This is a genomic window from Streptomyces sp. JN8 (genome assembly GCF_055808075.1).
In genome coordinates this window covers 5,169,795-5,225,324 of the sequence record NZ_CM147852.1, presented here as the reverse complement: position 1 = coordinate 5,225,324, position 55,530 = coordinate 5,169,795, and the positions used below count along the sequence as shown (strand labels likewise).

The 55,530-nt window shown below is 72.9% G+C and carries 52 protein-coding genes, 1 tRNA gene and 1 riboswitch (2 of these 54 running past the window's edge); of the genes, 17 read left to right on the top strand and 36 right to left on the bottom strand.

What is annotated here, in order from left to right:
• The 3 genes from ACY0MR_RS23035 to ACY0MR_RS23025 form a co-directional block, all read right to left on the bottom strand.
• Positions 1-305, bottom strand: partial view of a hypothetical protein gene (locus tag ACY0MR_RS23035; protein WP_361855014.1) — the 5' portion only. It extends 76 nt beyond the left edge of the window; only the first 305 of its 381 coding nucleotides appear in the window; the start codon lies at positions 303-305; its stop codon lies beyond the left edge, outside the window.
• Positions 306-392: 87 nt separating this feature from the next.
• Entirely contained in the window at positions 393-1,124 is a 732-nt protein-coding gene (gene rph / locus ACY0MR_RS23030; protein WP_361855011.1) for a ribonuclease PH, read from the bottom strand.
• 151 nt (positions 1,125-1,275) lie between these two features.
• Positions 1,276-1,548, bottom strand: a complete 273-nt coding sequence (locus ACY0MR_RS23025) for a PTS sugar transporter subunit IIB (protein ID WP_361855042.1) — start codon at positions 1,546-1,548, stop codon at positions 1,276-1,278.
• A gap of 197 nt (positions 1,549-1,745) precedes the next feature.
• On the opposite strand from ACY0MR_RS23025, the gene ACY0MR_RS23020 reads away from it, so the two are divergent.
• Together ACY0MR_RS23020 and ACY0MR_RS23015 are read left to right on the top strand one after the other, a co-directional pair.
• Positions 1,746-3,044, top strand: a complete 1,299-nt coding sequence (locus ACY0MR_RS23020; RefSeq protein ID WP_388798326.1) for a PTS transporter subunit EIIC — start codon at positions 1,746-1,748, stop codon at positions 3,042-3,044.
• 309 nt (positions 3,045-3,353) lie between these two features.
• Complete coding sequence (locus ACY0MR_RS23015) at positions 3,354-4,619, top strand: PTS transporter subunit EIIC (protein WP_361855005.1); 1,266 nt, start codon at positions 3,354-3,356, stop codon at positions 4,617-4,619.
• Positions 4,620-4,690: 71 nt separating this feature from the next.
• Here ACY0MR_RS23015 and ACY0MR_RS23010 read toward each other — a convergent pair whose 3' ends face one another.
• On the bottom strand, positions 4,691-5,443 hold the full coding sequence (locus ACY0MR_RS23010) for an MBL fold metallo-hydrolase (RefSeq protein ID WP_361855003.1): 753 nt from the start codon (positions 5,441-5,443) through the stop codon (positions 4,691-4,693).
• 203 nt (positions 5,444-5,646) lie between these two features.
• Between ACY0MR_RS23010 and ACY0MR_RS23005 the strand changes: the two genes are divergently transcribed.
• On the top strand, positions 5,647-6,141 hold the full coding sequence (locus ACY0MR_RS23005; protein ID WP_361855001.1) for a type II toxin-antitoxin system PemK/MazF family toxin: 495 nt from the start codon (positions 5,647-5,649) through the stop codon (positions 6,139-6,141).
• A gap of 70 nt (positions 6,142-6,211) precedes the next feature.
• On the opposite strand, the gene ACY0MR_RS23000 is transcribed toward ACY0MR_RS23005, so the two are convergent.
• From ACY0MR_RS23000 to clpS, 10 genes are all read right to left on the bottom strand, one after another.
• Positions 6,212-7,162: a PLP-dependent cysteine synthase family protein gene (locus tag ACY0MR_RS23000; RefSeq protein WP_361854999.1), complete on the bottom strand. Its 951-nt coding sequence runs from the start codon at positions 7,160-7,162 to the stop codon at positions 6,212-6,214.
• 5 nt (positions 7,163-7,167) lie between these two features.
• Positions 7,168-7,446, bottom strand: coding sequence for a MoaD/ThiS family protein (locus ACY0MR_RS22995; protein WP_073913441.1), 279 nt, complete (start codon positions 7,444-7,446; stop codon positions 7,168-7,170).
• Between the two features lie 92 nt (positions 7,447-7,538).
• The gene (locus tag ACY0MR_RS22990) at positions 7,539-7,655 is read right to left on the bottom strand and encodes a putative leader peptide (RefSeq protein WP_315986240.1); all 117 of its coding nucleotides are present in this window, start codon (positions 7,653-7,655) and stop codon (positions 7,539-7,541) included.
• A 44-nt stretch (positions 7,656-7,699) separates the two neighbouring features.
• Positions 7,700-8,485 (bottom strand): ABC transporter ATP-binding protein, encoded by a 786-nt coding sequence (locus ACY0MR_RS22985; RefSeq protein ID WP_388798318.1) that lies wholly within the window; start codon positions 8,483-8,485, stop codon positions 7,700-7,702.
• A complete protein-coding gene (locus tag ACY0MR_RS22980; protein WP_473561867.1) occupies positions 8,482-9,504 on the bottom strand; it encodes a FecCD family ABC transporter permease in 1,023 nt (340 codons plus the stop codon). The genes ACY0MR_RS22985 and ACY0MR_RS22980 overlap by 4 nt, the downstream gene beginning before the upstream one ends.
• 416 nt (positions 9,505-9,920) lie before the next feature.
• Complete coding sequence (locus tag ACY0MR_RS22975) at positions 9,921-10,892, bottom strand: ABC transporter substrate-binding protein (protein WP_388798315.1); 972 nt, start codon at positions 10,890-10,892, stop codon at positions 9,921-9,923.
• A 42-nt stretch (positions 10,893-10,934) separates the two neighbouring features.
• Positions 10,935-11,053: riboswitch (cobalamin riboswitch) on the bottom strand.
• Positions 11,054-11,062: 9 nt separating this feature from the next.
• Complete coding sequence (locus ACY0MR_RS22970) at positions 11,063-11,491, bottom strand: M67 family metallopeptidase (RefSeq protein ID WP_361858565.1); 429 nt, start codon at positions 11,489-11,491, stop codon at positions 11,063-11,065.
• 123 nt (positions 11,492-11,614) lie between these two features.
• Entirely contained in the window at positions 11,615-13,042 is a 1,428-nt protein-coding gene (locus ACY0MR_RS22965) for an amino acid permease (protein ID WP_361858562.1), read from the bottom strand.
• Positions 13,043-13,408: 366 nt separating this feature from the next.
• Complete coding sequence (locus ACY0MR_RS22960; protein ID WP_473555049.1) at positions 13,409-13,990, bottom strand: DUF2017 domain-containing protein; 582 nt, start codon at positions 13,988-13,990, stop codon at positions 13,409-13,411.
• On the bottom strand, positions 13,990-14,295 hold the full coding sequence (gene clpS, locus ACY0MR_RS22955) for an ATP-dependent Clp protease adapter ClpS (protein ID WP_073807902.1): 306 nt from the start codon (positions 14,293-14,295) through the stop codon (positions 13,990-13,992). The genes ACY0MR_RS22960 and clpS overlap by 1 nt, the downstream gene beginning before the upstream one ends.
• A 111-nt stretch (positions 14,296-14,406) precedes the next feature.
• Between clpS and ACY0MR_RS22950 the strand changes: the two genes are divergently transcribed.
• Positions 14,407-15,735 carry a nicotinate phosphoribosyltransferase gene (locus ACY0MR_RS22950; protein WP_388798309.1) on the top strand — a complete coding sequence of 443 codons (1,329 nt, stop codon included), beginning with the start codon at positions 14,407-14,409 and terminating at the stop codon, positions 15,733-15,735.
• Positions 15,736-15,826: 91 nt separating this feature from the next.
• Positions 15,827-16,426, top strand: coding sequence for a nicotinamidase (locus ACY0MR_RS22945; RefSeq protein ID WP_361858553.1), 600 nt, complete (start codon positions 15,827-15,829; stop codon positions 16,424-16,426).
• Between the two features lie 26 nt (positions 16,427-16,452).
• Here the strand turns inward: ACY0MR_RS22945 and ACY0MR_RS22940 are convergent, their stop codons facing one another.
• Positions 16,453-16,764, bottom strand: coding sequence for a hypothetical protein (locus tag ACY0MR_RS22940; protein WP_229313964.1), 312 nt, complete (start codon positions 16,762-16,764; stop codon positions 16,453-16,455).
• Between the two features lie 133 nt (positions 16,765-16,897).
• Positions 16,898-19,336: an immune inhibitor A domain-containing protein gene (locus ACY0MR_RS22935; protein WP_361858550.1), complete on the bottom strand. Its 2,439-nt coding sequence runs from the start codon at positions 19,334-19,336 to the stop codon at positions 16,898-16,900.
• A gap of 332 nt (positions 19,337-19,668) precedes the next feature.
• Here ACY0MR_RS22935 and ACY0MR_RS22930 point away from each other — a divergent pair, with 332 nt between their 5' ends.
• Entirely contained in the window at positions 19,669-19,947 is a 279-nt protein-coding gene (locus ACY0MR_RS22930) for a hypothetical protein (RefSeq protein ID WP_473555044.1), read from the top strand.
• A gap of 76 nt (positions 19,948-20,023) precedes the next feature.
• Here the strand turns inward: ACY0MR_RS22930 and ACY0MR_RS22925 are convergent, their stop codons facing one another.
• Together ACY0MR_RS22925 and ACY0MR_RS22920 are read right to left on the bottom strand one after the other, a co-directional pair.
• Positions 20,024-20,836, bottom strand: coding sequence for an RDD family protein (locus tag ACY0MR_RS22925; RefSeq protein ID WP_473555041.1), 813 nt, complete (start codon positions 20,834-20,836; stop codon positions 20,024-20,026).
• Between the two features lie 110 nt (positions 20,837-20,946).
• On the bottom strand, positions 20,947-22,518 hold the full coding sequence (locus ACY0MR_RS22920; protein WP_473555039.1) for an RDD family protein: 1,572 nt from the start codon (positions 22,516-22,518) through the stop codon (positions 20,947-20,949).
• Positions 22,519-22,841: 323 nt separating this feature from the next.
• On the opposite strand from ACY0MR_RS22920, the gene ACY0MR_RS22915 reads away from it, so the two are divergent.
• Positions 22,842-23,333 carry an SsgA family sporulation/cell division regulator gene (locus ACY0MR_RS22915; protein WP_388798298.1) on the top strand — a complete coding sequence of 164 codons (492 nt, stop codon included), beginning with the start codon at positions 22,842-22,844 and terminating at the stop codon, positions 23,331-23,333.
• A gap of 34 nt (positions 23,334-23,367) precedes the next feature.
• Here ACY0MR_RS22915 and ACY0MR_RS22910 read toward each other — a convergent pair whose 3' ends face one another.
• A complete protein-coding gene (locus ACY0MR_RS22910; protein ID WP_473555036.1) occupies positions 23,368-24,735 on the bottom strand; it encodes an FAD-binding oxidoreductase in 1,368 nt (455 codons plus the stop codon).
• 98 nt (positions 24,736-24,833) lie between these two features.
• Between ACY0MR_RS22910 and ACY0MR_RS22905 the strand changes: the two genes are divergently transcribed.
• Complete coding sequence (locus ACY0MR_RS22905) at positions 24,834-26,363, top strand: tetratricopeptide repeat protein (RefSeq protein WP_473555033.1); 1,530 nt, start codon at positions 24,834-24,836, stop codon at positions 26,361-26,363.
• A 212-nt stretch (positions 26,364-26,575) separates the two neighbouring features.
• Here ACY0MR_RS22905 and hppD read toward each other — a convergent pair whose 3' ends face one another.
• A complete protein-coding gene (gene hppD, locus ACY0MR_RS22900; protein ID WP_388799666.1) occupies positions 26,576-27,715 on the bottom strand; it encodes a 4-hydroxyphenylpyruvate dioxygenase in 1,140 nt (379 codons plus the stop codon).
• 136 nt (positions 27,716-27,851) lie between these two features.
• Between hppD and ACY0MR_RS22895 the strand changes: the two genes are divergently transcribed.
• From ACY0MR_RS22895 to ACY0MR_RS22880, 4 genes are all read left to right on the top strand, one after another.
• The gene (locus ACY0MR_RS22895; RefSeq protein ID WP_361857505.1) at positions 27,852-28,319 is read left to right on the top strand and encodes an Lrp/AsnC family transcriptional regulator; all 468 of its coding nucleotides are present in this window, start codon (positions 27,852-27,854) and stop codon (positions 28,317-28,319) included.
• A gap of 110 nt (positions 28,320-28,429) precedes the next feature.
• Entirely contained in the window at positions 28,430-29,011 is a 582-nt protein-coding gene (locus tag ACY0MR_RS22890) for a helix-turn-helix domain-containing protein (RefSeq protein ID WP_388798290.1), read from the top strand.
• A gap of 19 nt (positions 29,012-29,030) precedes the next feature.
• Positions 29,031-29,225 (top strand): hypothetical protein, encoded by a 195-nt coding sequence (locus tag ACY0MR_RS22885; RefSeq protein WP_388798287.1) that lies wholly within the window; start codon positions 29,031-29,033, stop codon positions 29,223-29,225.
• A complete protein-coding gene (locus tag ACY0MR_RS22880; protein WP_404082822.1) occupies positions 29,222-30,601 on the top strand; it encodes an MFS transporter in 1,380 nt (459 codons plus the stop codon). Before ACY0MR_RS22885 ends, ACY0MR_RS22880 begins: the two co-directional genes overlap by 4 nt.
• Here ACY0MR_RS22880 and ACY0MR_RS22875 read toward each other — a convergent pair.
• Positions 30,534-31,328 (bottom strand): S16 family serine protease, encoded by a 795-nt coding sequence (locus ACY0MR_RS22875; RefSeq protein ID WP_404082825.1) that lies wholly within the window; start codon positions 31,326-31,328, stop codon positions 30,534-30,536. The two genes, ACY0MR_RS22880 and ACY0MR_RS22875, sit on opposite strands and share 68 nt — an antisense overlap.
• Before the next feature lie 147 nt (positions 31,329-31,475).
• On the opposite strand from ACY0MR_RS22875, the gene ACY0MR_RS22870 reads away from it, so the two are divergent.
• On the top strand, positions 31,476-31,709 hold the full coding sequence (locus ACY0MR_RS22870) for an ArsR family transcriptional regulator (RefSeq protein ID WP_404082828.1): 234 nt from the start codon (positions 31,476-31,478) through the stop codon (positions 31,707-31,709).
• On the opposite strand, the gene ACY0MR_RS22865 is transcribed toward ACY0MR_RS22870, so the two are convergent.
• The 5 genes from ACY0MR_RS22865 to ACY0MR_RS22845 all read right to left on the bottom strand — a co-directional run bounded on the left by ACY0MR_RS22865 (position 31,706) and on the right by ACY0MR_RS22845 (position 36,882).
• On the bottom strand, positions 31,706-32,347 hold the full coding sequence (locus tag ACY0MR_RS22865; RefSeq protein WP_015033894.1) for an IclR family transcriptional regulator: 642 nt from the start codon (positions 32,345-32,347) through the stop codon (positions 31,706-31,708). The genes ACY0MR_RS22870 and ACY0MR_RS22865 overlap by 4 nt on opposite strands.
• Before the next feature lie 521 nt (positions 32,348-32,868).
• A complete protein-coding gene (locus tag ACY0MR_RS22860; RefSeq protein ID WP_388799663.1) occupies positions 32,869-34,662 on the bottom strand; it encodes a DEAD/DEAH box helicase in 1,794 nt (597 codons plus the stop codon).
• A 105-nt stretch (positions 34,663-34,767) separates the two neighbouring features.
• A complete protein-coding gene (locus ACY0MR_RS22855; RefSeq protein WP_473555028.1) occupies positions 34,768-35,157 on the bottom strand; it encodes a type II toxin-antitoxin system death-on-curing family toxin in 390 nt (129 codons plus the stop codon).
• Entirely contained in the window at positions 35,154-35,342 is a 189-nt protein-coding gene (locus ACY0MR_RS22850; protein ID WP_473555026.1) for a hypothetical protein, read from the bottom strand. The genes ACY0MR_RS22855 and ACY0MR_RS22850 overlap by 4 nt, the downstream gene beginning before the upstream one ends.
• Before the next feature lie 40 nt (positions 35,343-35,382).
• Complete coding sequence (locus ACY0MR_RS22845; RefSeq protein WP_473555023.1) at positions 35,383-36,882, bottom strand: MFS transporter; 1,500 nt, start codon at positions 36,880-36,882, stop codon at positions 35,383-35,385.
• Positions 36,883-37,063: 181 nt separating this feature from the next.
• On the opposite strand from ACY0MR_RS22845, the gene ACY0MR_RS22840 reads away from it, so the two are divergent.
• The 4 genes from ACY0MR_RS22840 (at position 37,064) to ACY0MR_RS22825 (ending at position 42,797) form a co-directional block, all read left to right on the top strand.
• Positions 37,064-37,135 (top strand) — tRNA-Cys (locus ACY0MR_RS22840).
• 334 nt (positions 37,136-37,469) lie between these two features.
• Entirely contained in the window at positions 37,470-38,375 is a 906-nt protein-coding gene (locus ACY0MR_RS22835) for a protein kinase family protein (protein ID WP_473555021.1), read from the top strand.
• A 58-nt stretch (positions 38,376-38,433) separates the two neighbouring features.
• Positions 38,434-40,605 (top strand): protein kinase domain-containing protein, encoded by a 2,172-nt coding sequence (locus ACY0MR_RS22830; protein WP_473555018.1) that lies wholly within the window; start codon positions 38,434-38,436, stop codon positions 40,603-40,605.
• A 92-nt stretch (positions 40,606-40,697) separates the two neighbouring features.
• Complete coding sequence (locus tag ACY0MR_RS22825) at positions 40,698-42,797, top strand: serine/threonine-protein kinase (protein ID WP_473555016.1); 2,100 nt, start codon at positions 40,698-40,700, stop codon at positions 42,795-42,797.
• A 49-nt stretch (positions 42,798-42,846) separates the two neighbouring features.
• Here the strand turns inward: ACY0MR_RS22825 and mycP are convergent, their stop codons facing one another.
• The 10 genes from mycP to ACY0MR_RS22775 form a co-directional block, all read right to left on the bottom strand.
• Positions 42,847-44,076 (bottom strand): type VII secretion-associated serine protease mycosin, encoded by a 1,230-nt coding sequence (gene mycP / locus ACY0MR_RS22820; protein ID WP_473555014.1) that lies wholly within the window; start codon positions 44,074-44,076, stop codon positions 42,847-42,849.
• A gap of 17 nt (positions 44,077-44,093) precedes the next feature.
• Entirely contained in the window at positions 44,094-45,617 is a 1,524-nt protein-coding gene (locus ACY0MR_RS22815) for a WXG100 family type VII secretion target (protein ID WP_473555011.1), read from the bottom strand.
• 44 nt (positions 45,618-45,661) lie between these two features.
• Positions 45,662-46,099 (bottom strand): hypothetical protein, encoded by a 438-nt coding sequence (locus tag ACY0MR_RS22810; RefSeq protein WP_404082851.1) that lies wholly within the window; start codon positions 46,097-46,099, stop codon positions 45,662-45,664.
• Between the two features lie 168 nt (positions 46,100-46,267).
• Complete coding sequence (locus ACY0MR_RS22805; protein WP_473555008.1) at positions 46,268-48,592, bottom strand: xanthine dehydrogenase family protein molybdopterin-binding subunit; 2,325 nt, start codon at positions 48,590-48,592, stop codon at positions 46,268-46,270.
• Entirely contained in the window at positions 48,589-50,373 is a 1,785-nt protein-coding gene (locus tag ACY0MR_RS22800; protein ID WP_473555006.1) for a (2Fe-2S)-binding protein, read from the bottom strand. The genes ACY0MR_RS22805 and ACY0MR_RS22800 overlap by 4 nt, the downstream gene beginning before the upstream one ends.
• The gene (locus ACY0MR_RS22795) at positions 50,370-51,245 is read right to left on the bottom strand and encodes an FAD binding domain-containing protein (protein ID WP_361858133.1); all 876 of its coding nucleotides are present in this window, start codon (positions 51,243-51,245) and stop codon (positions 50,370-50,372) included. Before ACY0MR_RS22795 ends, ACY0MR_RS22800 begins: the two co-directional genes overlap by 4 nt.
• 225 nt (positions 51,246-51,470) lie before the next feature.
• Entirely contained in the window at positions 51,471-53,150 is a 1,680-nt protein-coding gene (locus ACY0MR_RS22790; protein WP_473555003.1) for a beta-N-acetylhexosaminidase, read from the bottom strand.
• A gap of 4 nt (positions 53,151-53,154) precedes the next feature.
• Positions 53,155-54,003 carry a carbohydrate ABC transporter permease gene (locus ACY0MR_RS22785; RefSeq protein ID WP_388798248.1) on the bottom strand — a complete coding sequence of 283 codons (849 nt, stop codon included), beginning with the start codon at positions 54,001-54,003 and terminating at the stop codon, positions 53,155-53,157.
• Positions 54,000-54,971: a carbohydrate ABC transporter permease gene (locus ACY0MR_RS22780; RefSeq protein ID WP_473555000.1), complete on the bottom strand. Its 972-nt coding sequence runs from the start codon at positions 54,969-54,971 to the stop codon at positions 54,000-54,002. The genes ACY0MR_RS22785 and ACY0MR_RS22780 overlap by 4 nt, the downstream gene beginning before the upstream one ends.
• Before the next feature lie 5 nt (positions 54,972-54,976).
• A protein-coding gene (locus tag ACY0MR_RS22775; protein ID WP_392863674.1) for an extracellular solute-binding protein crosses the window boundary here: on the bottom strand, positions 54,977-55,530 show its 3' end. It continues 790 nt past the right edge of the window; the window shows 554 of its 1,344 coding nt (coding positions 791-1,344); its start codon lies beyond the right edge, outside the window; its stop codon occupies positions 54,977-54,979.

The window sequence follows — 55,530 nt, the reverse complement described above, 5'->3', positions numbered from 1 at the left end:
TTCTCGACGGCGGTGCGGACGGAGTCGACGCCCTTGGTGAGGTCGTCGACGGCCTTGGAGAGGTCGGCGTTGTCCGTCGTGTTCTTGAGGTTGCCCAGTTCGGTGGAGATGGAGTCGAGGGACTCCTCGATCTGGGTGGCGTCGTTGGAGGCGTTGGAGACGGCCTGCTGGAGGTTGCTCACCGAGGTGGCTATCGCGTCGGCGGTCTTGACGCAGTCCATGGCCTTGTCGAGGGCTCCGCAGCCGCTCAGGACGGTGGTGAGCGCGGCGGCCGTGGCCACGGCGAGTGCGAGACGGCGCTTCAAGGCGGGTCCTCCCCCGGTTTCGTACGTGTGGACGGGCGGGCGCACGGATCGTATCCGGGTGCCCGCCCGTCAGGACGCACGACGGGGTCAGAGGGTTCCTTCGAGGGCCTTGCGCTGGATCTCGGCGAGTTCGGCGCAGCCGCCGGACGCGAGGTCGAGGAGGGCGTTGAGCTCCTTGCGGTCGAAGGGCTCGGCCTCGGCGGTGCCCTGGACCTCGACGAAGCGGCCGTCGCCGGTGCAGACGACGTTCATGTCGGTGTCGGCGCGGACGTCCTCCTCGTAGCAGAGGTCGAGGAGGGGGACGCCGTCGACGATGCCGACGGAGACGGCTCCGACGGTGCCGATGAGGGGCTTGCGGCCGGCCTTGACGAGCTTCTTGCCCTGGGCCCAGGAGACCGCGTCGGCGAGGGCGACGTAGGCGCCGGTGATGGCGGCGGTGCGGGTGCCGCCGTCGGCCTGGAGGACGTCGCAGTCGAGGACGATGGTGTTCTCGCCGAGGGCCTTGTAGTCGATGACGGCGCGCAGGGAGCGGCCGATGAGGCGGGAGATCTCGTGGGTGCGGCCGCCGATCTTGCCGCGGACGGACTCGCGGTCGCCGCGGGTGTTGGTGGCGCGCGGGAGCATGGAGTACTCGCCGGTGACCCAGCCTTCGCCGCTGCCCTTGCGCCAGCGCGGGACGCCTTCGGTGACGGAGGCGGTGCAGAAGACCTTGGTGTCGCCGAAGGAGATGAGGACGGAGCCCTCGGCGTGCTTGCTCCATCCGCGTTCGATGGTGACGGGGCGGAGCTGTTCGGGGGTACGGCCGTCGATACGAGACATGCGAGGAGCCTAGCCGCGTCGGAACCGGGCGTGGTGAAGGGCCCGTTCCGCCGGTGGGCGCGGTGGCCGGTTGTGGTGGTCGCGGGTGGGGGCGGGTGTGCCGAAGGGCCCGTCCCCCTGCCGGGGCGGGCCCTTCGGACGATGCGGCTGCTTACATCATGTCTTCGATGTCGGCGGCGATCGGGTCGGCGTCGGTGCCGATGACGACCTGGATCGCGGTGCCCATCTTGACGACGCCGTGGGCGCCGGCGGCCTTGAGGGCGGCCTCGTCGACCTTGGACGGGTCCACGACCTCGGTGCGCAGGCGGGTGATGCAGCCTTCGACCTCTTCGATGTTCTCGATGCCGCCGAGCCCGGCGACGATCTTCTCAGCCTTGGTGGCCATGTGTTTCTCCCTGTCCGTTCTGTTCGCGCGTACGCGAATCTCGGCGCACCTGCGGTCCGCTTTGTCACGGTAACCCACGGTTGGCCCAACTTCGCGAGCGAGTGCCGCCGTTCTGCCGAATCATGATGATCACCGGCGGCCTGTCCTCAGCGGGCTCCCGGGAGCCTATCGCAACTGGTCTACACCAGTGTGCAACGAGACGCGCACCCGGCACGTTCCGGACAGGGAGGACGCCGATGAGTACCGACAGCGCTGCGGCGCAGCCGAAGAAGTCCGTGTGGGGCGGGCTCTTCCAGGGGCTCCAGAAGATGGGCCGCAGCCTCCAGCTCCCCATCGCCGTCCTTCCCGCCGCGGGCATCATCAACCGGCTCGGGCAGCCGGACGTGTTCGGCGCGGACGGTCTCGGGTGGGACAACGTCGCGAAGGTGATGGCGGGCGCGGGCGGTGCGCTTCTCGACGGCAGCCTGGGTCTGCCGATCCTCTTCTGCATCGGCGTCGCGATCGGCATGGCGAAGAAGGCGGACGGTTCGACCGCGCTCGCGGCCGTCGTCGGCTTCCTCGTCTACTACACGGTGCTGCGCCAGTTCCCGAAGGACTGCCCGGCGGGCACGAAGGACATCGGGGGCGGCTGCCTGGGCGCGGACGACTCCTTCGCCGGGTACACGTACCAGAACCCGGGCGTCTTCGGCGGCATCGTGATGGGTCTGCTCACCGCGTACCTGTGGCAGCGCTACCACCGGACGAAGCTGGTCGACTGGCTGGGCTTCTTCAACGGCCGCCGACTCGTCCCGATCATCATGACGTTCGTGGGCATCGCGTTCGCCGCGCTCTGCCTGTGGGTCTGGCCGCCGATCGGCGATGCCCTGGAGAGCTTCAGCGACTGGCTGGTCGGTCTCGGCGCCTGGGGTTCCGGCATCTTCGGCGTGGCGAACCGGGCGCTGCTCGTGATCGGTCTGCACCAGTTCCTGAACGTGCCCATCTGGTTCCAGTTCGGCACGTACGAGAAGCCGGACGGCTCGGTGGTCCACGGCGACATCCCGATGTTCCTCGCGGGCGACCCGAACGCCGGCCAGTTCCTGACGGGCTTCTTCCCGATCATGATGTTCGCGCTGCCGGCGGCGGCGCTGGCGATCACCCACTGCGCGAAGCCGCACCGCCGCAAGGAGGTCGGCGGTCTGATGCTGTCGGTGGCGCTGACCTCGTTCGTCACCGGCATCACCGAGCCGCTGGAGTACTCGTTCCTCTTCATCGCCCCGGTGCTGTACGCGGTCCACGCCCTGCTGACCGGTGTGTCGATGGCGGTGACGTGGGCGCTCGGCGTGAAGGACGGCTTCAGCTTCTCGGCCGGCCTGATCGACTACGTGATCAACTGGAATCTGGCGACGAAGCCCTGGCTGATCATTCCGATCGGTCTCGGATTCGCGGTGGTGTACTACGCGATCTTCCGGTTCGCGATCACCAAGTTCGATCTCCAGACCCCCGGCCGCGAGCCGGACGAGGTGGGCGACGAGATGGAGCGGGAGAACGTGAAGTGAGGCGGTCCGGCGACGTCGGGTAGCGCCTCGATCACCCGCCGGAGCCTGGTCGTTTCGGGGCTTTCGCCCCGCCCGTAAGCCCCTCGAAAGGCCCCTGGACCTGACGGTCCGGGGGCCTTATGTCGTGCATTTCCAGCTATGGCTGAACGCACAGAATTCGCAGGTTCCTTATCTAAGTCTCACGTGCTACAACTGGTCTACACCACTCATTGGTGTAGACCACGCGGTCCAGACCACCGCGTTTCCACGAGACGTCGCCGTCCCCCCTTCCCATCCTCTGGCGGCGCCTTGCCTTACTGGAGGAAGTTGATGAGTACGGCCACCGCCCAGGCCGCCGCTCCCGCGAAGAAGCGCGGATCCGGCCTGTTCCAGGGCCTGCAGAAGGTCGGTCGCAGCCTGCAGCTGCCGATCGCCGTGCTGCCGGCCGCGGGTATCTTGCTCCGTCTCGGCCAGCCCGACGTCTTCGGAAAGGACGGGCTCGGCTGGGACAAGGTCGCCTCCGTCTTCGCCACCGCCGGCGGCGCGGTCTTCGACAACCTGCCCCTGCTCTTCTGCATCGGCGTCGCCATCGGCTTCGCCAAGAAGGCGGACGGCTCCACCGCCCTGGCCGCGCTCGTCGGCTTCCTGGTCTACAGCAACGTGCTGAAGGCCTTCCCCATCACCGAGGCCGTCGTCAACACGACCGCCAACAAGGGTGTCGACGTCGCCGCGACGTACAACAACCCGGGTGTCCTCGGCGGCATCCTGATGGGTCTGCTCTCCGCGGTCCTCTGGCAGCGCTTCCACCGCACCAAGCTCGTCGACTGGCTCGGCTTCTTCAACGGCCGCCGTCTCGTCCCGATCATCATGGCCTTCGTCGGCACCGCCGTCGGTGTCGTGTTCGGCCTGGTCTGGGAGCCCATCGGTGAGGGCATCTCCAGCTTCGGCGAGTGGATGACCGGCCTCGGCGCCGGCGGCGCCGGCCTCTTCGGTCTCATCAACCGCGCGCTGATCCCCGTCGGCATGCACCAGTTCGTGAACACCGTCTCCTGGTTCCAGATCGGCGACTTCACCAACGCCGCCGGCGAGGTCGTCCACGGCGACCTCAACCGCTTCTTCGCCGGTGACCCGAGCGCCGGAATCTTCATGTCGGGCTTCTTCCCGATCATGATGTTCGGCCTCCCGGCCGCCGCCATCGCCATCGCCCACGCCGCTCGCCCCGAGCGCCGCAAGGCCGTGATGGGCATGATGGTCTCCCTCGCGCTGACCTCGTTCGTCACCGGCATCACGGAGCCGATCGAGTTCACCTTCATGTTCATCGCGCCGGTCCTGTACGCGATCCACGCCGTCCTGACCGCCGTGTCCATGGCCGTCACCTGGGCCCTCGGCGTCCACGCCGGCTTCACCTTCTCGGCCGGCGGCATCGACTACCTGCTGAACTGGAACCTCGCGACCAAGCCGTGGCTGATCATCCCGATCGGTCTCGTCTTCGCGGCGATCTACTACGTGGTCTTCCGCTTCGCGATCACCAAGTTCAACCTCCCGACGCCGGGCCGCGAGCCCGAGGAGGAGATCGAGGACCTCACCAAGGCGTGAGCCCCGTCCGCAGCACGGAAGGGCCCCGGAACCGTACGGTTCCGGGGCCCTTCCCGTTCTCGGCCGTGGGGTCAGATCTCGTAGACCGCGCCGGGCCGCGCCAGCTCCGACGGCCCCGCGTACACCTCGCGCGCGTCCGCCAGGTTCCGCTCGCCGTCCGTCCACGGCGGGATGTGGGTCAGCACGAGCCGGCCCACCGACGAGCGGGCCGCCTCGGCGCCCGCCTCCCGGCCGTTGAGGTGGAGGGCCGGGATGTCCTCCTTGCCGTGGGTGAACGAGGCCTCGCAGAGGAAGAGGTCGCTGCCCTCGGCCAGCTCGTGCAGCGACTCGCAGACCCCGGTGTCCCCGGAGTACGTCAGCGAGCGGCCGCCGTGCTCGACCCGGATCCCGTACGCCTCGACCGGATGGCACACCTTCTCGGTGCGCACCGAGAACGGGCCGATCTCGAAGGCGCCCGACTTCAGGGTGCGGAAGTCGAAGACCTCGCTCATCGAGGTGGGCGACGGGGTGTCCGCGTACGCCGTGGTCAGGCGCTGCTCGGCGCCCTCCGGGGCGTAGACGGGGATCGCGTCGCACCGTCCGCCCTCGTGGCGGTAGTAGCGGGCGACGAAGTACCCGCACATGTCGATGCAGTGGTCGGCGTGCAGATGGCTGAGGAAGATCGCGTCGAGGTCGTACAGACCGATGTGTCGCTGCAGCTCGCCGAGGGCGCCGTTGCCCATGTCGAGGAGCAGCCGGAAGCCGTCGGCCTCGACGAGGTAGCTCGAACAGGCCGAATCCGCGGACGGGAACGACCCGGAGCAGCCGACGACGGTGAGCTTCATGGAGCGTGAACCTCCGTGGACGGATACGGAAAGCGCGCTGGGGAAGGGGGTGGCTGTGCGGTCTGTCGAGCGTAAGGCGCACCCGGGCCTGTCGCTCCTTCGCAGTGGCCTGTTGTGGGCGAACTCACGGGCTCTGTCACCGGTTCGGATGGATGCCGGGCCGCGTCGGCGCCGTGAGCGGCGCGCCGGTACCGTCTTGAGGTATGGACACGTCGTGGTGGCCCGCGCTGGTCGCGGTCGTGGTGATCGCCCTGGTGGTCGCGCTCGCCGACGGGTGGCGGCGGTCGTCGCGGCCCGGGAGGGGGCGGCGGCCCGCGCCGCCGGGGCGGAGCAGGCCTCCGGTCCGGCCGCCCGGCCGGCCCGCGGGACCGCGGAAGGCTCCGTCGCGGTCGCCGCGGGCGGCGGAGATCTGGTGGGCGGACGTGCCCTTCGAGGACGGGCCCGGTTCGAAGGACCGGCCCTGCCTGGTCCTGTCGGTCCGGGGGAACAGCGCGCTCGTCGCCAAGATCACCAGCAAGTACCACGACGAGCGGCCGGGAGTGATCGCGCTGCCGCCGGGAGCGGTCGGGGACGCGCAGGGGCGCCCGAGCTTCCTGGAGACGGACGAGCTGCGCGAGGTTCCCGTGCGGGACTTCCGGCGGAGAGTGGGAACGGCGGACCCGGTCGTGTGGGACCAGGTCCGCCATCTGGCGCGCTAGCGCCGCGCGGAGGCTTCGCGGGCGGGCGCCCGCGGGGCCGGGGCGGGAGGCGCCGGGGCCCGGGAGGGGACTAGGCCCAGAGCTGGCCCTGGACCGCCTCGATCGCCTCTTCCGTGGTGGCCGCGGTGTAGAGGCCGGTGGAGAGGTACTTCCAGCCGCCGTCGGCGACGACGAAGGCGATGTCCGCGCTCTCGCCCGCCTTCACCGCCTTGTTGCCGACGCCGATGGCCGCGTGCAGGGCCGCGCCGGTGGAGACGCCCGCGAAGATGCCCTCCTGCTGGAGGAGTTCGCGGGTGCGGGTGACCGCGTCGGCGGAGCCGACGGAGAAGCGGGTGGTGAGCACGGAGGCGTCGTACAGCTCCGGTACGAAGCCCTCGTCGAGGTTGCGGAGGCCGTAGACGAGGTCGTCGTAGCGCGGTTCGGCGGCGACGATCCTGACGTCGGGCTTGTGCTCGCGCAGGTAGCGGCCGACGCCCATGAGCGTGCCGGTGGTGCCGAGGCCCGCCACGAAGTGGGTGATGGAGGGCAGGTCGGCGAGGATCTCGGGGCCGGTGGTGGCGTAGTGCGCGCCCGCGTTGTGCGGGTTGCCGTACTGGTAGAGCATCACCCAGGTCGGGTTCTCGGCCGCGATCTCCTTGGCCACCCGTACCGCCGTGTTCGATCCGCCCGCCGCGGGGGACGAGATGATCTCGGCGCCCCACATGGAGAGGAGCTGGCGGCGCTCCTCGCTGGTGTTCTCGGGCATGACGCAGACGATGCGGTAGCCCTTGAGCTTGGCGGCCATCGCCAGGGAGATGCCGGTGTTGCCGCTGGTCGGCTCCAGGATGGTGCAGCCGGGGGTGAGGCGGCCGTCCTTCTCCGCCTGCTCGATCATGTGGAGCGCGGGGCGGTCCTTGACCGAGCCGGTCGGGTTGCGGTCCTCCAGCTTCGCCCAGATGCGGACGTCGTCCGAGGGCGAGAGCCGGGGGAGGCGGACGAGCGGCGTGTTGCCGACCGCCGCCAGCGAGGAGTCGTAGCGCATGTGGATCAGACCATGCCACCGGCGACGGCCGGCAGGATCGTGACGTTGTCGCCGTCGGTGAGCTTGGTGTCGATGCCGTCGAGGAAGCGGACGTCCTCGTCGTTCAGGTAGACGTTGACGAAGCGGCGGAGCTTGCCGTCGTCGACGATGCGGGCCTCGATCCCGGCGTGGCGGGACTCCAGGTCGGCGAAGAGCTCGGCGAGGGTGCCGCCGCTGCCCTCGACGGCCTTCTCGCCGTCGGTGTAGGTGCGGAGGATGGTCGGGATGCGGACCTCGATGGCCATGGCGTGGGCTCCTGTCGGAAGTGGCGTGATGGGCGCGCTGCTGGGGCCCCCGCGCGGAGGGGGGTCGTACGAACGTGCGCTCGGCCGGTCGCTCAGAGCGCAGCGCGGGACGAACAGATCGCGCTGGCGAGGCGGCACAGGTCGACGTGCAGGCGCGCGACGAGCAGCACTGTGCCCGGAGTCTCTTCGCTCACGTCGTGGGAAACCATGGGCTCATCGTATCGATTCCCGGTCCGGGTTTCGGAATGTGATCTCACATGGTGGATGTTTGCCGACCGCCTGCCGGACTGGGCTGGAAGAGGACGGTGGGCTTCCCGGTCCGCGGATGCGGGATGACCTCGGTGTCCACCCCGTAGACGGCCTCCAGGAGGGCGGGGGTGAGGACCTCGGCCGGGGTTCCGCCGGTGACGAGCCGTCCGCCCTCCAGGACGTAGATCCGGTCGCAGTACGCCCCCGCGAGGTTGAGGTCGTGCAGCGCGAGCAGGTTCGTGGTGCCCAGGGTACGGACGAGGGCCAGGACGTCGAGCTGGTGACGGATGTCCAGGTGGTTGGTGGGCTCGTCGAGGACGAGGAGCTCGGGCTCCTGGACGAGGGCGCGGGCGACGAGGGCGCGTTGGCGCTCGCCCCCGGAGAGGGCGGGAAACGGGCGGTCGGCGAGCTCCGCGAGGCCGACGCGGGCCAGGGCGGCGGCGGCGCGCTCCCGGTCGGCGCCGCTGTCGCCCTCCCAGAACCGCTTGTGCGGGGAGCGGCCGAGGGCGACGAGTTCGCCGACGGTGAGCTCGAACTCCAGGGCGCTGTCCTGGGGCACGGTGGCGACGCGGCGGGCGCGGGCCTTGGGGCCGAGGGCGTGGAGGTCGGCGCCGTCGAGCAGGGCGCGGCCCGCGGTGGGGACGAGGGTGCCGTAGACGCAGCGCAGGAGGGTGGTCTTGCCGCTGCCGTTGGGGCCGATGAGGCCGACGGTCTCGCCGGGGCGGACGGTGAGGTCGACGGAGCGGAGCCGCTGCTCGTACGAGAGTCCCTCCAGGCGCAGTTCGGTCACAGCGGTGCTCCTTCCGGGCGTCGGCGCATCAGCCAGAGGAAGAACGGGCCGCCGGTGAGGGCGGTGAGGATGCCGACGGGGACGTCCTGGGGGGCGGCGACGGTCCGCGCGCCGAGGTCGGCGAGGACCAGGGCGAGCGAGCCGCCGAGCGCGGCGACCGGGAGGAGCCGGCGGTGCGGGGCGCCGACGGCGAGCCGGGCCGCGTGGGGGGCCATCAGGCCGACGAAGCCGACGGCTCCGCTGGCGGCCACCATGACGGCGGTGACGAGGGAGGCGAGGACGAAGACGGCGGCGCGGAAGCGGGCGGTGTCCAGGCCCAGGACGGTGGCGCCCTCCTCGCCGACGAGGAGCAGGTCGAGCGGGCGGGCGAGGGTGAGGAGGGCGGCCGTGCCGACGGCGAGGACGGCGGCGGGCAGGACCAGGGTGTCCCAGCGGGCGCTGCCGAGGCCGCCGAGGGACCAGTACAGGGCCTCCTGGAAGTGCTCGGGGCGGCCGGCGAGGACGAGCAGCAGGGTGGCGAGGGCGGACAGGATGTAGGAGACGGCGACTCCGGCGAGGACGAGCCGGGCGCCGGTGAGGGTGCCGCCGCGGCGGGCGAGCCCGTAGACGAGGACGAGGGAGAGCAGGGCGCCCGCGAACGCGCCGGCGGGCATGGCGAGCGTGGTGGTGACGCCGCCCAGCAGGCCCGCTCCCCCGCCGGCGACCAGGACGAGGACGGCGCCGGCGGAGGCGCCGGAGGAGATGCCGAGGAGGAACGGGTCGGCGAGCCGGTTGCGGACCAGGGCCTGGAGGACGGCGCCGACGACGGCGAGCCCGGCGCCGACGACCACGCCGAGCAGGACCCGGGGCAGCCGGACGTCGAGGACGATCGTCCGGAACGGGGAGGGGTCGGCGGCGCGTCCGGTGAGGACGTCGAGGACCTGGCCGGGCGGGATGCGGACGGAGCCGAGGGCGAGCGAGGCGAGCGCGGCGGCGGCCAGGGCGAGGACGAGTCCGGTGACGACGACCGCGTACCGCAGACGCCCGCCGGGCGGGGCCTTCCCGGCCGGGGCCTTCCCGGGCGGGGCCTTGTCGACCGGGGCCTTCCCGGGCGCGCCGGGGCGGGCGGGCCGGGCAGGCCCGAACTCGGCGGACGAAGGGGACCCGGCCGCCACGGCGGCGGGACCGCCCGCCACGGCGGCGGGACCGGCGGGTCCCAAGGGTCCGGCAGGCCCGGCACCCCCGGCCAGCCCGGCAGGCCCGGTCGGTCCGGCAGGCCCAGCAGGGCCGGCAGGCCCGGTCGGCTCCGCGGATTCCTCCGGGCCGACCGTCACGGACCCTGCGGGTCGCGTCCGCCCCGCGGTGGGGGCGCTCGGGGGCGGGACGGGGGCCGGGGTCGGCGGCCGGGGCTGCGGCGGGTCTTCCGGTGTGCTCGCCGCGCGGGCGGGCCCCGCGCTCATCGGGCCGGGTGGAGCTGAGCGGCCAGCTTGTCGACGGCCGCGGGGACGCGGACGCCGAGGACGGTGTCGGAGAGCGGCATCACGGCGAACCGGCGGTTCTTGATCGCGGGGACGTCCTTGAGGGCCGGGTCGTCGAGGAGCCGCTGCTTCTTCTGCTCGACGGTGGTGGAGCCGTAGTCGTAGATGACGACGACCTCGGGCTTGCGGGCGACGACCTGCTCCCAGGTGGCGTCGCCGAAGGCCTTGTCGAGGTCGGCGAAGACGTTCCGGCCGCCGGCGCGGGTGATGAGCTCGTTGCCGATGCCCTTGCCGCCGGCGGTGAAGGCGGTCTTGTCACCGCTGTCGTAGACGAAGACGGAGACGGGCGCGGTGCCCTTGAGCCGCTTCTCGGTGGCGGCGACGGTGGTCCGCGCCCCGCGGACCCAGGTGGTGGCCCGGTCGGGGACGCCGAACGTCCGCCCGACCTCCTCGACTTCGCGGTAGAGGTCGTCCACGGAGGGCGAACCGGAGGGGCAGTACTCGGTGTTGAGGCGGGTGGAGATGCCCGCGCGCTTCAGGTCGTCGCGGCTCCGGCCGTCCTTGCTCGCGAAGGCGGAGGAGTAGCCGCCGTAGACGAAGTCGGGGTTCGCGGCGAGCAGGGCCTCCTTGGAGGGGTACTCCTTCGCGAGGACGGGGACGGAGTCGTACGCCTTCTTGTAGGCGGGGAGGACCGTGTCGTCGAGGTAGGCGGTGCCGACGAGCGACTTCTCCAGGCCGAGGGCGAGCATGACCTCGGTGACGTGCTGGTTCATGGTGACCGCCCGCTTCGGCGGGGCCGTGAAGGTCGTCTTCACACCGCAGTTGGTGACGGTGTACGGGAATCCGGGGGCGGCCCCGGCGTCGGGGGCCTGTGCCGCGGGGGCCGAGCAGGCGGCGAGCAGCGGGAGCAGGAGGGCGGCGGGCAGCAGGGTGCGGCGGGGCCTGGACATGGCGGAACGTGCCTCCTCCGGGGATTTCCACGTCCCCGATCGGTGGTGAGAAGGCGGCAGGTCAGTTCCTGGCTTCCGCCTCCCCTCGGGGAGGCGGTCACAGTGGCGGGACCGTGCCGGATTCGCACCGGCTTCCTGGGGCCTGCCGCCCGTCGGTCCCGGTCAGTGTCTCAGGCGGCGTACTCCTCGACGACCTCGACCTCTTCCTCGGTCACGACGCCCTCGACGATGGTGAAGGAGCGGAACTGGAAGGGTCCGGCGCCGTCGCTGTCGGCGGTGGAGACGAGGACGTAGTGGGCCTGGGGCTCGTTGGCGTACGAGATGTCCGTGCGGGACGGGTAGGCCTCGGTCGCGGTGTGCGAGTGGTAGACGATGACGGGCTCCTCGTCCCGGTCGTCCATCTCGCGGTAGAGCTTGAGCAGGTCCGCGGAGTCGAACTCGTAGAAGGTGGGCGAGCGCGCGGCGTTGAGCATCGGGATGAACCGCTCGGGGCGGCCGGTGCCGACCGGTCCCGCGACCACGCCGCAGGCCTCGTCGGGGTGGTCCGCGCGGGAGTGTTCCACGATCTGGTCGTACAGGGCCCGGGTGATGGTCAGCATGCCGACAGGATAAGCCGACGGGCCGTTCCGTACCGGGGAGTGGTACGGAACGGCCCGTATGCCGAGACGGTCGTGGTCAGGGCCGCTTGGGGACGGCCCGGGGCGACCGCCCGCGGGGTCCGGTCAGGACCGCTTGGCGAAGGCGGCGCCCTCGGGGTTGCGGGACTTCAGGACCAGGTAGGAGACCCCCAGGATGAGACCCCAGACCGGGGCCGCGTACAGGGAGACGCGGGCGCCCTCGTCGATGCCCATCATGACGATGACCATGCCGATGAAGAGGAGCGCGAACCAGCTGGTGTACGGGGCGCCCGGGGCCTTGAAGGTGGACTCGGGGAGCTCGCCGCGGTTCGCCTTGGCGCGGTAGCGGATCTGGCAGACCAGGATCATGATCCAGGCCCACATGCCGGAGATGGTGGCGAAGGAGACGACGTACTCGAAGGCCTTGCCGGGGGCGACGTAGTTGATCCAGACGCCGACCAGCATGAGCGAGGCCGAGAAGGTCAGGCCGAGCAGCGGGGTGCCGCTCTTGGTGAGCTTCGTGAAGACCTTGGGGCCCTGGCCGTTGAGCGCGAGGTCGCGCAGCATGCGGCCGGTGGAGTACATGCCCGAGTTGCAGGAGGAGAGGGCCGCGGTCAGCACCACGAAGTTGACGATGGCGGCGCCGACGCCGAGGCCCATCTTCTCGAAGGCGGCGACGAACGGGGAGACGCCCGGCTGGAACTCGGTCCACGGGACGACCGACAGGATCATGATGAGCGCGCCGACGTAGAAGACGGCGATGCGCCACGGCACGGTGTTGATGGCCTTGGGCAGAACGGTCTTCGGGTCCTTGGACTCGCCGGCGGTGACGCCGACCAGCTCGACCGCGAGGAAGGCGAACATGACGATCTGCAGGGTCATCAGCGTGTTGCCGATGCCGGTGGGGAAGAAGCCGCCCTGGTCCCACAGGTGGGTCACGGAGGCGGTGTCCCCGGCGTCGGAGAAGCCGACGGTGAGGATGCCGGCGCAGATCAGGATCATGCCGATGATGGCGGTGACCTTGACCATGGAGAACCAGAACTCCAGCTCGCCGAAGAGCTTCACGGAGATCAGGTTGGCGCCGTAGAGGATCACGGTGAAGACCAGTGCGGAGATCCACTGCGGGATGTCCCACCAGTACGTCATGTAGGTGGCCGCGGCGGTGACTTCGGTGATGCCGGTGACGACCCAGAAGAGCCAGTACGTCCAGCCGGTCACGAAGCCCCAGAAGGGGCCGACGAACTCGCGTGCGTACTCCGCGAAGGAGCCGGACACGGGGCGGTACATGAGGAGCTCGCCCAGGGCGCGCATGATGAAGAAGATGACCAGGCCCGCGATGGCGTACGCGAGGATCAGGCTGGGGCCCGCCTTGGCGATGGCCTTGCCGGCGCCGAGGAAGAGGCCGGTGCCGATGGCACCGCCGATCGCGATCATCTGGATCTGCCGGGCGCCGAGGCCACGCTGGTAGCCCTCGCCGCCGTCCACGGCCCCGTCGGTGCCGTCGTGCTGCTTGTCGACCTGCACAGAGGTCATGGTGGTGCGCCTTTCTCCATGCTGATCCGCGCGACTACGAGTGCGTCTGCCGCGGATCAGATCCTGATCCCCCCGGATGTGGATGGAGTGCCACCGGCGGTCAGCCGGACGAAGCGCCCTCGGGAACAGGGGTGGCGTCCCCGAGCGGTCGTGAAGATTTATCACGCGGTCCGGCGTGATCGAGGGAATCACGTGTGGCGCACGTCACGGGAAGCGGCGGGCGAAGGGGACTCAAGACGGCAAAGCGGACGCTCTGATAACGCATTCGTTATTCGGATTTGAGCGTCCGCTGAGCGAACATGCCGCCGCCGGGGCGTGTCGCGTGGGGTGTCCGGGCGCGCCGCGACCGGCCGGCCGGTCGGCCTGTCACGACATGAGGGTCTCGACGAGGGACTCCTGGAGCGCCCCCAGCCAGAGGTAGGCCATCACCATCGGCTTGCGGGGGTCGGAGTCCGGCAGCCGGTACAGCTGCTCGCCCTCGTCGTCGGTGACCTCCAGGCGGGTGCCGATGGTCAGCCGGAGGTCGTTGAGCGCGCCGAGCCAGGCGCGGGACTCGTCCGGGGTCAGCTTCAGGACTGCGCCGCCCTCGCCCGCCGCGTCGGCGGAGAGCGCGTCGAGGGCGCGGACGACGACGAGGGCGTCCTCGCGCTTGCGGGCCCGCAGGTCGTTCTCCGTGAAGCGGCGGAAGTCGGAGGCGGCGGCCCGCAGCTCCTCGCTGTCGTCCCCGTACGCGTCGGGGAAGAGGCGCTTGAGGGCGGGGTCGGACGGGGGCTTGCTGGGGCCCTCGGCGAAGAGGGCGGCCAGCGGGTCGGCGCCCTCGGCGGGCTCGTCGCCCGGCCCGATCAGCTCCATGAGCTGGACGGCGAGGGAGCGGAGGATGGAGATCTCGACGTCGTCGAGGGCGACGGCCGCACCGCCGCCGGGCAGGGTCTCGAAGTGCCCGGCCATCAGAAGCGGTCCTGGGAGAGGGTCGCCCAGAGGCCGTAGCCGTGCATGGCCTGCACGTCGCGCTCCATCTCCTCGCGGGTGCCGCTGGAGACCACCGCGCGTCCCTTGTGGTGCACGTCGAGCATCAGTTTGTGCGCCTTGTCCTTGGAGTATCCGAAGTACGACTGGAAGACGTACGTCACGTAGCTCATCAGGTTGACCGGATCGTTGTGCACGAGGGTCACCCAGGGCACGTCCGGCTCGACGACCGCGGAGACCTCCTCGGCCGATTCCGTACGTTCGATCTCAATAGGCGCGACGCTCACTCACCCCATGCTGCCACCCCGGAGGGCCCGTCGCACAAACGGGTCACCCGCCCGTCACTCGCCCGCCCCACTATTCGTCACTCTGACGATTTCTGCGCTAGCATCGCTGACATGAACGCTGCGGACCTTGGGCTGCCGGTGGACGTGCCGTCGACCGCGCTCTTCACCGACCAGTACGAGCTGACCATGCTCCAGGCGGCCCTCCGGGCCGGCACCGCCGACCGACGCTCGGTCTTCGAGGTCTTCACCCGGCGCCTGCCCGGAGGACGGCGCTACGGCGTCCTCGCGGGCGTCGGCCGGGTCCTCGACGCCGTCGAGAACTTCCGGTTCGACCCCGCCGTCCTGGGCTTCCTGCGCGAGCGCGGCATCGTCGACGAGCCGACCCTGGAGTGGCTCGCCCGCTACCGCTTCACCGGCGACATCTGGGGCTACCCCGAGGGCGAGGTGTACTTCCCCGGCTCGCCGGTCCTGCGCGTCGAGGGCTCCTTCGCCGAGTGCGTGCTGCTGGAGACGGTGATCCTCTCCATCCTCAACCACGACTCGGCCATCGCCGCCGCCGCCTCCCGCATGTCGGCCGCGGCCGCCGGGCGCCGGCTGATCGAGATGGGCGCGCGGCGCACCCACGAGCTGGCCGCCGTCGCCGCCTCCCGCGCCGCCTACGTCGGCGGCTTCGACTCCACCTCGGACCTCGCCGCCGGCTTCCGCTACGGCATCCCGACCGTCGGCACCTCCGCCCACGCCTTCACCCTCCTGCACGACAGCGAGCGGGACGCCTTCCGCGCCCAGGTCGACAGCCTCGGCCGCGGCACGACCCTGCTCGTCGACACCTACGACGTGACCGAGGCCGTCCGCACCGCGGTCGAGGTGGCGGGGCCCGAGCTCGGGGCCGTCCGGATCGACTCCGGCGACCTGCTGCTCGTCGCCCACCGGGTCCGCCAGCAGCTCGACGAGCTGGGCGCCCGCGACACGAAGATCGTCGTCACCTCGGACCTCGACGAGTACGCCATCGCCTCCCTCGCGGCGGCCCCGGTCGACGCGTACGGGGTGGGCACCCAGCTGGTCACCGGCAGCGGTCACCCGACCTGCTCCATGGTCTACAAGCTGGTCGCCCGTGCCTCCTCGGCCGATCCCAGGGCGCCGCTCACGGCGGTCGCCAAGAAGTCGCTCGGCGGCAAGGCCTCGGTCGGCGGGCGCAAGTGGGCGGCGCGCCGCCCCGACGCGTACGGGGTCGCGGAGGCGGAGGTCCTGGGCACCGGCCCGGTCCCCCCCGAGCTCGCCGACCACCAGCTCCTGGTCGAGCTGGTCAAGGGCGGCGACGTGGTCGCCAGGGAGCCGCTGGAGGCCGCCCGGGCCCGGCACATCGCGGCCCGCGCCGGGCTGCCGATGTCGGCGATGCAGCTCTCCCGCGGCGAGCCCGTGCTGCCCACGGAGTACCTGTAGGGCCATGCGGACGGACCCGCCCCCTCCCGGTGGGCGGGCCGATTCTCTAGGCTCGGTCCCACCCCTCCCCGACGCGCTAAGGACACCCGCCATGCACCGCGCATTGATCGTTGTGGACGTTCAGAACGACTTCTGCGAGGGCGGCAGCCTCGCGGTGGGCGGCGGCGCGGACGTCGCCGCCGCCATCACCGACCTGGTCGGCCTGACGGCGGGCAGCTCCTACCGGCACGTGGTCGCCACCCGCGACCACCACGTCGACCCGGGCGCGCACTTCGCGCCGGACGGCGAGGAGCCGGACTACGTCACCTCCTGGCCGGTGCACTGCGTGGCGGGCACGGAGGGGGTCGGCTTCCACCCGAACTTCGCTCCGGCCGTCGCCAGCGGGGCGATCGACGCCGTCTTCGACAAGGGGGCGTACGACGCGGCCTACAGCGGCTTCGAGGGGCACGACGAGAACGGCCTGACGCTCGCGGAGTGGCTCCGCGAGCGGGAGGTCACCGAGGTCGACGTGGTGGGCATCGCCACCGACCACTGCGTGCGGGCGACGGCCCTGGACGCGGCCCGCGAGGGCTTCCGCACCCATGTGCTGCTCGACCTGACGGCCGGCGTCGCGAAGGAGACGACGGACCGGGCCCTGGAGGAGCTGCGGGCGGCGGGCGTGGAGCTGACGGGCAAGCCCGTGGTGGCCTGAGCGTCCCGCCGGGGCCGGCGGCCCCCTCAGGCGGCCGGCTCCCTGGGGAGGGACCGTACGGGGTGCCAGAGCTCCTGGGCGGCGCCGGGCGCGGATCTCCAGAGCAGGCCGTCGGGGTGGTGCAGGACGGCCGTGATCTCGTCCGGCGTGGGCGGCTCGCTGTTGCCCCGGAGGTACACCGCGCGCAGCCCCAGGTTCCGCAGCCTGGTCAGGGCGCGGGCACGGTTGGCGGCGTGGACCAGGAAGCGGACGCTGGCGCCGTCGCGGGCCGGGCTGGGCAGCCCTATCGCGACGACCACACTGCCTCCCGGCAACTTGCAGAACCCTCCGTTGGGCATGTGTGACCACTCCCCCGTGGATCGACTGTCAATAAGAACATCGGTCTGATGCGTCAGACGCACCTAAACACGATCGGCCGCCGCCCGCTAGAGGGGCGACGGCCGATCATGCTTTGACCTGCGGTTTTACCGATTACTTCGTGGACGGACCCACGCGGACCGTGATCGTCTCGCCGTTCTTCGGCTCCTTGACGACCTGGATCTTGGTGTTGGTGTCAGTTACCTGGACACCGGCGCGCGCCGTCTCCTTGAACCAGTACGTGCCCTTGCGGTCGTCGAAGACCGGGTTGCCCGGCAGCGACGGGACGAAGGACGCGACGTCGGCCTTGTGGAGCATCATGCCGTCGGTCTTGTAGGTGCCGAAGGTGGAGTCGTACGCCTGGACGCGGTTGCGCATCAGGGTGCCGTCCTTCCACTTCAGCGGGGTCGGGTGGGAGTCGACCGGAAGGATCAGACCCTGGCCCGGGTGGACCGCGGTGTTGTTGTCCTTCTGGGAGAGGTCCCACTTCCAGATGAGCAGGCCGTTCTGGTACGGGTAGTGCTCGACCCAGCTGGCCTTGTCACCGGTGAACCCGAAGTTGTACGGGCCGACCTTGAGGGTGGCGTCGTACGAGACGTACTGGCGGTTCTCCGCGATGTAGTACTGCTCGTACTCCTTCGTGAAGCCCTTGCCGACCCGCGAGAAGCCCTTGGCCGTCCAGCCGTTGTCGCCGTTCTCGGCGCCGTCGGCGAAGACGGTCGCACCGTCCGCGGTCAGCGTGATGGCGTCGGCCGTGAAGCCCTTGCCGCCGGCGCCGCCGTCCGTCTGGTAGCGGAAGCGGAGGTCGAACTTCTTGCCCGCGTAGGCGTCGAGGCCGTAGACGAGCTCCTTGTGGGTGCCCGAGACGTCGGTCAGCGCCGGGGCGCCGCTGGCGTCGCGCGGGAGCGGCTTGCCGTCGGCGGTGCCGTCCAGGGCCGTCCAGTTGGCGCCGCCGTCGGTCGACACCTCGGTGTAGAGGTAGTCGTAGTCGAGCTCGATGTCGTACCAGCCCTTGAGCTTCAGGGAGGCGGACTTCTTGCCCGTCAGGTCGACGGAGCGGGTCAGGGTGTTCTTGAGGTCGTCACCCATGTTGCTCCACCACTGCGAGGCGCCCTCGGCGGGCGCGACGACGTCGGTGGTGACGGCCTTCTTGGGCAGCTCGACGACGAGCGCCTGCGGGTTCTTGGTGTTGTACTCGGCGACGCCCAGCTTGTGGGTGGAGTTCCACTTGCGGGCCTCGTTGGCGACCTTGGTGTAGTTCAGCCAGCCGAGCTGCAGCTTGTCCCAGGCGTTCATGTCGCCGGGCAGGTCGCCGATGGCGTCCTTGCCGCGGCCGAGCCAGGAGCCGGAGGACATGAGCGACCAGAAGCCGGTCGAGTTCTCGGCGCCGGAGAGGCCGGAGGTGTCGTACAGGTCCGGCAGACCGAGGTCGTGGCCGTACTCGTGCGCGAAGACGCCGAGGCCGCCGTTCTCCGGCTGCATCGTGTAGTCGCCGACCCAGATGCCGGAGTCGCCGATCTGCGTGCCGCCGGCCTTGTTGTTCGCCGGGCCGGTCTTGCCCGCGTTGGTGCCGTAGGCGTACCAGCGGTGGGCCCACAGGGCGTCGCCGCCCTGGGCGCCGCCGCCCGCCGACTCGTCCTCGCCCGCGTGGACGATCTGGAAGTGGTCGATGTACCCGTCGGGCTCGTTGAAGTTGCCGTCGCCGTCGAAGTCGTACCGGTCCCAGAGGTCGTACTGGGCCATGTCGGCCTTGATCTGGGCGTCGGTGCGGCCCTTGGCCTTCTGGTCGGCGACGAAGGCGGTGACGCCGTCGCGGACCGCGTCCCAGACGTTGGAGCAGTTGCTGTTGCCGCAGTAGTTCGAGCCGTAACGGGCCTCGTTGTACTCGACCTTGACCCAGTCGGAGACCTTGCCGTCGACCGAGTAGCGGCCGGACGAGGTCTTCTCGTAGTAGGTCTTCAGCGACTGCTTGTCCTGGCCCTTGGCGTCCTTCCCGGTGCCGAAGTACAGGTCCTGGAAGTGCTTCTGGTCGTAGTCGGCCTTCCAGTCCGTGGAGTTGTCGTGCGCACGGTCCGGCTTGGCTATCTGGTTGTGCAGGGGACCGGGCGTGCCGCCGTACTTCGGCTTTGGCTCGGTCGTGTCGTCGTCCGCGCGGTCGACGAGGGTGGTGTTGTCCACCTTGTCGCCGAACTCGACCAGGATCGTGAAGATCTTGTCGGTCTTCTCGCGGCCCAGCTCGACGTACTTCTTGTCGTCGAGCTTGACGACCTGGGAGCCGTTGCGTCGCTCCACCTTCGACTCGCCGCTCAGCACCTGCTCCAGGGCAGCCTTGCGCTGCTGCTCCTGCTGCTCGCTGAAGGGACCCTCGAGGTCGTGGTCGACCGCCGTCTTGTCGATCCCGGCGCCGGGCGCCGGGTCGTGACGGACATCGGCCGGCGTCACGCTGCCGTGATTGTCGGCCCATGCGGTGGTGAAGGTCGAGGCGGTGGCGGCGGTGGCCGCGAGCGCCACAACAACTGCGGACGTTCTGATCGCCCGTCGTCTGTTGGTCACTTGATATGTCCTCCCCGGCGCCCGCGCTACGGACCGAAGGTGGGGTGTCCGTCCGGCGGGTCGCGCGTCACAAGTGACGACATTCGACCGGAGGTACGCAAGAAAAGACAGATCTTGACTTGCACATACCAACTGCACTATGCGGGAGTCGAATTCCGATTATCGGACGATCCTTGGGTGTCCTGCCGGAAAAATCACACGCCCCGTGACTCCGTGCGCCCCCCGTGCACCCCGTGCCCCCTCATCGTGGGTGAGGTCACGCTTACTTCGGTTCCGCCCGGGCATCCACGGACTTAGAGTCGAACCGTTGTCCTGAGAGGGCGGTACGTGTCATGCAGCGTCCGAACGCCGCGCAACTCACCTACGGTTCGGCCACCGTCGTCCTCGCGACCGTCGCCCTGCTGCTGCTCTCCGGTACGACGTCCACGCTCGGGATCACGGTGGTCTGCCTCGCGGGCCTGCTGATCGGACTGCTCGTGGCGGTGACGATGCCCCCGCGGACGGGCGGCGTCAAGACCACCGCGCGGACCGCCGCACCCGCCGCGTACGAAGAGGCCCGGGTCCCGACCGCGCGCGTGGGCGCGGGGGTCGACACCCGGACCGGTTCGTGACACCTCGTCCCCTCGTGCGCCCTCTCCGCCGGCCCGGACGACGCGGGCCCGACCGGCAAGATCCGAAAGAGACGGCCTAGCTCGGGACGGAGACCACGACCGTCTTGGCCGCCTTGTCGTGCAGACCCTGCTTGTAGGGCTTGTCGACCAGGATCAGGATGAGCAGGAGCAGCGGCCACAGGCAGGCGCAGCAGACCAGGGCGGGCAGCCACAGGACGATCGCGCGCAGCAGGGACTGGCTCATCGGGGGCGTCGAGCCGTCGTTGAGCATCGCGACCCGCAGCTTCATCCACTTCTTGCCGAGGGTCTGGCCGTTCTTGGCCGTCATCACCGTGTCGTAGGCGACGAACGCGACGATCGTGATCAGCTGGAAGACCAGCTGGCTGCCTCCGTTGAGGCTGTTGACCGTGTCGCCGAAGTCGTTCCCGTCCTCGGTCGCCCGCGAGTAGATCTTGAACGGAATGCCGATGATCGCGAGCGGGATCGCGACGATCAGCCAGTCGATGATCCGGGCGGCGATGCGCTTGCCCGACTCGGCGAGCGGCGGCATCCCGGAGAGCGGATCGGTCCCTCCGTACCCGGCGCCGTAGCCGCCGTACGGGGGCGGGGGCGGCGCGTTCTCGTACGGGGAGCCGCTCCCGGGGCCGTACGGCGAACCGCCCCCGGGCCCGTACGGACTCCCGGGCGGCGGACCCCCCGGCGGCGGTCCGCCCGGCGGCGGTCCGCCCGGCGGCGGTCCCCCGGGCGGCGGGCCGTCCGGGGGCGGGCCTCCCGGGGGCGGGCCGGCCGGCGGCGGCTGGCCCCCGGAGGGCGGCGGAGGCTCCTGCGGCCTCTTGAGGAACGGGTCCTCCTCGGGCGGCTGGCCGGGCGGCGGCTGGTCGGTGCTCATGGGGGCAGTGCATCCCGGGGCGGACGCCCCCGCAAGGAATCACCGCCCGTTCGGGGGACCCCCGCGCACGGAGGGCCGCCCGGCCCGGCCGGGCGGCAGCGGTCCGCGGATCAGCGCGCCACGAAGGTGCGGGCGGCCTTGTCGTGCCAGCACTGCCGCCAGGGGCGGTCGAAGAGGCACCACAGGACGTTGAGGACGCCGACGGCCAGGAGCCCCAGGACGCTGTAGACGAGCCAGCGCCGCAGCGCCGCCCCGAACCGCGGCGGCTGGTGCGCCTCGATGTCCCGCACCTCGATTCCGCACAGCCTCTTGCCGAGCGTGCGGCCCCACTTGGCGGTGGGCAGCACCTCGTACAGGACGCCGATGACGAAGAAGGCCGCCAGGGCGATGCCGAACTGCACGGAGGTCGTGCCGTCGACGAGCCACACCTGGACGGTGACGCCCGACTGCTCGGCCGCCTCGATCTTGCCGTCGATGTGGTCGAGGGCCGCGGTCACGAACGGGAAGGCGGCGGCGCCGGCGAGCGCGCCCAGGACGAGGCTGTCGACCAGCCGGGCGATCAGCCTGCGGCCGAGACCGGCGGGCCGCGCGGCGGCCTGGGCGCGGGCCGCCTGCACGAACAGGTCGTCGACGGGGGGCTTCCAGGGGACGACGGGCTGCTGCGGGTCCTGTCCCTGCGGGGCCGGCTGCGGGGCCTGCGGCTGCTGGGGCTGCGCCTGCCGGGCCCAGGAGGGGGTCGCGGGAGCGGGCGCCGGGGCGGGCGCCTGCGGCACGGGAGCGGGGGCGGCGGCCGCCGGCTCGGGGGCGGCGGGGCGAGGGGCCGGCCGGGGCTCGGGAGCCACCGGGGCGGGCTGGGGCCCGCGGGGTGCCGCCTCGGGTGCCGGGGCGGGGATCGGGGTGACCGGCATGCCGCCGAGGCGCGCGGCCCCGCCGGTGGCCCGGGGGTCCGTGGCGGGCGCGGCTGGAGCGGCGGGAGCGGCGGGAGCGGCGGCCCGGGCCGGGCCGTCGGGCTCGGATTCACCCGCACCGGCGACCGGCCAGTCCGCCGGGGTGCGCGGGTCGGGCGTCCGGGGCGCGCCCCAGGAGACCTTCCGGTCGAGGTCGCCCCCGAAGCCGGTCTGGCGGGAGGTGTCCGCCTGCCAGGCGGACGCGGGCTCGGCGGGGGCCGGCTCCTCGTCGAAGAAGAAGGGGCCGGTCTCCTCGACGGCGGGTACGGGGGCGAGCGCGGGCGCGCGGTCCTGGGCCGGCAGCGGCGCGGGCCCCCGGTCCTGGGCGGGCACGGGGGCGGCGGGACGCGCGGGCTCGGTCCGGGGCGCGGGCTGCGGCGGCTGCTGTTGCCCGGAGAGCCGCTGCGGCTCGTGCTGCGGGTGCGGCTCGTGGTGCGGCTGCGGCTCGCGCTGCGGCGGTTGCCGCTCCGGCTGCGACCGGGCCGGTTCCGGTTCGGGGCGGGCGGGCTGCGCGGGCGCGGCCGGTGCGGGTGCCGGGCCGGAGGCCAGGATCGGCCCGGCCGGGATCGCCGAGGCGGGCGGGCCCGGCGGAACCTCACCGTCCGTGGGCGCGGGCCTGCTCGTACCGGGGACCCAGGCGCCTCCGTTCCAGTACCGGATGTACCCGGGAATGGACGGGTCCGGGTAGTACCCCGCCTGCGGTACCTCTTCGCCGCCTCCAGGAGGAGTAGCCACTGCCCCGACTCCGTTCAGTCACAACGCCCTTGAACCGCGCGGCCGCGTGCCGGGCGTGCCGCGCCCAAGGAGGACAGTAACGAAGAACGCCCCCGAGGGAACAAAGAGCCCGCGAGAAAGCCCGCCTTCGAGGGGGACGCGGACCGGAATCGATCACTCCCGGTGATTCTCGGGCCGGTACATGCTCCCTTTCCCCGCCGGTCCACCCCGTCGCGGAAAACTTTCCCGGAAAAACTTCCCGAAGTCGCGTCATGAACGGCGGCCGGCCCGCTCTCTCCAGGTGAAGGCCCGACCGGGGCCGGTCAGCGAGAGGGAGTACGGCGATGCAGAACACCGACGACACCACCGTCGAGCGCGAGCTGGAGCTGAAGCTGGTGCTCTCCCCCGAGCGGGCCGTCCCCGTCCCCGCCCGCCTCGCCTACCGCACGGACGACCCGTACGCCGTCCACATCACGTTCCACATCGGCACCGACCACCCGGTCAACTGGACCTTCGCGCGCGAACTCCTGGTCGAGGGCGTGTTCCGCGCGTGCGGCCACGGTGACGTGCGGATCTGGCCCACGAAGGTCGACGGCCGCGGCGTCGTCCTGATGGCGCTCTCCTCCCCCGACGGTGACGCCCTGCTCGAAGCCCCCTCCCCGCAGGTGTCCGCCTGGCTGGAGCGGACCCTGCGCGCCGTGCCGCCGGGCACCGAGCCGGAGCGGCTCGGCCTCGACGACGGCCTCGCCGAGCTCCTGTCGAGCGCCGTGGCCGCGGACGAGCTGTGGCTGCGCGACCCGTGGCCGTCGGACGAGTCCCAGGACGGCGAGCTGTGACCCGCGCCGCCGCGCGCCCCCTCGGACCCCCGGCTCAGAAGAGCTTTCCGGGGTTGAGCAGTCCGAGGGGGTCGAAGGTCGCCTTGATCCCGCGCTGCAGTTCGAGACCGACCGGTCCCAGCTCCCGCGCCAGCCACTCCTTCTTGAGGACGCCCACGCCGTGCTCGCCGGTGATCGTGCCGCCGAGCGCGAGCCCGAGCGCCATGATCTCGTCGAAGGACTCCCGCGCGCGCCGGGACTCGTCCTCGTCGGTGTGGTCGAAGCAGACGACGGGGTGGGTGTTGCCGTCGCCCGCGTGCGCGCAGACGCCGATGGTGAGGTCGTACTTCTCCGCGACCGCCGCCGTGCCCGCGAGCATCTCGGCGAGCCGCGTCCGCGGCACGCAGACGTCGTCGATCATGGTCGCCGACTTGATCGTCTCCAGGGCCGTGAGGGACAGCCGGCGCGCCTGGAGCAGGAGTTCGGACTCCGCCGCGTCGGCGGCGGGGACGACCTCGGTGGCGCCCGCCGCCGCGCACAGCTCCGCCACCGCGGCCAGGTCGGCGGCCGGATCGGGGGTGTCGAAGGCACACAGGAGCAGCGCCTCGGTGGTGTCGGGCAGGCCCATACGCGCCATCCGGTTGACGGCCTGGACGGTGGTGCGGTCCATGAGTTCGAGCAGCGAGGGGGTGTGGCCGCGCTCCATGATCGTGCAGACGGCCGCGCAGGCGGCGGCCGCGGAGGGGAACTCGGCGGCCAGGGCGAGCTGCGCCGGAGGCTGCGGCCTGAGCTGGAGCACGGCCCGGACGACGATGCCGAGGCTGCCCTCCGAGCCGACGAAGAGCCTGGTCAGGTCATAGCCGGCGACGCCCTTGGCGGTGCGGCGGCCGGTGGTCAGGAGCCGGCCGTCGGCGAGCACGACGTCGAGGCCGAGGACGTACTCGGCCGTCACCCCGTACTTGACGCAGCACAGGCCGCCGGAGGCGGTGCCGATGTTCCCGCCGATGGTGCACGTCTCCCAGCTGGACGGGTCCGGCGGGTAGTACAGGCCGTGCTCGGCGACGGCCCGTGACAGCACGGCGTTGACGACACCCGGTTCGACGACGGCGATCCGGTCGACCGGGTTGACCTCCAGGATGCGGTCCATCTTCACCAGGGAGAGCACGATGCAGCCGTCGGAGGCGTTGGCGCCGCCGGAGAGGCCCGTGCGGGCTCCCTGGGGGACGACGGGGACGCGGAGTTCGGTGGCGGTGCGCATGACGTGCTGCACCTGCTCGACGGTCCGCGGGAGCACCACGACGGCGGGCGCGCCGGCCTCGCAGAAGCTCGCCATGTCGTTCGCGTAGGAGGCGGTCACGTCCGGATCGGTGAGCAGCGCCTCGGCCGGGAGCCCGGCGCTCAGCCGCGTCAGAAGATCGTCCATGCCTCCAGCGTGGCACCCGGGGCCATCGGTGTGAACCCGCCGGGGCGGGCGCTTCGTGTGCTCTTCGTACAGCCGCGGGCGGGAGGACAGTGAGCGCCATGAAGACGCAGAACGTGTCGAGGGCGGTCCTGGCGGCCGGCGCGGGCGCGGTGCTCGCGGCGACGGCGCTCCTGTACGTCCCCGAGCTCCTCGACCAGGGGCCGCCGCCCCCGCCGGGTCCGGCGGAGCGGGCGACGATCGCGGCCCACGCGGGCGCGCAGGCCTCCCTTCCGGACCTGGCGGCGCTGATCGCGGACCGGGAGGGGTGGCTGCGCGACCACCCGGACGACGACGCGTCCTGGGCGCGGCTCGGCGCGGCCTACACGGAGCGGGGTGCGCGGCTCGGCGACGTACGGGACTACCCGCGCGCCGAGCGGGCGCTGCGGCGTTCGCTCGCCGAACGGCCCGCCGCGCGCGGCAACACGGCGGCCCAGCTGGCCATGGGGGCGCTGGCGGGGGCGCGGGGCGACTGGAGGACGGCCAGGGAGTGGGGCGAGAAGGCCCGGAAGGCCGATCCGCGCGGCTGGTCGGCGTATCCGGTGCTGATGGACGCGTACAACGGCCTCGGGGACTACAAGGCGGCCCAGAAGGCGATGGAGACCCTGGAGGGGCGCCACGCGGGCGCGATGGTGCGGACGCGGGCCGCGCAGACGTACCGCGACCGCGGCTGGCGCGAGGACGCCGACGCGGCGGCCCACGCCGCGGTGGCGCTCGCGGAGGCGGCCCCGGACAAGGCGGCGGCGCTGGCCCGGCTCGGGGACCTGGCCTGGGAGCGGGGCGAGCCGGAGGAGGCGCTCGCGCGGTTCGGGGCGGCGCTGGCGCAGGTGCGGGACCACGGGCCCGCGCTCGCGGGCCGGGCGCGGGCCCTGGCGGCGCTGGGCCGGACCGACGAGGCACTGCGGGACTGGCGGGCGGCGCTGGCCCGGCTGCCGCTCCCCGAATACGTCCTGGAGGCGGGCGAGCTGTCGGAGTCGCTGGGTCTCGACGAGGAGGCGCGGGCGCTGTACGCGCGGCTGCGGACCGGTGCGTGGGCCGGCGGCGAGGTGTCGCTCGCGCTGCTCGACGCGGACCACGGGAGCGCGGCGGGGGCGGTCGCCCGGATGCGGGCGGAGTGGGCGCGGGGGCACCGCTCGGTGCGGGTCGCCGACGCGCTCGGGTGGGCGCTGTACCGGGCGGGGCAGCCGAAGGAGGCGCTGGAGTACGCGAGCCGGGCCACCGAGGAGGGGCTGCGGAGCGCGCTCTTCGCGTACCACCGGGGCGAGATCGAGCGGGCCCTCGGGGAGGAGGGTCCGGCCCGGCGGCACGTGGCGGAGGCGCTGCGGATCAACCCGCACTTCTCGCCGCTGCTCGTCCCGAGGGCGCAGGAGGCGCTGGCGGCGCTCGGCGAGCCGTCGGACGAGCTCCCGAGGGAACTCCGTCCGGAGCGGGAGGAGGTGCGGCAGGCGGGGTCGCGCGCACCGGCGAAGCCGATGAAGCCGGCGAGGCCCGTGAAGCCGGCCGCCCAGGCGGGACCGGCGGGCCAGACGGCCCCGGGGGCTCAGGCGGGAACGGCGGCTCTGGCGGGACCGGCCGGCGGAGGCACCCCATAGGGACGGTGCCCCGGCCCACCCCCCGCGTGGGCCGGAACCCGCCGGCTGATGGGCTCGCCCCGTGCCCGGGCGCCCCGTGGCCGTGCCCCGCGTCCGGGCGGGCGCGGGGCACGCGGGCAGGGGGTACGGGCCGGGGGACGCCGGCCGGGGACGTGCCGACAGGGGTGAGGGCCCGGGGCAGGAGCCCCGGGCCCTCGTGGTGCGCGTCCCCGTCAGAGGTTGCCGCGCTTCTCCTGCTCGCGCTCGATCGCCTCGAAGAGGGCCTTGAAGTTGCCCTTTCCGAAGCCCATCGAACCGTGGCGCTCGATCATCTCGAAGAAGACGGTCGGGCGGTCCTGGACCGGCTTGGTGAAGATCTGCAGCAGGTAGCCGTCCTCGTCGCGGTCGACGAGGATCTTCAGCTCGCGCAGCGTCTCCACGGGCACGCGGGTCTCGCCGGCCCACTCGCCGAGGGTGTCGTAGTACGAGTCGGGGGTGTCGAGGAAGGAGACACCGGCGGCCCGCATCGCGCGCACGGTGGCGACGATGTCGTTGGTGGCGAGCGCGATGTGCTGGACGCCGGCGCCGCCGTAGAACTCCAGGTACTCGTCGATCTGCGACTTCTTCTTCGCGATCGCGGGCTCGTTGATCGGGAACTTCACCTTGAGGGTGCCGTCCGCGACGACCTTCGACATGAGGGCGGAGTACTCGGTGGCGATGTCGTCGCCCACGAACTCCTTCATGTTGGTGAAGCCCATGACCTTGTTGTAGAAGCCGACCCAGTCGTTCATCCTGCCGAGCTCGACGTTGCCGACGCAGTGGTCGATGGCCTGGAAGGTGCGCTTGGCCGGCGGCTCGACGATCGGCTTGGCGGCGACGAAGCCGGGGAGGTACGGGCCGTCGTAGCCGGAGCGCTCGACGAGGGTGTGGCGGGTCTTGCCGTACGTGGCGATGGCGGCGAGGACGACGGTGCCGTGCTCGTCCTTCACCTCGTGCGGCTCGGTGAGGCCGGTGGCGCCGTGCTCGACGGCGTAGGCGTACGCGGCGCGGGCGTCCGGCACCTCGATGGCCAGGTCGACGACGCCGTCGCCGTGCTCGGCGACGTGGTCGGCGAGGAAGCGGCCCCGGTCGGTGGCGACCTTGATGACGGAGGTGAAGACGAAGCGGGCGGCGCCGTTGGTGAGGACGTAGCTGGCCGTCTCGCGCGAGCCGTTCTCCGGTCCGGAGTAGGCGACGAGCTTCATGCCGAAGGCCGTGGAGTAGTAGTGCGCGGCCTGCTTGGCGTTGCCGACGGCGAAGACGACCGCGTCCATTCCCTTGACCGGGAAGGGATCGGCCTTACGCGCGGTGGAAGGGTCGGAATCGATGATCATCGAGGTGTCTGCCATGGCGTCAATGTCCCGCCGTTCGGCAAGGTGCGCAAGAGTTCGTTGTTCTGCTGGTCAATCTGTACAGCGGCAGGCCAGTATGGCCGTGCGACTTGTACATCCTGACCACGGGGAGACCGTTGTGGCGATCGATCATTTGGACGGCCGGCTGATCACGCTTCTCGCGCGTGAGCCGCGCATAGGGGTCCTGGAGGCCTCGCGACGCCTCGGGGTGGCCCGCGGGACGGTGCAGGCGCGCCTCGACAGACTCCAGGCGACCGGGGTGATCCGCGGCTTCGGCCCGCAGGTGGACCCGGCGGCGCTGGGCTATCCGGTGACGGCCTTCGCGACGCTGGAGATCAAGCAGGGGCAGGGGGCGGACGTGCGGGGGCACCTGGCGACGGTGCCGGAGGTGCTCGAACTGCACACGACGACGGGCCACGGCGACATGCTCTGCCGCCTGGTCGCCCGCTCCAACGCCGACCTCCAGCGGGTGATCGACAAGGTGGTCGGCTTCGAGGGGATCGTGCGGGCATCGACGGCGATCGTGATGGAGAACCCGGTGCCGCTGCGGATCATCCCGCTGGTGGAGCAGGCGGCGCAGGAGTAGCGGGGCGCGGGAGGCCCGCGAGACCCGGGCGGCCCCGGGAGGCACTGCTGCAAAGAAGTACTTGCAAAGAAACCCTTGCAAGTACTTCTTTGCAACTCTACGCTCGACCCATGTCCGAGCCCGAGGCGTTCCCGACCCGCCCCCTCGACCCGCGCACCCTGCGCGGGCTCGCCCACCCCCTGCGCATCCAGCTGCTGCGCGCCCTGCGCACCCACGGCCCCGCCACCGCCTCCCGACTCGGGGAGCGGCTGGGCGAGTCCAGCGGCGCCACCAGCTACCACCTGCGCCAGCTCGCGGCCTACGGCTTCGTCGAGGACGACCCGAGCCGGGGCAAGGGGCGCGAACGGTGGTGGAAGGCGGCCCAGCAGGGCGTGACCGTCGACGAGTCGCTCTCCCGGAACCCGGACCCGGCCGTCCGCGGCGCCCTCGACCTCTACGTCCACGAGATCGCGACCATCCACACCCAGGAACTGAGCACCTACCTCGGCACCCGGCACGACTGGGACGACGCCTGGCTCGGCGTGTCCGACATGAGCGACTTCACGCTGCGCCTGCCCCCCGAGAAGCTCCGCGAGCTCGACGCGCGGATGCACGCGCTCATCGAGTCGTACCGGGGCGTCGAGGAGGCCGACGCGCCGGACGCCGAGCGCGTACGGATCCATCTGCACGCGTTCCCGCAGCGCGAGAACTGACGGAAGGGAAGACGGAGTCATGCACCCCGACATACACCTCCAGCTCCACCGGCTGCACGCCGCCGAGCTGCGGAACGAGGCCGCCGCCGCTCCGCGCGCCCCCGGCCGCCCGCCCGGCCGCCTGCTCCGCGTCCAACTCGGCTGGCGGCTCGTCGAGCTGGGACTGCGCCTGGCCACTCCCCCGCACCACCGCGCGGCCCCCCTGGCCGCATGACCGCGCCGGGGGGAGACGACGCCGCGGGGACGGGCGCGGCAGGGCGGGAACGGATCCCCCTCGCCACCGTCCTCACCGCCAACGCCGTCTCGATCACGGGAAACTCACTCACCCTCATCGGCGTCCCGTGGTTCGCGCTGGACACCACGGGAAGCCCCGGCAAGGCCGGCTTCGTCGCCTTCTGCGCGGCCCTGCCCGTCCTCGTCTCCGCGATCGCCGGCGGCCCGGTCGTCGACCGGATCGGCCGCCGCCGGGTCAGCATCGCCTCCGACCTGGTCTGCGCCCTCGCGCTCGCCGCGATCCCGCTGCTGCACCGCGCCGGACTCCTGGAGTTCTGGACGCTGTGCGCCCTGATGGCGGTCAACGGCCTCTTCCACGCGCCCGGGGAGATGGCCCGGCACGTCCTGGTGCCGGACCTCGCCCGGCGCGCCGGGACCTCGCTCCCGCGGGCCGCCAGCCTGTACGACGCCGTGGCGCGCGGCGCGCGGATGGCGGGCGCCGCGGTCGCCGGGCTCCTCGTGGCGTTCATGGGCGCCGACACGGTCCTGCTCCTCGACGCGACGACCTTCGTGTTCTCCGCGCTGCTCGTCGCCGCGGGCCTGCGCGGGGTGCCGTCGGCGGAGCCCGTACGGGACGGCCCCCGCCTCTCCCCGGCCCGCTACCGGGCCGATCTGCGCGAGGGGTACGCCTTCCTGTTCCGCGCGCGGCTGCTGCTCGGCATCACGGTGATGGTGATGGTCACCAACGGCCTCAGCCAGAGCTGGAGCGCGGTGCTGCTGCCGGTCCACGCGCGCGAGGAGCTGGGCGGCCCGGCCACGCAGGGCCTGCTCGTGTCGGTCTTCGGCGGCTGCGCACTCGTCGGCGCCCTGCTCTACGGGGCGATCGGCCAGCGCTTCCCGCGCCGGGCCGTCTTCACGGCCGGCTTCCTCCTCGGGGGCGCCCCGCCGTACCTGGTGGCCGCGCTCACCGGTACCACCGCGCCCCTGCTCGTGACGCTCGCGGCGGCCGGGTTCGGCGTCGGCGTCCTCAACCCGATCCTGACCACGGTGATGTACGAGCAGGTCCCCGACGCCCTGCGCAGCCGGGTGATGGGCGCGAGCACGGCGGGGGTGCTGCTGACGACTCCGCTGGGCGGTCTGGCGGCCGGTTTCCTCGTCGAGCGCGCCGGCCTGACCGCGGCCCTGCTGGGGATCGGCGGGCTCTACTTCCTCGCGACGCTCTCGCCGCTGCTCTTCCCGGCGTGGCGGGGCATGGACGCCCCGCCGCCGGAGCGGGCGGCCGGCGACGGCGCACCCGCCGGTGCACCGGTCAGCAGCGCGGAACCTTCGCCTCCTGCCCCTGTTCCAGGGCCTTCAGGGAGGCCACCGCGTCACTGAGCGCGGTGACGGGGATGAGCCGCATGCCCTTCGGCAGCTCCGCCTGGGCGTCGGAGCACTCGGCCTTCGGCACGAGGAAGACGGTGGCCCCGTCGCGCGCCGCGGCCTGGGTCTTCAGCGAGACCCCGCCGACGGCGCCGACCGCGCCGTCGGCGTCGATGGTCCCCGTGCCGGCGATGATCCGGCCCCCGGTGAGGTCGCCGCCCGCGCCGTCGCCGTCGAGCTTCTCGACGATGCCGAGGGAGAAGAGCAGCCCCGCGCTCGGCCCGCCGATGTCGGCGAGGTTCAGGTCCACCTCGACCTTCCCGGGGTCCTCGTCGAGGTAGTCGAGGGCCGCGACGGTGGCGGCGTCCTGGGACTCCTTCATCTGGCCGAGGTTGCGCTTCTCGACCTCGGCGTCGGACTTCCCGGGGGGATAGACGGAGTTGCGCGGCAGGACGGCCCGGTCCGTGCGGAACCAGGCGTCGGCCACGTCCCCGAGGTCGACGTCCGTGGACGGTCCCGTCGCGATGATCGTGGTCATCCGCAGCTGCCCCTCGGAGGACCGGACCGGGGCGCCGGTGATCGTGATGACCTGCCGGCCCTTGTCCTCGCCGAGCACGTCGGCGGTCGTACCGGGCTGCGCGATGGCGTAGGGCAGCGGCGCGAGCGCGACGACGGCGAAGAGCGCGGCGACGGGCAGCGCGCAGACCGCGAGCGCCTTGGGACGGGAGAGACTGGAGAGCACCCGTCCAATCTACTGGGCGCCCACCCCTACCGGACCGGGGACGCGGACCGGTGCCCCTGCCCGCGCCCGTGTCCGGGTACGGGCAGGTGGCGGGCGAAGAAGGTCCGTACGAGCCTCCGCACCCGGACCGAGGTCCTGCGGGCCCTGGTGGAACCCCGCACGACGACCGACCTCGCCCGCCGCACGGGCGTCAGCAACGCGACGGCGTCGGCCCACGCGGCGGCGCTGCGGGGAGCCGGTCTGATCACCACGACCAGGACGGGCCGGTCGGTCCACCACGAGCGCACCCCGCTCGGCGCGCTCCTGCTGGCGGACCCTGCGGCGGGGAGCCGCGGCGGGAGGGCGACGACGGGGCCCGGGAGGTGTCCGGAAACGGTCTAGCGCAGGGCGTCGGCGACCTCACGGGCCGCGTCGACCACCCGGGGGCCGACCCGCTCCGGCACCGCGTCCGCGAGCATCACGACGCCGACGCTGCCCTCGACCCCCGTCACGCCGACCAGCGGGGCGGCCGCGCCGCTCGCGCCGGCCTCCAGTTCGCCGTGGGTGAGGGTGAAGCCCGGTTCGATCAGGCCGCCCTGGCGCGCGGCGAGGATCGCCCGGCCCGCGGCACCGCGGTCGAGGGGATGGCGGAAGCCGGCCCGGTAGGCCACGTGGTAGTCGGTCCAGGTCGGTTCGACGACCGCGACCGCGAGCGCCTCCGCGCCGTCGACCAGCGTCAGGTGGGCCGTCGCCCCGATGTCCTCGGCGAGCGAGCGGAGCGCGGGGAGCGCGGCCTCTCGGACGAGGGGGTGGACCTGGCGGCCCAGCCGGAGCACGCCGAGGCCGACGCGGGCACGTCCGCCGAGGTCGCGGCGGACGAGGGCGTGCTGCTCCAGCGTGGCGAGCAGACGGTAGACGACGGTCCGGTTGACACCGAGTTTGTTGGACAACTCGGTGACGGTCAGGCCGTGGTCGGTGTCGGCGAGCAGTTTGAGGACTCTGAGTCCCCGGTCGAGCGTCTGGGAGGTCTCCGCGGTCACGACGCCCTCTCCTTCGGAGTGAGTGGCGACGGGCTCTCACGGGGTTGCGTCACCGGTCCCGTCGGCGACGCACGTCAGAGGCCGCCGGCAGGAAGGGGTACACCGGCTGCGCTCCGCGGCGGCGCTGCCACGGGGCGTTTGCTTTTGAGCCGGGACAGTAGCGACCCGCTCCGCTCAGCGGAAGACCTCGTCCAGAATCCGGGCGCCGACGAGCGAAAGGAGACGGTTCGGGACCTTCGTCGGTCGCATGCGGGACTTTGGCGGACAAGATCGGCTTTGTCGTGCCCGTAGCGTGGAGGGGCTCGGAGGCCGACCGTGGGGGCCGGTCTCCGACGCCCGTCCCGCCGCGGTTCCTTCACCGGTTTCGCCGCCGCGGGACGAGCGAGGCCCGTACGAACGACCGTCGTACGGGCCTCGGCCGTTCCTCGGCCGTTCCTCCGAACCGCCTCGCCGCGCCCGTACGGGCGACCGGACGGCCGGGGGCGGGGGCGATCCCCCGGCGGGGGTCACGCACGCGGGGGTCACCGCATGCGGGTCGCCCACTCCTGCACCTTCTTGATCCGCTCCCGGATCTGGCCGGCGGTGGCCTCCGCGCTCGGCGGCCCGCCGCAGACCCGGCGCAGCTCCGTGTGGATCACACCGTGGGGCTTGCCGGACTGGTGGACGTACGCGCCGACCATGGTGTTGAGCTGCTTGCGCAGCTCCAGCAGTTCCTTGTGGGAAACGACGGGGCGCCGCTCGGCGGGGAGTTCGAGCAGGTCGGCCTCCTCGTCCGGCTTCTTGCGGCTGTGCGCGATCTGCCGGGCCTGGCGCTTCTGGAGGAGCAGCTGGACCTGGTCGGGTTCGAGGAGGCCGGGGATGCCGAGGTAGTCCTGCTCCTCGGCGCTGCCCGGGTGGGCCTGCATGCCGAACTCGGCGCTGTTGTAGAGGACGCGGTCGAAGACGGCGTCGGACTCCAGCGCCTCGAAGGGCAGCATGTCCTGCTCGCCGGTGTCCTCGTCCTGCTGCCGCTCGGCCTCGGCGAGCTCCTTCTCGGACTCGGCGTAGGGGTCCTCCTCGCCGTGCTTCTTGGGCTTGTCGAGGACGTGGTCCCGCTCGACCTCCATCTCGTTGGCGAAACCGAGGAGGCTGGGGATCGTCGGAAGGAACACGGACGCGGTCTCGCCGCGCCTGCGCGAACGCACGAAGCGGCCGACGGCCTGGGCGAAGAACAGCGGGGTCGAGATCGTCGTCGCGTACACGCCGACGGCGAGGCGGGGCACGTCGACGCCCTCGGACACCATGCGGACGGCGACCATCCAGCGGTCGTCGCTCTCGCTGAACTCGTCGATGCGGTTCGAGGCGCCGGTGTCGTCGGAAAGCACGACGGTCGCCTTCGTGCCGGTGATCTCGCGGATCAGCTTGGCGTACGAGCGGGCCGAGTCCTGGTCGGAGGCGATGACGAGGCCGCCCGCGTCCGGGATGGACTTGCGGACCTCGGTGAGTCGCCGGTCGGCGGCGCGCAGGACGTTCGGCATCCACTCGCCCTTGGCGTCCAGGGCGGTCCGCCAGGCCTGGGAGACGGCGTCCTTCGTCATCGGCTCGCCGAGGCGCGCGGCGATCTCGTCGCCGGCCTTGGTGCGCCAGCGCATGTTGCCGCTGTAGGAGAGGAAGATGACGGGCCGGACGACGCCGTCGCCGAGGGCGTTGCCGTAGCCGTAGGTGTAGTCGGCGGAGGAGCGCCGGATGCCGTCGTTCCCCTCCTCGTACGTGACGAAGGGGATCGGGTTGGTGTCGGAGCGGAACGGGGTGCCGGTCAGCGCGAGGCGCCGGGTGGCGGGCTCGAAGGCCTCCAGGCAGGCCTCGCCCCAGGACTTGGAGTCTCCGGCGTGGTGGATCTCGTCGAGGATGACGAGGGTCTTGCGCTGCTCGGACCGGTTGCGGTGCAGCATCGGGCGGACGCCGACGCCGGCGTAGGTGATGGCGACCCCGTCGTACTCCTTGCTGAGCGGTCCGGCGCTGTAGTCCGGGTCCAGCTTGATCCCTATCCGCGCGGCGGCGGCGGCCCACTGCTTCTTGAGGTGCTCGGTGGGCGCGACGACGGTGATCTGCTGCACGACGTGGTGGTGCAGCAGCCAGGACGCGAGGGTCAGGGCGAAGGTGGTCTTGCCGGCGCCTGGTGTGGCGACCGCGAGGAAGTCACGGGGCTGCTCCTGGATGTACCGCTCCATCGCGCCCTGCTGCCAGGCTCGCAGCTTGCCGGCGGTACCCCAGGGGGCCCGTCCCGGGAAGGCGGGAGAGAGGTGATGGGAGGAGGTGGTGGTAGTAGTCACGATCTCCGGTTCGACGCTCGTCCAGATATGACAACCGGGCCACCTTACCGGTGCGGGCGTCGCGACCCGCCCCGCCCGAAGGCGTGGCGGGTGCGCTTGAGACGGTCCTCACAGCCTGCGAAGGCGGCGCGCGATGTCCGGAATGTCCCCCAGTTCGCCGCCGGCCACGCCGATGACCAGGGCGTATGCCCGTTCGAGGTCGGCATCGGCGAGATCGACTCCGTTGACGGCGAGGAAGGTGGCCGCGGACAGCCATGCCGCCCGCTTGTTCCCGTCGACGAAGGGGTGGTTCGTGGCGACCGCGTGCAGCAGCGCGGCAGCCTGCTCGTACACGTCCTCGTACGCGCTCTCCCCGAACATCCGGGCCCGCGGCCGGTGCACGGCGGACGCCAGCAGCCCGGGCGCCCGCAGCTCGGGTACCCCGTCCCCGGTGAAGGCGATCCGGGCGACCTCGGTGGCCTCGTCGACCGTGAGGAAGCGCGTGGTGGCGTCGCTCATTCTCCGAGCCTCCTCAGGAGGGCATCGTGCACCCGGGCGAGGCGCAGGGCCTCACGGTGTACGAGCTCGGCCTCGGCGGCAAGCAGCCGCCCGCAGGCCTCGGCGGCCAACTCCTCCGGGGTGACACCCCGGGCATCAGCGAGGTCGGCGAACCCGTCACCGACCGGAACGGTCGTCTCACGCATGTACGGAGAGTAGGAGACGGCGACTGCGGCGGCGACGGATTCAGGCCGGGCCGTCCGCGCCGGCGTGCAGCCGCGTCGCGACCCACGCCCCCACCGCCGCCACCCCCGCCATCGGCAGGAAGACCGCCGCGAAGGCCCCGGGATGGGAGCCCGTGGCCGCGGAGGAGGTGACCGCGTGGCCCACCGCCCCGCCGCCGAGCGCCGCGAAGGCCGCGCCGCCCGCGGCGAGGAGCAGGACGTTGGACAGGCCGTCGGAGATCTGCAGCGCGGCGGAGTTGGCGCCGACCTCCTCGGGCGCGGAGAGCTTCATGAGGAGCACGCTCGTCGAGGCGATCACCGCGCCCATGCCGAGGCAGCCGAGCCCCCAGGCGGCCGCCACGACCCACACCGGCACGGCGGTGATCAGGACGCTCGGGGCCGCCGCGATGGCGATCGCGACCAGGACCATGCCGAGGACGACGAGCCGCTCCCGGTACGGCTCCGTCCACGGCCGGGCCTGGATCCAGGAGCCGAGGGCCCAGGTGAGGCCGCCGGCGGCGAGGGAGAGCCCGGCCAGGGTGGGGCTGAGGCCCCGCTGGGTGACCAGCATCAGCGGCACGAAGGACTCGGCCGCGATGAAGGCGCCCGCGGCGATGCCGCGGAGCAGGACGACGGACGGCAGGCCGCGGGCCGCCCGGTAGGTGCCGTGCGGAAGGAGCCCGCGGACCGCCGGCATCAGGAACGCGATGCCGGCCGCGGCCGGCAGCAGCGCGAGCCAGCGCAGCTCCTGCCCCGCGTACTGCAGGAGCGCGGCGCCCACCGAGATGCCCAGCGCGAGCCGGATCCGGCGCCGGTCCCAGGGCGCGACGGGCGCGGACGGGTCGGCGGGGCCGGAGGCGGTGCGGCGTATCGCGGGGAGGGCGAGGGCGAGCGGGAAGACGACGAGGACGGGGATGCCGACGAAGACCCAGCGCCAGCCGAGGTGCTCGGTGATCGTTCCGGCGGCGAGCGGGCCGACGACGGAGGGGACGACCCAGCTCGCGGCGAACGCGGCCATGATCGCCGGCCTGAGGTGCTCGGCGTAGGCGCGGCCCACCACCACGTACAGGGCGACGATGACGAGCCCGCCGCCCAGGCCCTGGACGGCCCGCCCGAGGATGAACAGCCACATGGCGCCGGCCGTCCCGGAGAGCAGCAGCCCGGCGGCGAAGGCGCTGATGCCGGCGGTCAGCGGGGCGAGCGGTCCGAGCCGGTCGGACCACTGGCCCGCCAGGACCATGGCGAAGAGGCTGGTGGTGAAGTAGGCGGAGAAGGCGAACGCGTAGAGGGGGATGCCGTCCAGCTCGCGGGCGGCCACCGGCATCGCGGTGCCGACGGCGGTCGCCTCGAAGGCGATGAGCAGCACGACGGAGACCATGCCGATGCTGAGCGCCCGATGGGTCGCGTCGAGGACGGACCCCTTGGCGGCTTCTTCGTGCGGGGCCAGGGGTCCGGGTCTCCGGGCGACGTCGGCGGCCGCGTCTGCGGCCGCCTCGGCGTCGCGGGGTTCGAGGGCGCTCATTCCCCCAGAGTAAGAGGTGTAGCCGTAAATGACCCCTGTCAGGAGTCCCGGTGCGACTCAGCCCTTGGACGTACGACTGTGAACGCGGTGTGGCGGCACCATTGCAGTCCCGTGGCACGGCCCCGGAACCCCTTGAGCCCCTCCCGGCCCCCGCCTACGGTCGTTCTCGTCAGCACCGCACGACCGTGTGCCCGAGTGGTTGAGGGGCTCGCCTGCAAAGCGAGTTACGTGGGTTCGAATCCCGCCACGGTCTCCGAGGATCCCCTGATCGCCACGGGGATCGACGCCCGGCGCCCGCCCCCTCCACAGGGGCCGGGCGCCGGGCGCTTTCCGTGGTGAGGGGGCCGCGTGGTGCCCCGGAACCGCGAAGGCCGTACGACCCTACGGATCCCGCGCGGCCGACGGGTCGCACGGATCCCACAGGCGCCACAGGTCCTCACGGCCCCACAGGCCCCGCGCGTCCCACAGGTCACACCGGCCCCCCTCACGCACCCCGCACACGCCCCCTCCCCCCTGCCGCGACCCGCCTCGATAGGCTCGTCCCGCCCCGTCACCACGGGCGCACGGACGACGGGGGAGCACGGACGGTGGAGCAGTCGCGCACGCAACAGGGGTCCACGCGCCCGGAATCGGCGCGGCGGACCGGTCCGTACCGGCTGATCACCCGCCTCGACCCGCCCCGAGCGGTCGTGCCCTGCCGCCGGTTCGTCGCCCGCACGGAGGACGGCGAGCACACCGTGCTGCTCAGCACCCCGCTGCCCGGCACGGACGCCGCCCGGTTCGCCGCCGAGGCCGACGCCGCGCGCTTCCTGCTCGGCCCGTGGATCGCGCCGGTCACGGCCGTCGCCGGGCCCGGCGACCCCCCCTGGTACGCCGGCCCGTACGTCCCCGCACTCCCGTTGCCCGTGGCGCTCGCCGTCCACGGCGGCCCCCTGCCCGACAGCACCGTCCGGGCCGTCGGGGCCGCACTCGCCGAAGCCCTGGCCGCCGCGCACGGCCAGGGCCTCACCCACGCGGGCCTGTCCCCAGCCGCCGTCCTGCTGACCGCGGACGGACCCCGGCTGACCTGCTTCGGCGCGGTACGGGCCGCCGCGCCCGACGGACAGCCGCGCACCGGACTGCCCGGCCTCGAACCGGGGGCGCTCGCCCCCGAGCAGGCCTCGGGAGGCCGGCCGCGTCCGCCGGGCGACGTCTTCGCGCTGGGCGCCGTCCTGGCCTACGCCGCCACCGGGCACACCGTGCCCGAACGCGACGAACTCCCGCCCGCCCTGCGCCCGGTGATCGCCGCCTGCCTGGCCCGCGACCCGGCGGACCGGCCCGCGGCGGCCGAGCTGACGGCCCGGCTCGCCCCGCCGACGACCCACGGCACCGTCCTGAACTCGGCCGGGTCCCTCCTCGCCCCGGGCTGGCTGCCGGGCCGGGTGGTGGCGGCGCTCGCCCGCCAGTCCTCGGAGCTCCTCGCCGCCGAACTCCCGGCCCCGGCAAGGGTCTGAGACCAGCCCCCGCCCCGCCGCCCCTCCCGCCCTCCCCCCGGACCTGACGGACCTCATCATGCTGTCGCCCCTGACCCACGACGACCCGGCCTCGGTCGCCTCGTACCGGCTCCTCGCCCGCCTCGGTTCCGGCGGCATGGGCACGGTCTACCTGGCCCGCACCCCCGGCGGCCGGACCGTCGCCCTGAAGACCGTGCACGCGCGGCTCGCCACCGACCCCGCCTTCCGTGCCCGGTTCCGGCTGGAGACGGACGCGGCACGGATCATCGGCGCCCGCCACGGCGCCGCCGTGGTCGACGCGGACCCGCAGGCCGAGACCCCGTGGCTGGCCACCGAGTACGTCCTCGGCCCGCCCCTCGACGATGCCGTCGAGCTCGGCGGCCCCCTCCCCGAGCCGACCGTCCGCGCGCTGGGCGCGGCCCTCGCCGGAGCACTGGCGCAGCTGCACTCCTCGGACGTGGTCCACCGCGACCTCAAGCCCTCGAACGTCATCGTCACCGCGTACGGCCCGAAGATCATCGACTTCGGCATCGCGCGGGCGGCCGGCGACGACCACCTGACCCGGACGGGAGCCGCCGCCGGCACCCCCGCCTACATGTCCCCGGAGCAGGCGAGCGGACAGGAACACCCGCCCGCCGGCGACGTGTTCGCCCTCGCGGGCGTCCTGGTCTTCGCCGCGACCGGCCACGGCCCCTTCGGTACGGGCTCCGCCGCCGACCTCCTGTACCGCGTCCGCTACGCGGACCCCGACCTCACCGGCGTACCCGAGGCCCTGCTCCCCCTCCTGACGGCCTGCCTCTCGAAGGACCCGTCGGCCCGCCCCACCACCGGCACCCTGATCGACCGACTCCACGACGGCCACGGCGACTTCGCCGACCACCTGCCGCCGCTGCTGCTCACCGACATCGCCCGCCGGGCCACGGACGTCTGGCTCCACACGCCCCACCGCCTGCCTGCCCCGGAGGGCTCGGCGGTGACGGAGACCGCCCCCAGCAGCCCGGTCTCCCGGCGCAGGCTGCTCTCGGCGGGCGGCGCGGCACTGCTCGGGGCAGCCGGAGCGGGCGGCGGCCTGTGGGCCTGGCTGGCGTCACGGGACGCCGAGGCCCCCGGCACGGCGGGCCCCAGCGCGGGCCCCACCGCCATCCCCGCGACCACCGCCCCGGACGGCGCACCGGCCGCACTGTGGCGCGGGGACGCCCTGGACCGCGAGGAGGGCATGATGCCGCTGCTCGCCGGGGGCGTCGTGGGGTTCGCGGAGACGGGCACGTTCCGCGCGCTGGATCCGCAGAGCGGGTCGGTGCTGTGGAGGGAGCCGGCGGTGCTGAACCCGAAGCAGGTGACGACGGACGGTACGCACTTCTACGCGTCCTCCTATCCGGTCACCGGGCCGTCCGCCCTGGAGATCCGGACGCTCGCCGCCCGGACCGGCGAGGAGTCCGCCCGGACGATCCGTCTCAAGGGCTTCGAAGGGTCGACCTTCGGCACGGAACTCCTGACCGCGGCGGGCGGAGTGCTGTACGCCTCGTCCCGGCGGGGCGGCCGGGACGACGAGGACGACGACACCGGCTGGCACCTGATCGCCGTCGACCTCGCCACGGGCAAGGAGCTCTGGCGGCACCCCCACACCGACGTCAACGCCCGCCCCTGGCTGTCCCGGATCGTCGGCGACCGGCTGGTGCTCGGCAAGAACAGCGGCGACCTGAAGTCCTTCGACGTGCAGGTGCGGGACCGCCGCACCGGCCGACAGGTCTGGCGACGGAGCATCCCGCTGGAGGAGTCCCCGTCGTTCATCCCGGGCCAGCTGGCCGTCGACGACCGGCACGTCTACCTCGGCGGGGACCGCCTCAGGGCACTGCGCCTCACCGACGGGGGCGTCGCCTGGGAGTACGGCCGGGGCTCCCTCTTCGGGCTCCCCACCGTGGCGGACGGCCGCGTCCACGCCAACCAGGCCGGCCGGGGACTCGTCGTCGTCGGCGCGGACGAGGGGGCCGAGGACTGGTCGGAGGCGGCCTCGGGCCGCAGTCTGACCCCGGACCTGTACTCGGTCCCGGTGATCGGCCGGAAGTACGTGTACGCGCCGGTCCGGGGCGGCCTGAACGCGGTCGACCGGGCGACCCGGCGCTCGGCGTGGGTGTTCCCGACCGAGGCCACCCGGTACGTCACGGACCCGCAGCGCCGCCGGATCGTGGGCGCGGGGCCGTCGTCCGTCGTGGCCCTCCCCCTCGCCTGAGCCTCCGGGCACGACCGCGTCCCACCGCCCACCGCCCCGCCGCCCGCCCCTCTCGCCGCCCACCACCGCTCCCACCGACCCGGAGACCACCCGTGACCACGCCGCCCCTCGCCACCGGCGACCCGCTCCGGCTCGGCCCGTACCGCCTGCTCGGCGTCCTCGGCGAGGGCGGCATGGGCAAGGTGTACGTCGGCCGGGACGGCGACGGCGCCCCCGCGGCCGTCAAGGTCCTGCGGCCCGAACTCGCCCACGACCGGCACCTCGCCCAGCGCTTCGTCCGCGAGGCCGACATGGCGCGGGCCGTCACCAGCCCGGGCGTGGCCCGGGTCCTCGGCGCGCAGACCGAGGGCGGACGGCCCTGGATCGCGGCGGAGTTCCTCGCCGGCCCGACGCTCGACGAGGCGGTCCGGGCGTACGGGCCGCTGGACGGCCCGGCGGTCCGCGCCCTGGCCGCCCGGCTCGCCCGCACCCTGCACGACATCCACGCGGCCGGACTGATCCACCGCGACCTCAAGCCCGCGAACATCGTGCTCACCTCCACCGGTCCGCGGATCATCGACTTCGGCATCGCCCGCCCGGAACACGGCCTCACCCTGACGACGACGGGACAGATCCCGGTCACCCCCGGGTACGGCGCTCCCGAGCAGGTCCTCGGGCAGCGGGTCGGACCGGCGTCGGACGTCTTCTCGCTGGGCGCGGTCCTCGCGTACGCGGCGAGCGGCCGGCGCGCCTTCGACGGCGCGCACGTGGCGGCCGTCCAGTACGAGGTCGTACACGGCACGGCCGACCTGAGCCAGGTCCCGCCGGAGCTCCGCGAGTCGATCACGCCGTGCCTGGCGAAGGACCCGGCGCACCGCCCGCGGCCGCCGCAGGTCGCCGAGGCCTTCGCCCCGCCGAAGGGCGCGGACCGGGCGTGGCGGAAGGGCCCGCTCGCCGACGACATCAAGCGGCGCGAGACGGCGACGAAACGCCTGACCGCGCCGGCGGACACCGTCGTCCCGACCGCGCCGTCCCGGCGGCGCTTCCTCACCGGCGCGGCGGTGGGCGTCGCCGTCCTGGGCGCGGGGGGTGGCGCGGGGGCCTGGTGGCTGAGCCGGGGCGGTGAGAAGTCCCCCACGGCCGACGTGCCGGCGGCCGTGGCGGCCCCGGAGGCCGCGTTCGTCTCGCTCATCGACAGCCAGGCGGGGCAGCCGCCGGCCGCGCTGTGGGGGCCCCTCGACGTCTGCGCGCCGGTGGCGGTGCCGCCCCTCCCCGTACGGGACGTGGTCCTGGTGTACGCGAAGACGGGCGGGCTGCTCGCCCTGTCCGTGACGGACGGGAAGGAGCGGTGGAGGTCCGAGGACGTCTACGCCGCGTCCGGGTACGTCTCCGTGGCCGACCGGCTCGTCGTCGGCGTCGACAGGAGGGGCAGGCTGCGGGCGTACGTGGCCTCCACCGGCCGCGAGGTCTGGCAGATCGAGGCCGACGCGGAGGCGCTCCTCGCCGCGGACGACACCAACCTCTACTTCACGACGTCCGACGACATGCTGCGGGCCGTCGACGCCTGGACCCTCGCGCCCCTGTGGACGCGCCCGATGACGTCCCCCCGCTCGACGAAGGGCCCCGCGCGCGCGGCCACGGGCAAGGGCCGGCTCGTGGTCCACGGGTGGGACGGGCGGGTCGAGGCCGTCGACACCGGGACCGGCGAGACCGCCTGGAAGCTCAAGGGGCAGGGCACGCACGGCCAGATCCCCTCGATCAGCGGCGCCACCGTGTACCTCGGTGGTCCCAGTCTGATGGTCCGGCGTCTGGAGAGCGGGGACTTCCACTGGAAGGAGGAGACCCTCGCCTACGAGGACAAGACGGTGGGGTGGGGCAGCCCGACCGCGGACGGCGACTCCGTGTTCGCCGTCGACGGCTACGAGGCCCACCGGTTCCTCACCCGGGCCGATGTCAACCGCGCGGGCAGGGAGTGGATGGATCCGCTGGACAACGCGGGCGGTGGCGTCTCCGCTCCGGCCGTCGAGGGCGGCACGGCCTGGCTGCCGGAGACCGACGACGGCGCCGTGCTGGTGGTGAACAAGACCACCGGCGCCCGGCTGTTCACCGTGAGGATGGAGCGCCAGGGGGCCTACCGGCTGGCGAGCGACGCCCACCGCGTCTTCATGACCCGCGGCGGCCGGATCGTGGCACTGCCGGTGTTCGGGGAGTAGCACGGCGCCGCCCGCGCCGATCACCGGCGGCGCGGGCGGCGTCCGTTCCTCAGTTGCGGCGGCCCCGGAGCGCGACCACCGCGCCGCCGATCAGGACGGCCGCACCGATGCCGATGCCGATCAGGAGGGTGGCGCTGAGGCCCTCGTCGCTCTTCTCCTGCGCGGCGGGCGCGGGGGCGGGGGCGGCGGTGGACGACGCGGCCGGGGTGGCACCTTCCGGCGCGGGGCCCGAGGGAGCGGCGGACACGTTCTCTTCGAGGTCCTGGATGGGCCGGACGCCGGCCGGCCCGGGGTCGCCGGGCGTCTTCAGCGCGCGGAGCGGCCGGATGGCGCCGAAGCCGATGTAGTCGTTGCGCTTGTCGCCCTCGGTGGGCGCGGCGATGGTGTTGAGCATGACCTTCAGGACCTGGTTGTTGGTCCAGTCGGGGTGCTTCGACCAGATGAGCGCGGCGGCGGCGGAGGCGAGGGCGGTGGCGTCACTCGTACCGGTGGACGTGCAGATCCCGGCCCGGCAGGCGGTGACGGTGTCCTTGCCCGGGGCCACGATGTCCACCTGCGGACCGTACTGGGACTGGGGGATTCGGGTCAGCTTCTTGTCGATGGCGCCGACGCCGACGACTCCCGGAGTCGCGGCCGGGTACTCGGTCTTGTTGCTCTTGTCACCGGTGTTCCCGACGGAGGCGAAGACCAAGGACCCCTTGTCCAGGGCGTACTTCACCGCGTCCGTGAGTTCCTGCGATCCCGCGGTGGCACCGAGGGAGACGTTGATGACCTTGGCACCGGAATCGGCGGAGTACTTGATCGCCTGGGGAACGACGCGGTTGAACTGCTTGTCGCTCTCGGCGATGCTGACCTTCCCCGCCTCCAGTCCGGGAACGCGCACGGGCAGGATCTTCGCGCCAGGCGCGAGACCGAAGGCCCCGTTGCCGCCGTCCTTCGCGCCGGTGCCGGCGATCAGGCCTGCCATGCCGGTGCCGTGAGCGGTGTAGTCGGTGAACTGGTCGCCCGGCTCGTCCGTCGCGAAGTCCTTGCCCTCGAGCACCTGCCCGCTGAGGTCGGGGTTGCTCCTGTCCACGCCGGAGTCGACGACCGCGACGGTGACGCCCTTGCCGGTGCTGAGCTGCCAGATCTTCTCGGCGCCCATGGTGTCCAGGTGCCACTGCCGGTCGCGGACGCCCGCGGCGTGGGCGGGTACGGAAGCGATGCCCACCAGCAGCATCCCCAAGGCGGCCGAGGCGGTGACTCGGGCACGGCTCCGACGAATACTGCTGGTACGCATCTGCTTCCTCGCGCTGATCAGTCGATGACGGGCGGCGCCACGCGGCGCCCCTGCTGCCAGGTCTCCTCGTCCTCGACCAGGTAGTCGGGACGCTCTCCCTTGGTCTCCTCGCGCTCGCCGGGCTGCGTGGAGCCGCCGCGGACGAGGCCGGAGCCGCCGGGCGTGAAGGGCCGTGCGGTGCCTCCGGCCGCGGCGGCGCGCTGCGCCCGGCCGCCGACGACCCCGCCGGCCTCGCCGGCGAGCCTGCGGCCGCCGGTGATGCCGTTCTGGCCTGCGCCGGCGCCGCCCACGGGGCCGCCCATGGCGCCGCCGCCCATCGGGGCCCGGCCCATGCCCGTGCCGCGACCCGGCTCGGTGCCGATGACGGTGCTGCGCGGGAGTCCGGTCTGCGGACGTCCCATCGTGTTGGGCACGGCCTTGCCGCCGCTGATGCCCTCACGGGGGCCGCCCAGGGGACCGGGTCCGGTCGCCAGACCGCGCGGGCCGGTGGTGCCCAGCGGGTTCCGCGTGCCGCCGGTGACGGGACCGGTGGGCGGCGGTACCCCGGGGCCGCCCTTCGCCGTGAGCGGGGGCATGCCGGTCGTGGTCACGAACGGAGGCGTGCTGCCCTCCGGCTTGGTGATCGGCGGAGGGGTGCCCGGGGTCTGCGTCGTGGGTCCGGTCGTGCTCGGCGGCGTCTTCGTGTCGACGCTGTCGAGGCCGATGTCCACGGGCACGTCGGGCCTCACGTCCGGACGGACGACGTGGTTCGGTCCGGACGGGTCGCCGCTGGACGGCGGCACGATGTGCGTACCCGGGGTCGTGGGCGTATCGGACGGCGGACGCGTGATGTGCGTCCCGGTACCCGTCGACGAGCCCGTGCCCGTCGTGGACGACCTCTGGCCACCCGACGAGGGGTCGGAGGAGGCGGAGACCTCGCGGGTTCCCGCGCTCGCCGGCACGAAGTCCCCCGGCGGCGGCGGGAACGTCGGAGGCGTGAGGCTCGTCATGTTGAAGCTCGACCACTGGTAGGAGGAGGAGAGCTTCTCCATCTCGGCCGCCGCGGCCTGCTGGTTCGCCTTCTCCTTGGCCTCGATGGCCTTGAGCTCCTCGCTGGCGGCCATCTGGCTCTTGGCGTTGCGAGCGATGGTCTGCGAGTCGGGGTCGTTGCGGTACTTCTGCGCGGCCGCCAGGTTCGCCTTGGCCGACTCGTGGGAGGTGTAGCGGGGGATGGCGCTCTGCGCGGTGGCGATGGCCTCGGCGGCGTTGTCCATCCACTTGGCCGCGTCCGTGCTGAAGTCGCCGAGCGCGTGGGTCGAGCTCACGACGCTTTCGGCCCACTCGTTGAACGCCTTCTCCGCTTCGCCTTCCCACGCCACCCGGCCGGAACGGTTCTTGAGCTGGGTGGCGATGCGATGCATCTCCTCCGCAGCCGCCTTCAACCGTCCCGCCGCGTTGCCGACGTAGAACGTGCTGGCTTCGTCCAGCCACGCCAGCATCTGCTGGTGGGACATCGAGCGGAAGTCCGTTCCGCCGCCTCCGCCGCCTTCTGCGGGCCTCATCCTTCGCCTCTTCCCCGTGTCCCCGACATTCCGTCCGCTCCCTCCTACTGGAGGGAGTCGTCGCCCCCGGCCGTCTGTCCGGCCCCGTCGTCCGGAGCGATGCGGCCCGCTTCGCGGTCCGCCTTCGTCTTGGCCTCGTCGGTCCGCTGATGAATGTTGATCATCTGCTGCTTGACGTCGTCGTCCATCTGCTCGAAGCCGTCCTTGGAGGCCACGACCGCGATGCCGAGGCCCTCCAGGCAGTCACGCAGCAGGCCGGAGAGCTCCGTCAGCTGCGTGAGGACGGTGTTGTACGAGGTGTAGACCCCGGCCGCCTCGGACCAGGCGCCCTCACCGCCGCCGAACTGGTTGCGCACCACCGGGTCCGACTCCATCTTGCCCTTGTCGGCCTCGGAAGAGGTGAGCGTCTCGATCAGGCCGTCGATGCCCTTCTTGAACTCCGTCATCGACTCGGAGTTGTAGTGCACCGCCGCTTCGCTCATCGGCCGCATTCCGGACCACCCCCGTCCACGTAGGCTTCCCTGCCTGCGCTCGTCCCCCGTCGTACGGTCGAACAACCGTCCGCGGTACTGCCACGTCAGAAGTCCACTGTAGTCAGGAACGACGACAGTGCGCACCTCCGGGTTGCACAAGCAACGGGCATCACATGGTTACGAATTGGGCACGGCCACCGCGGCCTGGGGGCGGATCGGGAGGCGGTTGACCGGTCTGCCGGTCGCCGCGCGCACCGCTGAGGCCACTGCGGCCGGTGAGGTGACCACCGGGACCGCGCTCGCGGCCTTCGCGCCGAACGGCGCGACCACGTCCCGCTCCTCGACGAGTTTCACGATGCGAATGTCCGGGGCGTCCAGGGATGTCGGGAGTGCGTAGCCGGTGAAGTCGGGGTGCCGGACCAGGCCCCGGGCGGTGCGGAGGTTCTCCGTGAGGGCCGCGCCGATGCCCTGGGTGACGCCGGCCTCGATGCGGGTGGCGAGCTGGGCCGGGTTGAGGACGCGGCCGACGTCCTGGGCGACGGCCATCTCCACGACGCGTACGGCGCCGAGTTCGATGTCCACGTCCACCACCGCGCGGATCGCGCAGAACGCGAGGCCGACGAACGCGTCGCCCTGGCCCGCCTCGTCGAGCGGCTCCGTCGGGTGCGGGCGGCACTGGGCGGTGGCCCAGAGCTCCTTGCCGTCCATCGCCTCCGTGACGGTCGTCGACAGGACCCCGTCGTACGAGGTGATCTTGCCGTCGGTGATCTGGAGCAGCTCCGTCGACATGCCGAACTGGTGGGCCAGCGGCTGCAGGAGCTGCGTGCGGACCATCTTCGCGGCCCGCTCGACCGCGCCGCCCGAGACCCAGGTGTGGCGGCCGTGGGCGGCCGGTCCTCCCGGCGGCTGGTCGGTGTCGACGGGGGCCATGTGGACCTCGTCGATGCCGAGGGTGTCCTGCACGATCTGGCGGGCGAGCGTCGCGAAGCCCGAACCGGTGTCCACGGCCGCGCAGATGACCGTCGCCACCCCGTCCTGGACCCGCACCGTCGCCGTCGAGACCTCGTCGGCACCCTCCGCGCCGAGCATGTGCACCATGCCCAGCGCGTAGCCCACGCCCCGGCGGACCGCGCCGGGTTCGCCCGCGCCCTCGGGGCCGCCGGGCAGCAGCCACTCGCCCTCCGGGGTGTCCTTGGGCAGCGGGGGCAGCGGGAAGTCCCGTACGGCGGAGAGGAGTTCGGCCACCGGGGCCGGGCAGGTCACCGTCTGACCGGTGGGCAGGATGTCGCCCGTCGACATGACGTTCCGCATGCGCAGCTCCGCCGGGTCCACGCCCAGCTTCGCCGCCAGCTTGTCCATCTGCGCCTCGTACGCGGTGCACACCTGCATCGCGCCCTCGCCCCGCACATGGCCGGACGGCGGGTTGTTGGTGCGGACCGCCCAGCCCTCGACGAAGGCGTGCGGGACGACGTACGGGCCGCAGGCGAAGGCGACGGCCGCCGCGAGCGACTCCGAGGAGGAGTCCGCGTACGCGCCGGCGTCCAGCAGGATCTGCGCCTCCACCTTCACCAGCCGTCCCTCCGCGTCCGCGTGGTGCCGGTAGCGCAGCAGGGTGGGGTGCCGGTGGGCGTGGCCGAGGAAGGACTCCTCGCGGGTCGCGGTGAGCTTGACCGGGCAGCCGGTGCGCAGCGCGAGCAGGCCCAGCGGGATCTGGAAGCCGGGGTCCTCGCGGTCGCCGGTGGCGCCCGGGACGCCGGTCACCACCAGTTTGACCTGCTCGGGCGGGAGGCCGAAGCAGGCGGCGGCGAGGTCCCGGTCGGTGTGCGGGTCGGTGGAGGCGGTGTACAGCTCCACCCCGCCGTCGGGGCGCGGGACGGCCAGTCCGGCCTCGGCGCCAATCGGCGCCGGGTCCTGCCGCCCGATCCGGTACAGGCCCTCGACGACGACCTCGCCGGTGACGTCCGGGTCGCCGAAGCGCAGCGGGATGTGGCGGATCAGGTTGCCGTCGGGGTGCAGCGCCTCGGCGGCGAACGCCTTCTCCGGGTCCGTCACCGGGTCGAGCACCTCGTACTCGACGGCGATCGCGGCGGCGGCCAGCCGGGCCGTGTCGGGGTGGTCGGCGGCGACGGCGGCGATCGCCTCGCCGTGGTGGCGGACCAGGTCGGCGGCGAACACCGGCCGGTCGGCGACCTGTCGGCCGTAGGTCGCCGCGCCCGGCACGTCCGCGGCCGTCACCACGGCCCGTACGCCCGCCATGGCGATGGCGGCGCTCGTGTCGACGGAGACGATGCGCGCGTGGGGGTGCGGGGAGCGCAGGATGGCGGCCCAGAGGAGGCCCTCGGCCCACAGGTCGGAGGCGTACGGGAAGGTGCCCTCGGTCTTGGCCCGCGCCTCGGCCTGCGGGAGGGAGGTGCCGAGGCCGTGGGCGGCCGGCTCCTGGCCCGGGGTCCCGGTGCCGTCGAGGACCGGGATCGTGGGAACGGCGGTGATCGCGTCGCTCACGCCATGCCTCCGTCGTGCGGGTGGGGGATCTGGTGCGGGACCCGGGGCTCGTCGGCGGTCTCGGACGCGGTGGCCGCGGCGCTCGCCTCGCGCTCGGACACGACGTCGCGCACGGCGTCGAGGACGCCCCGGTAGCCGGAGCAGCGGCAGAGGTTGCCCGCGAGCGCCTGGCGGGTCTCGAGTTCGGTGGGGGCGTGGTTGCCCTCCAGGAGGTCGTGCACGGTCATGCACATGCCCGGGATGCAGAAGCCGCACTGGACGGCGCCGCACGCGGCCAGGGCCCGCTGCACGTCCGAGGGCTCCCCGTCGACCGCGAGGCCCTCGACCGTCCGGACCTCGCTCCCGGCGGCGGTCGCCGCGGGGACCAGGCAGGAGGCGACGAGCCGGCCGTCGACCTGCACGTTGCACGCGCCGCACTCGCCCTGCGAGCAGCCGTCCTTGGCCCCGGCGAGGCCGAGGCGCTCGCGCAGCACGTAGAGCAGCGACTCGCCGATCCAGGAGCCGGTGACGGGCCGGTCGGCGCCGTTGACCCGGAGCGTGTACGAGGTGTGGGGGTGCTCGTCGCTGTCGGTGGAGGCGGCGAGGCTCGCGCCGGACGGCTCGGCGGCGGGGGCGGGAACGGTCACGGCCGGCGCGTGCGCCTCCGCGGACTCGGCTTCGCCACCGGGCTCGGGCTCGACCGAAGGAGCCCCGTCGGGCCCGTCCACCGCCACCGGCCCGTCGGCCGCCGCGGCCCCGTCCGGCGCCTCGGCGGCCGCCGCCCCGTCGGGGTCGCCGGACGCCGCCGGGGACACCTCGGGCGCCATGGCCGCCTCGTGGAGGGAGGGACCGGAGGGGGCCGGTTCGCCGCCGGCCACCCGCTCCCCGGCCCGAGCACCCCCGGGTGCCTCGAACGCCTCGGAGGCCTCGGACGTCCCGAACGCCTCGGACGTCCCGAACGCCTCGGCCGTGTCGGCGCCGACGGCCCCGTCGGCCGCCGGGACCGGCGCGGTCCGTCCGGCCTCCGGGCCCGCGCCCGACTCCCCTGCCTCGGCGGGCACACCGGCGTCGGCACCCACGGAACTCCCGGCACTCCGGGCACTCCCGGCGCTTCCGGGATCCCCGGCACCGTCACCGCCGTCCACCGGCGGCTCCGCCGGCAGCGCCCAGGGGGCGGGCGCGCCGCCCGGCAGGGTCGCCGGGGCCTCCGCGTAGGGCCGGACGGCCGAGGCGGCGAAGTCGCCGGACTCCTCGGCGGAGCCCGCCCCTTCGCCCGCCTCGGAGCCGTCCGGTACGCCCGGGAACTCCCACTGGCCGGTGGAGCCGGGGCCGGCGGGCGCCGCCGTCTCCGTGAAGCGCCACTCGGCCGTCGCGTGCGGGTCCTGGTCGAGGTGCTCGGCGTACTCCGCCCGGCCGGGCTGCCCCGTGGCGTATCCGCCCTGCCCGGGGCCGTACCCGCCGTGGTCGGCGTACCCGGGGTGCCCCTCGTACCCGCCCTGCCCGTCGTACCCGCCCTGCTCGGCGTACTCGGTGCCGTCGAAGTACTGCGTCTGCTCCGCCTGCGTCGGGACGTGGACCGACCACGAGCCGGTCGCCGACGGGTCCGCCGAGGCCTGCGTGAGCGGCTGGAGGGGGGTGATCATCGGCGGCACGTAGCCGTGGCCGGGCGCCTCCAGGGGGACGCCGTCCAGCATGAAGTCGGGCGGCAGCTGGACGAACGCCGTGGCGTCGCCGTCGTACCCCTCGCTCTGCGGGATCGGCTCCCAGCCGCCCTCGTTCCGCTGCTGTTCGTCGCTGCTCACGCCAGTGCCCTCCCCAGTGCCCGTCGGGCGAGTGCGGCGACGGTGCGCCGCAGGTGCAGTACGGCCGGGGGCAACACCTCGTCGCCCGGCGGGTCCGGGATGCAGGCGGCGGCGACGTACTCGCCGAACGCCGCGAGCGCCTCGGGGGCGAGGGCCCGGTCGTTGTCCCAGTCGACCAGCGAGGCGATCCAGCGCTCGGCCTCCAGCGGGCGCAGCGGCATCGGCGCGACCGCGCCGACCGCGCAGCGCACTCCGCGCCGGGCCGGATCGAGGACGACGGCGACGGAGGCGGTGGCGCGGGCCGGGCCGGTGCGGCCGGTGGCCTTCACGAAGACCTGGGGGGCGTGGAGCAGCGGGACGCGGACGAAGGCGACGAGCTCGCCGGGGGCCAGCAGGTCCCGGCCGGCGAGCAGGTGGGAGACGGGGATCTCGCGGCTGCCGAGCGGCCCGAGGACGACCAGGTCGGCCTCCAGGGCGGCGAGGACCGGCAGCGAGTCGCCGGTGGGCGCGGCGGTGACGACGTTGCCGCCGAGGGTGCCCGCGTTGCGGATCTGGGGCGGTCCGGCGGCGCGGGACGCGGCGGCGAGGGCGGGGATGAGGGCGGCGAAGTCGGGGCGGCCCATGCGGGCGTGGGTGAGGCCGGCGCCGAGCAGGGCGTGGCCGTCCTGGTACTGCCAGCCGCGGATCTCGTTGATGCGGCTCAGGCCGACCAGTCCGGCGGGACGGAGCTGCCCCTTGTTGACGGCTGCCATCAGGTCGGTGCCACCGGCGACGGGGACGGCGGCCGGCATGGCCGTGAGCGCCGCCACGGCCTCGTCGAGCGAGGCGGGCAGCGTCACGGACTGCGCCGTCTGTGGTGCGTGCGTGGTCAACCCGCTGCCCCTTCCCGGTGTCCCGGTGGTCCCCGAATGTGCCCGGCGGTCGCGCCTGCGTGTGGGCGTACCGTACGTGCTCACAGGCCGGACGTGGCAACTCTGGCACATCTTCCGAGCGGTCCGGCGCGAGGGCCCGCGAAGGACTGTTCCGTCCGGGACGCCCCGACGAGTGACGGTAACTTCCGTTTCGCCGCTCTTGGGTGAAGGGGGATGTCGGGTCCCTCACACGTTCGGGGGCGTGCCCTCCAGGGGGCGTCCCAGGATCCCGGGGCGCCGCTGCCGGGGGTGGGGTCCGGCGGGCGGGCGGTAGTCCACGCCGAGGGCGTCCAGGCGTGCGTAGTGGGTGTGCATGCGGCGGGCGAAGGCCTCGTGGTCGCGCGCCTCCGGCGGGGGCAGCTCGGACCAGGCGACCTCGGCGAAGGCGGCGAGGCGGGGGAAGACCTGGTAGTCGACGCGGGACCGGTTCTCCATCACCTCGGTCCAGACGTTGGCCTGGGTTCCCAGGATGTGGGCGGCGGCCTCGGGCGAGAGGCCGGGCGGCACGGGCTCGAAGCGGTAGACGTCCTCCAGGGTGCGGACGTATCCGATGGGCACGGGCTCGTCCTCGCCGGGCGCCTGACGGTGGTCCAGGTACACGTGCTGCTCGGGGCACATGACGACGTCGTGGCCTGCCTCCGCGGCGGCGATCCCGCCGCCGTACCCGCGCCAGGACGAGACGGCCGCGCCCTCGGCGAGGCCGCCCTCCAGGATCTCGTCCCAGCCGATGAGCCGCCGGCCGCGGGCGGCGAGCCAGCGGTCGAAGTGGCGGATGAACCAGGACTGGAGCGCGTCCTCGTCGGCGAGTCCGAGTTCCCGGATGCGGGCCTGGGCGGCCGGGGAGGCCTTCCACTGGTCCTTGGGGCACTCGTCGCCGCCGACGTGCACGAAGGGGGACACGGCCGCCGGGAAGAGGTCGAGGACCTCCTCGAAGACGCCCTCGTAGAAGCGCAGGACGGCCTCGGTGGGGGCGAGGACGTTGGGGTTGACGCCCCAGGTGTCCCAGACGGTGAGGGCGGCCGTGTCGACGACGTCGGTGTTGCCGAGCTCGGGGTAGGCGGCGATGGCGGCCTGCGAGTGGCCGGGGAGGTCGATCTCGGGGACGACCCTGATGTGGCGTTCGGCGGCGTACGCGACGATCTCGCGGATGTCGTCCTGGGTGTAGAAGCCGCCGTGCGGAGTGTCGTCCCAGAGCGGCGAGGCGCGGTGGCCCCACTTGCTGCGGGCCCGCCAGGAGCCGACCTCGGTGAGTCGGGGGTGGCGCTTGATCTCGATGCGCCAGCCCTGGTCGTCGGTGAGGTGGAAGTGGAAGACGTTGAGCTTGTGGGCGGCGAGCAGGTCGAGGTGGCGCAGGACGTCGTCCTTGGGCGTGAAGTGCCGGGAGACGTCGAGCATGAGGCCGCGCCAGCCGAAGCGGGGGCGGTCCTCGACGGTGAGGTACGGGAGGTCTCGCGGGCCGCCGTCCACCGGGGCCCTGCGGTACGCCCCGGGGCCGAGGAGCTGGCGGAGGGTCTGGGCGCCCCAGAAGACGCCGGCGGGTCCGCCGCCCTCGATGACGACGGCGGCGTCGGGGTCCTCGGTGGTGAGGCGGTAGCCCTCGGGGCCGAGGTCCCGTTCCACGTCCTCGCTCACGCGCAGCCGGATCGCGTGCGGGCCGGGGCCGTCGGGGAGCGGCAGGCCGGTGGCGGCGCCGAGGACGGTGCGGAGCCAGCGGGCGGTGGAGCCGGTGCCGGGCCCGGCGTCGAGGGTGGTCCGCTCGTCGAGCGAGAAGTGGCCCGGTGAGTCCCCGCGCACCTCCTGGCGGAGGGGTGCGGGGATCAGGTCCGTGCCGGGGTACGGGTCGGTGGTCGTCGCGTCGGTGGTCATCGCGTCAGTCCTTCACCGCCCCGCCGAGTCCGGAGACCAGGCGGCGCTGTACGAGTACGAAGAAGACGAGCACCGGGACGGTCATGACGGTCGAGCCGGCCATGATGCCTCCCCAGTCGTTCTCGTCGGGCTTGAAGAAGACGAGCAGCGCCATGGGCAGGGTCGACTGCGAGGTGTCGCTGATGATGAACGACTTCGCGAAGAGGAAGTCGTTCCAGGTGGAGATGAACGAGAAGACGCTGGTGGCGACGAGGCCGGGGAAGACCAGCGGGAAGAGGATCTGCCACAGGAACCGGGTGCGGCTCGCCCCGTCGATCTGGGCCTGCTCCTCCAGTGCCTCGGGGACGGCCTTGACGAAGCCGCGCAGCATCCAGATCGCGAAGGGCAGCGAGAAGGCGATGTGCGGGAGGATCAGGGAGCCGAGGGTGTTGAGCTGGCCGGCGTCCCGCATGAGGAAGAACAGCGGGATGGTGAGGGCCTCGACCGGCACCATCTGGGCGACCAGGAACATGATCAGGAGGGTCGTCCGGAACCTGAAGCGGAACCGGGTGACGGCCGTGGCCGCGAGGAAGGCGATCAGCGCGGAGGCGAGGACGACGGTGCCCGCCACGATCAGCGAGTTCAGGAAGTACCGCCCGAACTCCTGCTGTTCGAAGACGCGCCGGAACGAGTCGAGCGACGGTGAGAGGGTCCACGGGCGGGGCTCGGTGGACTGGATCTCACCGGCCGGCTTGAAGGCCGAGAGGACCATCCAGTAGAGCGGGAAGGCGACGGCGACCGCGACGAGCAGCGTGACGGCCTCGGCGGCGAGGCGGCCGGGGCGGCGGATGCGGAGGGCGTTCGGAACGCTCACAGTTCTTCTCCCTGGCGTCGCAGGAGCCGGAGGTAGACCAGGGTCACGGCCAGCAGGATGAGCAGCATGACGACGCCGATGGCCGAGCCCAGGCTGTACTGGGAGGAGGCGAAGGCCTTCTGGTAGGCGTACACGTTGAGGACGAGGTTCTGGCCGGCGATGCCGCCGCCGTTCGTCATCACGTAGATCTGGGTGAAGACCTTGAAGTCCCAGATGATCGACTGGATCGTGACGACGACCAGGATCGGCCGGAGCATCGGCGCCATGACCGAGCGCCAGATCCGCCACTGCGAGGCGCCGTCGAGGGAGGCCGCCTCCAGGACCTCGGACGGGATGGCCTTGATGCCGGCGTAGACGGTGACCATCACGAACGGGAAGGAGCACCAGACGACTTCGAGGAGGACGAGGGCGAAGGCGCTGTACCGCCCGTACGTCCAGGAGAAGTCGCCGAGTCCGAGGAGCTTGTTGACGGGGCCGAAGTCGGGGTCGAAGAGGAAGACCCAGACCGTGGAGCCGGTGATCGCGGGCGTGGCCCAGGCGCCGAGCGCGGCCATCATCAGGACGAACCGCGGGAGGGCGCGCACCCGGGTGAGGAGGACGGCGAGGGCGCAGCCGACGGCGAGCGTGGTGACGACGCAGGCGGCGGCGAAGAGGACGGTGGCGAGGAGGACCTGCCAGAACTGGGGGTCGGCGAAGAGGGTCGTGTAGTTGCCGAAGCCCTTGAAGGAGGTGGGTTCGCCGCCGCTGACCTGGGCCTGGGTGTACTCCAGGAAGGAGATCAGGCCGAGCTGGTAGACGGGGTAGACGAGGAGGGCGCCGAGGACGGCGAGGGCGGGCAGCAGGTACAGCCAGGGGGTCCAGGGGCGGTGGCCCCGGGGGCCGACCCCGGCCCGCCGGGGGGCGGCCGGGGGCGTGGTCGCGCCCGGCCGCTTCCCGGTGGCGGTGGGCGGGGTGAGCTGGGTCGTCATGCGGCTCAGCCCGCCGGCGCGAAGGCCGCGTCCATCTTCTTCGCGGCGTCGTCGGCCGCCGCCTTGGCGTCCTTACGTCCGCTGACGACCTCCTGGAACATCGTGGGCAGGACGAGGGAGGCGTCGATCTGGCCCCAGCCGGGGGACGCGGGGACGAACCTGGTGCCGGCGCCGAGGGTGTCGATGAAGGGCTTCACGAAGGGCTGCCGCTGGGCGGCGGCGGTGCGGACGTCGGTGAACGTGGGGAGGAAGCCCATGGCGTCGAAGAGCTTGGCCTGGGTGTCCTTGCCGGTGAGGGCGGTGAGGAGGTCGACGGCGAGGCTGCGGTGGGAGGTGCTCTTGAGGACGCCGATGTTGTTGCCGCCGGCGAAGGCCGGGGCGATGGAGCCGGGGGTGGTGCCGGGCAGCGGGACGACGGCGTACTTGCCCTTCACGGTGCCGGCCTCGACGGCGGCGTGGCTGAAGTCGCCGCCGATGGCCATGGCGGCCTTGCCGGAGGCGAAGGCGGTGACGGTGGCGTTACCGCCCATCTGGGCGCATTTGGCGGCGGGGCAGTTGT

Excerpts from the sequence above, each read along its gene's own strand:
- rph (WP_361855011.1), bottom strand. The coding sequence starts at position 1,124 with ATGTCTCGTATCGACGGCCGTACCCCCGAACAGCTCCGCCCCGTCACC.
- ACY0MR_RS23020 (WP_388798326.1), top strand. The coding sequence starts at position 1,746 with ATGAGTACCGACAGCGCTGCGGCGCAGCCGAAGAAGTCCGTGTGGGGC.
- ACY0MR_RS23015 (WP_361855005.1), top strand. The coding sequence starts at position 3,354 with ATGAGTACGGCCACCGCCCAGGCCGCCGCTCCCGCGAAGAAGCGCGGA.
- ACY0MR_RS23010 (WP_361855003.1), bottom strand. The coding sequence starts at position 5,443 with ATGAAGCTCACCGTCGTCGGCTGCTCCGGGTCGTTCCCGTCCGCGGAT.
- ACY0MR_RS23005 (WP_361855001.1), top strand. The coding sequence starts at position 5,647 with ATGGACACGTCGTGGTGGCCCGCGCTGGTCGCGGTCGTGGTGATCGCC.
- ACY0MR_RS23000 (WP_361854999.1), bottom strand. The coding sequence starts at position 7,162 with ATGCGCTACGACTCCTCGCTGGCGGCGGTCGGCAACACGCCGCTCGTC.
- ACY0MR_RS22995 (WP_073913441.1), bottom strand. The coding sequence starts at position 7,446 with ATGGCCATCGAGGTCCGCATCCCGACCATCCTCCGCACCTACACCGAC.
- ACY0MR_RS22990 (WP_315986240.1), bottom strand. The coding sequence starts at position 7,655 with ATGGTTTCCCACGACGTGAGCGAAGAGACTCCGGGCACAGTGCTGCTC.
- ACY0MR_RS22975 (WP_388798315.1), bottom strand. The coding sequence starts at position 10,892 with ATGTCCAGGCCCCGCCGCACCCTGCTGCCCGCCGCCCTCCTGCTCCCG.
- ACY0MR_RS22970 (WP_361858565.1), bottom strand. The coding sequence starts at position 11,491 with ATGCTGACCATCACCCGGGCCCTGTACGACCAGATCGTGGAACACTCC.
- ACY0MR_RS22965 (WP_361858562.1), bottom strand. The coding sequence starts at position 13,042 with ATGACCTCTGTGCAGGTCGACAAGCAGCACGACGGCACCGACGGGGCC.
- ACY0MR_RS22960 (WP_473555049.1), bottom strand. The coding sequence starts at position 13,990 with ATGGCCGGGCACTTCGAGACCCTGCCCGGCGGCGGTGCGGCCGTCGCC.
- ACY0MR_RS22950 (WP_388798309.1), top strand. The coding sequence starts at position 14,407 with ATGAACGCTGCGGACCTTGGGCTGCCGGTGGACGTGCCGTCGACCGCG.
- ACY0MR_RS22945 (WP_361858553.1), top strand. The coding sequence starts at position 15,827 with ATGCACCGCGCATTGATCGTTGTGGACGTTCAGAACGACTTCTGCGAG.
- ACY0MR_RS22940 (WP_229313964.1), bottom strand. The coding sequence starts at position 16,764 with ATGCCCAACGGAGGGTTCTGCAAGTTGCCGGGAGGCAGTGTGGTCGTC.
- ACY0MR_RS22930 (WP_473555044.1), top strand. The coding sequence starts at position 19,669 with ATGCAGCGTCCGAACGCCGCGCAACTCACCTACGGTTCGGCCACCGTC.
- ACY0MR_RS22925 (WP_473555041.1), bottom strand. The coding sequence starts at position 20,836 with ATGAGCACCGACCAGCCGCCGCCCGGCCAGCCGCCCGAGGAGGACCCG.
- ACY0MR_RS22915 (WP_388798298.1), top strand. The coding sequence starts at position 22,842 with ATGCAGAACACCGACGACACCACCGTCGAGCGCGAGCTGGAGCTGAAG.
- ACY0MR_RS22910 (WP_473555036.1), bottom strand. The coding sequence starts at position 24,735 with ATGGACGATCTTCTGACGCGGCTGAGCGCCGGGCTCCCGGCCGAGGCG.
- ACY0MR_RS22905 (WP_473555033.1), top strand. The coding sequence starts at position 24,834 with ATGAAGACGCAGAACGTGTCGAGGGCGGTCCTGGCGGCCGGCGCGGGC.
- hppD (WP_388799666.1), bottom strand. The coding sequence starts at position 27,715 with ATGATCATCGATTCCGACCCTTCCACCGCGCGTAAGGCCGATCCCTTC.
- ACY0MR_RS22890 (WP_388798290.1), top strand. The coding sequence starts at position 28,430 with ATGTCCGAGCCCGAGGCGTTCCCGACCCGCCCCCTCGACCCGCGCACC.
- ACY0MR_RS22885 (WP_388798287.1), top strand. The coding sequence starts at position 29,031 with ATGCACCCCGACATACACCTCCAGCTCCACCGGCTGCACGCCGCCGAG.
- ACY0MR_RS22880 (WP_404082822.1), top strand. The coding sequence starts at position 29,222 with ATGACCGCGCCGGGGGGAGACGACGCCGCGGGGACGGGCGCGGCAGGG.
- ACY0MR_RS22855 (WP_473555028.1), bottom strand. The coding sequence starts at position 35,157 with ATGAGCGACGCCACCACGCGCTTCCTCACGGTCGACGAGGCCACCGAG.
- ACY0MR_RS22850 (WP_473555026.1), bottom strand. The coding sequence starts at position 35,342 with ATGCGTGAGACGACCGTTCCGGTCGGTGACGGGTTCGCCGACCTCGCT.
- ACY0MR_RS22845 (WP_473555023.1), bottom strand. The coding sequence starts at position 36,882 with ATGAGCGCCCTCGAACCCCGCGACGCCGAGGCGGCCGCAGACGCGGCC.
- ACY0MR_RS22830 (WP_473555018.1), top strand. The coding sequence starts at position 38,434 with ATGCTGTCGCCCCTGACCCACGACGACCCGGCCTCGGTCGCCTCGTAC.
- mycP (WP_473555014.1), bottom strand. The coding sequence starts at position 44,076 with ATGCGTACCAGCAGTATTCGTCGGAGCCGTGCCCGAGTCACCGCCTCG.
- ACY0MR_RS22815 (WP_473555011.1), bottom strand. The coding sequence starts at position 45,617 with ATGAGGCCCGCAGAAGGCGGCGGAGGCGGCGGAACGGACTTCCGCTCG.
- ACY0MR_RS22810 (WP_404082851.1), bottom strand. The coding sequence starts at position 46,099 with ATGAGCGAAGCGGCGGTGCACTACAACTCCGAGTCGATGACGGAGTTC.
- ACY0MR_RS22790 (WP_473555003.1), bottom strand. The coding sequence starts at position 53,150 with ATGACCACCGACGCGACGACCACCGACCCGTACCCCGGCACGGACCTG.
- ACY0MR_RS22780 (WP_473555000.1), bottom strand. The coding sequence starts at position 54,971 with ATGACGACCCAGCTCACCCCGCCCACCGCCACCGGGAAGCGGCCGGGC.